The 55352-nt window shown below is 67.6% G+C and carries 55 protein-coding genes and 1 tRNA gene (2 of these 56 only partly in view); 36 read left to right on the top strand and 20 right to left on the bottom strand.

Features of this window, described 5'->3' with window-relative positions; translation table 11 throughout:
• From AB4Y72_RS05800 to AB4Y72_RS05765, 8 genes are all read left to right on the top strand, one after another.
• A protein-coding gene (locus tag AB4Y72_RS05800) for a sulfate adenylyltransferase subunit 1 (protein ID WP_441425190.1) crosses the window boundary here: on the top strand, positions 1 to 714 show its 3' portion. It extends 711 nt beyond the left edge of the window; 714 of the gene's 1425 nt are visible here — the last part of the coding sequence; its start codon lies off the left edge, out of view; its stop codon occupies positions 712 to 714.
• A gap of 280 nt (positions 715 to 994) precedes the next feature.
• Entirely contained in the window at positions 995 to 2182 is a 1188-nt protein-coding gene (locus AB4Y72_RS05795) for an ABC transporter substrate-binding protein (protein ID WP_441425189.1), read from the top strand.
• Between the two features lie 44 nt (positions 2183 to 2226).
• Positions 2227 to 2952 carry an ABC transporter ATP-binding protein gene (locus AB4Y72_RS05790; protein ID WP_441425188.1) on the top strand — a complete coding sequence of 242 codons (726 nt, stop codon included), beginning with the start codon at positions 2227 to 2229 and terminating at the stop codon, positions 2950 to 2952.
• Positions 2942 to 3880, top strand: a complete 939-nt coding sequence (locus AB4Y72_RS05785; protein ID WP_441425187.1) for an ABC transporter permease — start codon at positions 2942 to 2944, stop codon at positions 3878 to 3880. The genes AB4Y72_RS05790 and AB4Y72_RS05785 overlap by 11 nt, the downstream gene beginning before the upstream one ends.
• 157 nt (positions 3881 to 4037) lie before the next feature.
• Entirely contained in the window at positions 4038 to 4334 is a 297-nt protein-coding gene (locus AB4Y72_RS05780; RefSeq protein ID WP_441425186.1) for a putative quinol monooxygenase, read from the top strand.
• Positions 4335 to 4544: 210 nt separating this feature from the next.
• Positions 4545 to 5855, top strand: a complete 1311-nt coding sequence (cobA, locus tag AB4Y72_RS05775; protein WP_441425185.1) for a uroporphyrinogen-III C-methyltransferase — start codon at positions 4545 to 4547, stop codon at positions 5853 to 5855.
• An 82-nt stretch (positions 5856 to 5937) separates the two neighbouring features.
• Positions 5938 to 7404: an FAD-dependent oxidoreductase gene (locus AB4Y72_RS05770; protein ID WP_441425184.1), complete on the top strand. Its 1467-nt coding sequence runs from the start codon at positions 5938 to 5940 to the stop codon at positions 7402 to 7404.
• Positions 7405 to 7575: 171 nt separating this feature from the next.
• Complete coding sequence (locus AB4Y72_RS05765; RefSeq protein ID WP_441425183.1) at positions 7576 to 8565, top strand: DNA topoisomerase IB; 990 nt, start codon at positions 7576 to 7578, stop codon at positions 8563 to 8565.
• Between the two features lie 24 nt (positions 8566 to 8589).
• On the opposite strand, the gene AB4Y72_RS05760 is transcribed toward AB4Y72_RS05765, so the two are convergent.
• Positions 8590 to 9171: a hypothetical protein gene (locus AB4Y72_RS05760; protein WP_441425182.1), complete on the bottom strand. Its 582-nt coding sequence runs from the start codon at positions 9169 to 9171 to the stop codon at positions 8590 to 8592.
• Between the two features lie 114 nt (positions 9172 to 9285).
• A complete protein-coding gene (locus AB4Y72_RS05755) occupies positions 9286 to 10104 on the bottom strand; it encodes a DUF1206 domain-containing protein (RefSeq protein WP_441425181.1) in 819 nt (272 codons plus the stop codon).
• Between the two features lie 237 nt (positions 10105 to 10341).
• Between AB4Y72_RS05755 and AB4Y72_RS05750 the strand changes: the two genes are divergently transcribed.
• Positions 10342 to 10878 carry a hypothetical protein gene (locus tag AB4Y72_RS05750; protein ID WP_441425180.1) on the top strand — a complete coding sequence of 179 codons (537 nt, stop codon included), beginning with the start codon at positions 10342 to 10344 and terminating at the stop codon, positions 10876 to 10878.
• A gap of 68 nt (positions 10879 to 10946) precedes the next feature.
• Here AB4Y72_RS05750 and AB4Y72_RS05745 read toward each other — a convergent pair whose 3' ends face one another.
• The 5 genes from AB4Y72_RS05745 to AB4Y72_RS05725 form a co-directional block, all read right to left on the bottom strand.
• Positions 10947 to 13715 carry a cation-translocating P-type ATPase gene (locus tag AB4Y72_RS05745; protein ID WP_441425179.1) on the bottom strand — a complete coding sequence of 923 codons (2769 nt, stop codon included), beginning with the start codon at positions 13713 to 13715 and terminating at the stop codon, positions 10947 to 10949.
• Positions 13716 to 13743: 28 nt separating this feature from the next.
• Positions 13744 to 14571 (bottom strand): polyphosphate kinase 2, encoded by an 828-nt coding sequence (gene ppk2 / locus AB4Y72_RS05740; RefSeq protein WP_441425178.1) that lies wholly within the window; start codon positions 14569 to 14571, stop codon positions 13744 to 13746.
• Between the two features lie 419 nt (positions 14572 to 14990).
• Positions 14991 to 15671, bottom strand: coding sequence for a FadR/GntR family transcriptional regulator (locus AB4Y72_RS05735; protein ID WP_441425177.1), 681 nt, complete (start codon positions 15669 to 15671; stop codon positions 14991 to 14993).
• Entirely contained in the window at positions 15668 to 16954 is a 1287-nt protein-coding gene (locus AB4Y72_RS05730) for an MFS transporter (RefSeq protein WP_441425176.1), read from the bottom strand. The genes AB4Y72_RS05735 and AB4Y72_RS05730 overlap by 4 nt, the downstream gene beginning before the upstream one ends.
• A 150-nt stretch (positions 16955 to 17104) precedes the next feature.
• Entirely contained in the window at positions 17105 to 18547 is a 1443-nt protein-coding gene (locus AB4Y72_RS05725; RefSeq protein ID WP_441425175.1) for a PucR family transcriptional regulator, read from the bottom strand.
• Positions 18548 to 18693: 146 nt separating this feature from the next.
• On the opposite strand from AB4Y72_RS05725, the gene AB4Y72_RS05720 reads away from it, so the two are divergent.
• Positions 18694 to 20124 carry a gamma-aminobutyraldehyde dehydrogenase gene (locus tag AB4Y72_RS05720; protein WP_441425174.1) on the top strand — a complete coding sequence of 477 codons (1431 nt, stop codon included), beginning with the start codon at positions 18694 to 18696 and terminating at the stop codon, positions 20122 to 20124.
• A 101-nt stretch (positions 20125 to 20225) separates the two neighbouring features.
• Positions 20226 to 21581, top strand: a complete 1356-nt coding sequence (gabT, locus tag AB4Y72_RS05715; protein WP_441425173.1) for a 4-aminobutyrate--2-oxoglutarate transaminase — start codon at positions 20226 to 20228, stop codon at positions 21579 to 21581.
• A gap of 126 nt (positions 21582 to 21707) precedes the next feature.
• On the opposite strand, the gene AB4Y72_RS05710 is transcribed toward gabT, so the two are convergent.
• Complete coding sequence (locus tag AB4Y72_RS05710; RefSeq protein WP_441425172.1) at positions 21708 to 22499, bottom strand: AMIN-like domain-containing (lipo)protein; 792 nt, start codon at positions 22497 to 22499, stop codon at positions 21708 to 21710.
• Between the two features lie 190 nt (positions 22500 to 22689).
• Here AB4Y72_RS05710 and AB4Y72_RS05705 point away from each other — a divergent pair, with 190 nt between their 5' ends.
• On the top strand, positions 22690 to 23562 hold the full coding sequence (locus tag AB4Y72_RS05705; RefSeq protein ID WP_441425171.1) for a universal stress protein: 873 nt from the start codon (positions 22690 to 22692) through the stop codon (positions 23560 to 23562).
• A 17-nt stretch (positions 23563 to 23579) separates the two neighbouring features.
• Here AB4Y72_RS05705 and AB4Y72_RS05700 read toward each other — a convergent pair whose 3' ends face one another.
• From AB4Y72_RS05700 to rarD, 4 genes are all read right to left on the bottom strand, one after another.
• Positions 23580 to 24512, bottom strand: a complete 933-nt coding sequence (locus tag AB4Y72_RS05700) for a methyltransferase domain-containing protein (RefSeq protein WP_441425170.1) — start codon at positions 24510 to 24512, stop codon at positions 23580 to 23582.
• Positions 24509 to 26041: a putative bifunctional diguanylate cyclase/phosphodiesterase gene (locus AB4Y72_RS05695; protein WP_441425169.1), complete on the bottom strand. Its 1533-nt coding sequence runs from the start codon at positions 26039 to 26041 to the stop codon at positions 24509 to 24511. Before AB4Y72_RS05695 ends, AB4Y72_RS05700 begins: the two co-directional genes overlap by 4 nt.
• Complete coding sequence (locus tag AB4Y72_RS05690) at positions 26028 to 26426, bottom strand: DUF7793 family protein (protein ID WP_441425168.1); 399 nt, start codon at positions 26424 to 26426, stop codon at positions 26028 to 26030. Before AB4Y72_RS05690 ends, AB4Y72_RS05695 begins: the two co-directional genes overlap by 14 nt.
• Before the next feature lie 99 nt (positions 26427 to 26525).
• Entirely contained in the window at positions 26526 to 27524 is a 999-nt protein-coding gene (gene rarD / locus AB4Y72_RS05685) for an EamA family transporter RarD (protein ID WP_441425167.1), read from the bottom strand.
• A gap of 130 nt (positions 27525 to 27654) precedes the next feature.
• Here rarD and AB4Y72_RS05680 point away from each other — a divergent pair, with 130 nt between their 5' ends.
• The 8 genes from AB4Y72_RS05680 (at position 27655) to AB4Y72_RS05645 (ending at position 37252) form a co-directional block, all read left to right on the top strand.
• On the top strand, positions 27655 to 29091 hold the full coding sequence (locus tag AB4Y72_RS05680; protein WP_441425166.1) for an FAD-dependent oxidoreductase: 1437 nt from the start codon (positions 27655 to 27657) through the stop codon (positions 29089 to 29091).
• Positions 29092 to 29237: 146 nt separating this feature from the next.
• On the top strand, positions 29238 to 30692 hold the full coding sequence (locus AB4Y72_RS05675) for an amidase (RefSeq protein WP_441425165.1): 1455 nt from the start codon (positions 29238 to 29240) through the stop codon (positions 30690 to 30692).
• 76 nt (positions 30693 to 30768) lie between these two features.
• On the top strand, positions 30769 to 31056 hold the full coding sequence (locus AB4Y72_RS05670) for a hypothetical protein (protein WP_441425164.1): 288 nt from the start codon (positions 30769 to 30771) through the stop codon (positions 31054 to 31056).
• A 112-nt stretch (positions 31057 to 31168) separates the two neighbouring features.
• Positions 31169 to 32551, top strand: coding sequence for a GAF domain-containing protein (locus AB4Y72_RS05665; RefSeq protein ID WP_441425163.1), 1383 nt, complete (start codon positions 31169 to 31171; stop codon positions 32549 to 32551).
• A gap of 141 nt (positions 32552 to 32692) precedes the next feature.
• Positions 32693 to 34216, top strand: a complete 1524-nt coding sequence (gene exaC, locus AB4Y72_RS05660; protein WP_441425162.1) for an acetaldehyde dehydrogenase ExaC — start codon at positions 32693 to 32695, stop codon at positions 34214 to 34216.
• Positions 34217 to 34344: 128 nt separating this feature from the next.
• Positions 34345 to 34752, top strand: coding sequence for a DUF779 domain-containing protein (locus AB4Y72_RS05655; protein WP_441425161.1), 408 nt, complete (start codon positions 34345 to 34347; stop codon positions 34750 to 34752).
• A gap of 163 nt (positions 34753 to 34915) precedes the next feature.
• The gene (locus AB4Y72_RS05650; RefSeq protein ID WP_441425160.1) at positions 34916 to 36502 is read left to right on the top strand and encodes an amino acid permease; all 1587 of its coding nucleotides are present in this window, start codon (positions 34916 to 34918) and stop codon (positions 36500 to 36502) included.
• Between the two features lie 144 nt (positions 36503 to 36646).
• A complete protein-coding gene (locus tag AB4Y72_RS05645) occupies positions 36647 to 37252 on the top strand; it encodes a TetR/AcrR family transcriptional regulator (RefSeq protein ID WP_441425159.1) in 606 nt (201 codons plus the stop codon).
• A gap of 7 nt (positions 37253 to 37259) precedes the next feature.
• On the opposite strand, the gene AB4Y72_RS05640 is transcribed toward AB4Y72_RS05645, so the two are convergent.
• The 3 genes from AB4Y72_RS05640 to AB4Y72_RS05630 form a co-directional block, all read right to left on the bottom strand.
• Positions 37260 to 37925, bottom strand: coding sequence for a DUF2461 domain-containing protein (locus tag AB4Y72_RS05640; protein WP_441425158.1), 666 nt, complete (start codon positions 37923 to 37925; stop codon positions 37260 to 37262).
• A 172-nt stretch (positions 37926 to 38097) separates the two neighbouring features.
• The gene (locus tag AB4Y72_RS05635; protein ID WP_441425235.1) at positions 38098 to 39579 is read right to left on the bottom strand and encodes a catalase; all 1482 of its coding nucleotides are present in this window, start codon (positions 39577 to 39579) and stop codon (positions 38098 to 38100) included.
• A 41-nt stretch (positions 39580 to 39620) separates the two neighbouring features.
• Entirely contained in the window at positions 39621 to 40088 is a 468-nt protein-coding gene (locus tag AB4Y72_RS05630; RefSeq protein ID WP_441425157.1) for a Fur family transcriptional regulator, read from the bottom strand.
• Positions 40089 to 40182: 94 nt separating this feature from the next.
• Here AB4Y72_RS05630 and AB4Y72_RS05625 point away from each other — a divergent pair, with 94 nt between their 5' ends.
• Positions 40183 to 41454 (top strand): MFS transporter, encoded by a 1272-nt coding sequence (locus tag AB4Y72_RS05625; RefSeq protein WP_441425156.1) that lies wholly within the window; start codon positions 40183 to 40185, stop codon positions 41452 to 41454.
• Between the two features lie 79 nt (positions 41455 to 41533).
• Entirely contained in the window at positions 41534 to 42403 is an 870-nt protein-coding gene (gene htpX, locus AB4Y72_RS05620; RefSeq protein ID WP_441425155.1) for a zinc metalloprotease HtpX, read from the top strand.
• A gap of 107 nt (positions 42404 to 42510) precedes the next feature.
• On the opposite strand, the gene AB4Y72_RS05615 is transcribed toward htpX, so the two are convergent.
• The gene (locus tag AB4Y72_RS05615; protein ID WP_018773569.1) at positions 42511 to 43002 is read right to left on the bottom strand and encodes a YajQ family cyclic di-GMP-binding protein; all 492 of its coding nucleotides are present in this window, start codon (positions 43000 to 43002) and stop codon (positions 42511 to 42513) included.
• Positions 43003 to 43198: 196 nt separating this feature from the next.
• Here AB4Y72_RS05615 and AB4Y72_RS05610 point away from each other — a divergent pair, with 196 nt between their 5' ends.
• Positions 43199 to 43453: a hypothetical protein gene (locus tag AB4Y72_RS05610; protein WP_441425234.1), complete on the top strand. Its 255-nt coding sequence runs from the start codon at positions 43199 to 43201 to the stop codon at positions 43451 to 43453.
• A 183-nt stretch (positions 43454 to 43636) separates the two neighbouring features.
• Positions 43637 to 43718, top strand: a tRNA-Tyr gene (locus AB4Y72_RS05605).
• Positions 43719 to 43820: 102 nt separating this feature from the next.
• On the opposite strand, the gene AB4Y72_RS05600 is transcribed toward AB4Y72_RS05605, so the two are convergent.
• Positions 43821 to 44177 (bottom strand): LysM peptidoglycan-binding domain-containing protein, encoded by a 357-nt coding sequence (locus AB4Y72_RS05600; protein WP_441425154.1) that lies wholly within the window; start codon positions 44175 to 44177, stop codon positions 43821 to 43823.
• Between the two features lie 347 nt (positions 44178 to 44524).
• Here AB4Y72_RS05600 and AB4Y72_RS05595 point away from each other — a divergent pair, with 347 nt between their 5' ends.
• From AB4Y72_RS05595 to AB4Y72_RS05585, 3 genes are all read left to right on the top strand, one after another.
• Entirely contained in the window at positions 44525 to 45130 is a 606-nt protein-coding gene (locus tag AB4Y72_RS05595) for a DinB family protein (RefSeq protein WP_441425153.1), read from the top strand.
• Between the two features lie 146 nt (positions 45131 to 45276).
• A complete protein-coding gene (locus AB4Y72_RS05590) occupies positions 45277 to 45453 on the top strand; it encodes a DUF1059 domain-containing protein (RefSeq protein ID WP_441425152.1) in 177 nt (58 codons plus the stop codon).
• Positions 45450 to 46598 carry an EAL domain-containing protein gene (locus AB4Y72_RS05585; RefSeq protein WP_441425151.1) on the top strand — a complete coding sequence of 383 codons (1149 nt, stop codon included), beginning with the start codon at positions 45450 to 45452 and terminating at the stop codon, positions 46596 to 46598. Before AB4Y72_RS05590 ends, AB4Y72_RS05585 begins: the two co-directional genes overlap by 4 nt.
• Here the strand turns inward: AB4Y72_RS05585 and AB4Y72_RS05580 are convergent.
• Positions 46595 to 47056, bottom strand: a complete 462-nt coding sequence (locus tag AB4Y72_RS05580; protein WP_441425150.1) for a DUF1810 domain-containing protein — start codon at positions 47054 to 47056, stop codon at positions 46595 to 46597. The two genes, AB4Y72_RS05585 and AB4Y72_RS05580, sit on opposite strands and share 4 nt — an antisense overlap.
• A 128-nt stretch (positions 47057 to 47184) precedes the next feature.
• Here AB4Y72_RS05580 and AB4Y72_RS05575 point away from each other — a divergent pair, with 128 nt between their 5' ends.
• From AB4Y72_RS05575 to AB4Y72_RS05555, 5 genes are all read left to right on the top strand, one after another.
• Complete coding sequence (locus tag AB4Y72_RS05575; RefSeq protein WP_441425149.1) at positions 47185 to 48117, top strand: ATP-binding cassette domain-containing protein; 933 nt, start codon at positions 47185 to 47187, stop codon at positions 48115 to 48117.
• Positions 48110 to 49702, top strand: a complete 1593-nt coding sequence (locus tag AB4Y72_RS05570) for an ABC transporter permease (protein ID WP_441425148.1) — start codon at positions 48110 to 48112, stop codon at positions 49700 to 49702. Before AB4Y72_RS05575 ends, AB4Y72_RS05570 begins: the two co-directional genes overlap by 8 nt.
• Positions 49703 to 49818: 116 nt before the next feature.
• A complete protein-coding gene (locus tag AB4Y72_RS05565) occupies positions 49819 to 50550 on the top strand; it encodes an MgtC/SapB family protein (RefSeq protein WP_441425147.1) in 732 nt (243 codons plus the stop codon).
• A 68-nt stretch (positions 50551 to 50618) separates the two neighbouring features.
• Entirely contained in the window at positions 50619 to 51161 is a 543-nt protein-coding gene (locus tag AB4Y72_RS05560; RefSeq protein ID WP_441425146.1) for a GNAT family N-acetyltransferase, read from the top strand.
• Positions 51161 to 51595: a VOC family protein gene (locus AB4Y72_RS05555; RefSeq protein WP_441425145.1), complete on the top strand. Its 435-nt coding sequence runs from the start codon at positions 51161 to 51163 to the stop codon at positions 51593 to 51595. The genes AB4Y72_RS05560 and AB4Y72_RS05555 overlap by 1 nt, the downstream gene beginning before the upstream one ends.
• A gap of 28 nt (positions 51596 to 51623) precedes the next feature.
• Here the strand turns inward: AB4Y72_RS05555 and AB4Y72_RS05550 are convergent, their stop codons facing one another.
• On the bottom strand, positions 51624 to 52058 hold the full coding sequence (locus AB4Y72_RS05550) for a DUF7144 family membrane protein (protein ID WP_441425144.1): 435 nt from the start codon (positions 52056 to 52058) through the stop codon (positions 51624 to 51626).
• Positions 52059 to 52283: 225 nt separating this feature from the next.
• On the opposite strand from AB4Y72_RS05550, the gene AB4Y72_RS05545 reads away from it, so the two are divergent.
• From AB4Y72_RS05545 to trxA, 3 genes are all read left to right on the top strand, one after another.
• A complete protein-coding gene (locus AB4Y72_RS05545; protein WP_441425143.1) occupies positions 52284 to 53009 on the top strand; it encodes a Type 1 glutamine amidotransferase-like domain-containing protein in 726 nt (241 codons plus the stop codon).
• A 56-nt stretch (positions 53010 to 53065) separates the two neighbouring features.
• A complete protein-coding gene (locus AB4Y72_RS05540) occupies positions 53066 to 53611 on the top strand; it encodes an acyl-CoA thioesterase (protein ID WP_441425142.1) in 546 nt (181 codons plus the stop codon).
• Between the two features lie 78 nt (positions 53612 to 53689).
• Complete coding sequence (gene trxA, locus AB4Y72_RS05535) at positions 53690 to 54103, top strand: thioredoxin (RefSeq protein ID WP_441425141.1); 414 nt, start codon at positions 53690 to 53692, stop codon at positions 54101 to 54103.
• Positions 54104 to 54216: 113 nt separating this feature from the next.
• Here the strand turns inward: trxA and AB4Y72_RS05530 are convergent, their stop codons facing one another.
• On the bottom strand, positions 54217 to 54495 hold the full coding sequence (locus tag AB4Y72_RS05530; protein ID WP_441425140.1) for a putative quinol monooxygenase: 279 nt from the start codon (positions 54493 to 54495) through the stop codon (positions 54217 to 54219).
• Positions 54496 to 54607: 112 nt separating this feature from the next.
• On the opposite strand from AB4Y72_RS05530, the gene AB4Y72_RS05525 reads away from it, so the two are divergent.
• On the top strand, positions 54608 to 55352 hold the 5' portion of the coding sequence (locus AB4Y72_RS05525) for an AMP-binding protein (protein WP_441425139.1). The gene runs 932 nt beyond the window's last position; 745 of the gene's 1677 nt are visible here — the first part of the coding sequence; it begins with the start codon at positions 54608 to 54610; the stop codon falls past the right edge of the window.

Here is a 55352-nt window from a genome sequence, read left to right as displayed (position 1 = left end):
GCCGACGAGCTCGAAAGCCATCTGGAGAGTTTCCGGTTCCCGGTCCAGCTGGTCATCCGGCCGCAAGGTGCGCTGGCCCCCGGCGCCGTTGCCGGCGGCCTCGATCCGGAGGCTTACCGCGACTACCGCGCCTACGCCGGCCAGATCACTGAGGGCTCCGTGAGGCTGGGGGACCAGGTCAGTGTGCTCACCCCGGGGCAGGCCCCGCGCACCACCACGGTGACCGGCATCGACTTTGCCGGCCGCGAACTCGCCGAGGCGGTGGCGCCGCAGTCGGTGGCCCTGCGTCTGGCGGATGAATTCGACGTCGCCCGGGGCGACACGATCGCGGCGACCGGGGCCGCCGGTGGGAAAACACCTGAGAGCAGCGCGGACGTGTACGCGGCCCTGTGCTGGCTCTCGCCCAAGCCGCTGCGGGAAGGCGCCAAGGTGCTGGTCAAACACGGCACCAGCACGGTCCAGGCCCTGGTCCGGAACGTGACGGGCAGGCTCGACCTCGCCAGCTTTAGCCTGGAACCCACCACCACCCTGGAGCTCAACGACATCGGCCACGCGCAACTCCGGCTCGCCGCCGCGCTCCCGCTGGAGAACTACCTGCACCACCGCCGCACCGGGGCGTTCCTCGTGATCGACCCGCTCGACGGCAACACTCTGGCCGCAGGCCTGGTCAAGGACCATCCCGGCGACCACGAGGACGAGCGCTACTCGATCTAAGCCACATGTCACACGGGCGCAGCCTGTTTCCCCGCCGCCGTGTGCGGCGTTTCGGGAAACAGGCTGCCGTCGTTTGGGGCACAATGTGACGCTGCGTGAACCCGCGTGACCCCCGGTTTCCGGGCCGTTGAACCGCGATTATGACACTCCCTATGGTGAATGAATGAAGACGACGGAACGGTTCCCCGGCCTCCCGGGCAGGGACTCCCAGGGGCGATGTCGCCGGCACTGACCACCCAGCCCGGCCCCTCCGCACTCACCCCAGAACAGGACTTCACCCATGTCACGCACCCCCGAAAGCCCCGCGCCCGGCGAGCAGTCCGGCACGCAGCCCGGCACCACCCGGATCGTCGCCGGCGAGACCGGCAAGCCCAAGCGCCGGCGCACCCTTGAGATCGCCCTGGCCGCGGGGCTCGTGCTCCTGATTGGCGCCGGCGCCGCCATGGCCTCCACCTTGTCCCGCAGCCAGGAAACCGCCCCGGCGGCGGCCGCGGACAGCGGCCCGGCCGCCGAACTCAGGCTCGGCTATTTCGGCAACATCACCCACGCCCCGGCCCTGGTCGGTGTCAGCAAGGGGTTCTTCGCCAAGGACCTCGGCGCAACCAAGCTCACCACCCAGACGTTCAACGCCGGCCCGGCCGCGATTGAGGCCCTTAACGCGGGCGCCATCGACGCCACCTACATCGGCCCCAACCCGGCCATCAACTCCTACGTCAAGAGCAACGGCCAGTCCATCAGCATCATCGCCGGCGCCGCGTCGGGCGGGGCCCAACTGGTGGTCAGGCCCGGTATCAACTCCGCGGCCGACCTGAAGGGCAAAACGCTCGCGTCGCCGCAGCTCGGGGGCACCCAGGACGTGGCCCTGCGCGCATGGCTGGGCAAACAGGGGTTCAAGACCTCCACGGACGGCAGCGGCGACGTCGCAATCAACCCCACCGAGAACGCCCAGACCCTGAAGCTGTTTCAGGACGGCAAGCTCGACGGCGCGTGGCTGCCGGAACCGTGGGCCTCCCGCCTGGTCCTGCAGGCCGGCGCGAAGGTCCTCGTCGATGAGAAGGACCTGTGGGAGAAGGGCGAGTTCGTCACCACCGTCCTGATCGTCAACAAGAAGTTCGCGGCCGAGCACCCCGCCACTGTGCAGGCGCTCCTGAAGGGCCACGTTGAATCCGTCGACTGGCTCAACGCGGCGCCCGCCGCCGAGAAGGCCGCCGTCCTCAACAGCGGACTCAAGGCGGCCGCCGGCAAGGCGCTGCCGGCCGACGTGATCGACCGTTCTCTGAAGAACATCGTCTTCACCGTCGACCCGCTCGCCGGGACGTACAAGAAGCTGCTTCAGGACGGCGTCGACGCCGGCACCACCAAGCAGGCCGACATCAACGGCATCTTCGACCTCACGGCGCTCAACAGCGTCCTTGGCGAGAGTGCGGCCGGCAAGAAGATTTCCGCCGAAGGGCTTGGCAAGGACTAGCTCCTTGGCCTCCAGCCATCCGCCACAACAGTAAGGACCAGACCATGCCAGTCGTACTGGAAAACCTGGGCAAGCGTTTCGGCGCCGGCGCCCCGGTACTGGACGACGTCAACGCCACCATCGGGCAGGGCGAGTTCGTCGCCCTGCTCGGTGCGTCCGGCTGCGGCAAGTCCACCCTGCTCAACATCATGGCGGGACTGGAAGCGCCGACGTCGGGCGCCCTGGAGGTGCCCAGCGACGGCGCCGCCTTCATGTTCCAGGACGCGGCACTTTTTCCCTGGCTGACGGCGCGGGAGAACATCGAGCTGGCCCTGAAGCTGCGCGGCGTCGGGAAGGCCGACCGCCGGGTCCGGGCGGGGGAGTTGCTGGACCTGGTGCACCTGGGCGGCGCAGGGGACAAGCGGCCGCACGAACTCTCGGGCGGGATGCGCCAGCGGGTGGCCCTGGCCCGTTCCCTGGCCCAGGACCGGCAGCTGCTGCTGATGGACGAGCCGTTCGCGGCGCTGGACGCGATCACCCGCGACCTCCTCCACGACGAGCTGGAGCGGATCTGGAAGGAGACCGGCCGCACGATCGTCTTTGTCACCCACAATGTCTGCGAGGCCGTGCGGCTTGGCCAGCGTGTGCTGCTGCTCTCTTCCCGGCCGGGCCGCGTGGTGCAGGAATGGCACGTCAGCGAAGAGCACCGCACCGACGCCGCCCTGGCCGGGCAGCTCACCGGCGTCATCACCGCCCGGCTACGCGAGGAGATCCGCCGCCATGCCAAGTAACCAACTCCCCGTGGCGGAAGCCCCGCCCGAAAACCGCAAGGTCCACGCCGCACTGACCCGTTCCTCCAGCGGCACGGAAGACCTGCGCGAGCTTGAGGCGGGCCTCGATTCGCTGCAGTCCGACTCCCTCCGGAAGTCCCGCATCGACTGGAGCAGGATCCTGCTGCCGGTCGCGGCGCTCGCGGTGCTGGTCATCCTCTGGCAGTTGTACGTGTCCCTCGGCTTCAAGCGGCGCGACCTCGTGCCCGGCCCGCTGGATGTCATCGGCCAAGTCGGAACCCTCTGGGGCGAGGACAAGCTGCAGGAAGCCGTCTGGACGTCGCTGCAGCGCGGCGTCGTGGGCTTCCTGATCAGCGTGGTCGTCGCGACTCCGGTGGGGCTCCTGCTGGCGCAGGTGGCGCCGCTGCGGCGCGCGTTCGGGCCGCTCATCTCCGGGCTGCAGGTGCTGCCGTCCGTGGCCTGGGTGCCTGCGGCCATCCTCTGGTTCGGCCTCACCGACGCCACGGTGTATTTCGTGGTGTTCATGGGTGCCATCCCCTCGATCATCAACGGCCTGATCTCCGGCGTGGACCAGATTCCGCCGCAGTACCGCAGCGTCGGGAAGGTCCTGGGGGCGTCCCGGCTCCAGCTGGCCCTGCAGATCATCCTGCCGGCGGCCCTGCCGGGGTACCTCGGCGGTCTCAAGCAGGGGTGGGCGTTCTCCTGGCGCTCGCTGATGGCAGCGGAAATCATCGCCGTCGGCGGCACGATCGGCTTCGGCTTGGGCTCCATGCTGAACCAGGGCCGGGACCTGTCCGACATGACCATCGCGTTGTCCGCGATCCTGCTGATCCTGGCCGTCGGCATCCTGATCGAACTGCTCGTCTTCGCCCCGATCGAAAAGCGGCTGCTCCGCCGCCGGGGCCTGCTCGCCGGCAGCACCCGCTAAGCGCCCCGGCCCTGGCTGAACAAGAAAGCCCGACGGCGATGCCCGCCGTCGGGCTTTTTGCTGTCCGCCGGCGGACTCTTGTTCCGCCGAAACCGCGCGCCTAGACTCACGACAGGGCCGGCGTCCGGCCCATCCCGCAACTGTTCAGGAGGTAGCCGTGGCACCGAAATTTGGCTTGCTGGCACTGGTCGAGGCCAAGCCCGGGAAGGAACAGGAAGTTTGGGACTTCCTCAACGGGGGCCGCGAGATCGTGCTCTCCGAGCCCGGCACGAGGACCTGGTACGCGTTCCGGGTCAACGAGAACACCTTCGGCATTTTCGACACTTTTGACACCGAGGAGGATCGGCAGGCCCACCTCAACGGGGCCATTCCTGCCGCCCTCGGCCAGCACGGCCCGTCCCTGCTCGCCAAGGATCCGGACATCCGGCCGATTGAGCTCATCGCCGTGAAGTAGGCCGGGGCCTCTGCTCCTGCGGGCGGGGGCACATTGAAACGGACACGCCGTCATTCTGGCCCGCGATGCCTGCTCCGGCCGGCAAAGTGCCCCCGGGCCGCTGCCCGCCTGAACCATAGGCGCGCCAACTATGTGACGCGGCATGACCCTGCGTGAACTGGTGTTTCCGCACCGTTGTTCCGCCCTGTGACGCCGCCCTATCGTCGATGCATGGCAATTCAGGACATTTACCCCACGGCGCTGCGCCTCCTCGGCCGTTCCGTGCTGGTGGTTGGCGGCGGCCCAGTGGCCGCGCGGCGCGCCAAGGGACTGCTCGACGCCGGAGCCCGCGTTTCCGTCGTGGCCCCCGCCGCCTGCCCGGCGCTGACCGACCTCGCCGACGCCGGCCTCCTCACCTGGGAGCCGCGCCCGTACCGTGCATCCGACGTCGACGCCGTCTGGTTCGTCCAGACCGCCACGGGCGATGCCGCCGTCGACGCCCAGGTGGCCGCCGACGCCGAGGCGCAGCGCATCTGGTGCGTTAACGCCTCCGACCACGAATCCTCCGCCGCCTGGACGCCCGCCGTCGCCGTCGTCGAGGACGTCAAGATCGCCGTCAACGCCGGGGGAGACCCGCGCCGCGCCATGGCCCTGCGGGACGCCGTCGCCACGGCCCTGGAAACCGGCGACCTGCCGCTGCGCCGGCACCGTGCTTCGGGCGCAGGCGCAACTGCCGGCTCGGTGGCCCTCGTGGGCGGCGGACCCGGCGACGCCGGACTCATCACTGTCCGCGGCCGCCGGCTGCTGGGCCAGGCCGACGTCGTGGTGGCGGACCGCCTCGGCCCGCGCGAACTCCTGGCCGAACTGGCTCCCGACGTCCGCGTGATCGAGGTCGGCAAGACCCCCGGCCACCATCCGGTCCCGCAGTCCGAGATCAACCGGATCCTGGTGGACGAGGCCCGCCAGGGCCGCCGCGTGGTCCGGCTCAAGGGCGGTGACCCGTACGTCCTGGGCCGCGGCGGCGAGGAGGCCGAATTCTGCCGGCAGAACGGCGTCGACGTTGAAGTGGTCCCCGGCGTCACCTCCGCGATTTCCGTCCCGGCCGCGGCCGGCATTCCCGTTACCCACCGTGGGCTGGCCAAGGGCTTCAGCGTGGTCACGGGCCACGAGGAGCTCTCCGAGGTCCCGGCCCGCGCCGACCACACCGTGATCCTGCTCATGGGAGTGGGTCAGCTCCGCGAATCCGCGGCCTCCCTGGCGCACGCCGGTTTGCCAGCAGACACGCCGGTTGGCATCGTAGAGAATGGATACCTGCCGGACCAGCGGGTGACCATCGGGACGCTCGGGACCATCGCGGACCAGGCCGAGGCCGCAGGTGTTGCGAATCCGGCCGTGATCGTGATCGGCGACGTCGTCCGCGTCAGCCCGTTCGCGCCGTCGCACTTCAAGGCCGCGGACTACAGCACCACCACCCCGAACGCACCCCGTACATCCCGCACCACCGAGACCCGCGTACTGACCCCCCTAGCCCCACCCAACTAGCTCGCAGCAGGGGCCGTTTTGAGCCCTCAAAACGGCCGTAAGTGCGAGTTAGTTGGGCCGTGACAGAAAAAGGAACACAGCCGTGTCAACTAGCACCACCGTAGGAACCGCCGCCCGTCCGCTGCGCGTCGCCGTCGTCGGCTCCGGCCCCGCCGGCGTCTACGCCGCGGACATCCTGACCAAGAGCGAGGCCGTCAAGAGCGGCGAACTTACCGTCAGCATCGACCTCTTCGACCGCTACCCGGCACCCTACGGCCTGATCCGCTACGGTGTGGCGCCCGACCACCCCCGCATCAAGGGCATCGTCAACGCCCTGCACAAGGTCCTGGACCGCGGCGACATCCGTTTCTTCGGCAACGTGGACTACGGCACGGACCTGTCCATCGATGACCTCCGCACGCATTACGACGCCGTCATCTTCGCCACCGGCGCCATCAAGGACGCGGACCTGAACATCCCGGGCATCGAGCTTGAGGGCTCCTTCGGCGGGGCCGACTTTGTCTCCTGGTACGACGGCCACCCGGATGTGTCCCGCGACTGGCCGCTGGAGGCCAAGGAAATCGCCGTGATCGGCAACGGCAACGTGGCCCTGGACGTGGCCCGCATGCTCTCCAAGCACGCCGACGACCTCCTGGTCTCCGAAATCCCGGACAACGTCTACGCCGGGCTGAAGTCCTCGCCCGTCACCGACGTCCACGTGTTCGGCCGCCGCGGCCCGGCCCAGGTGAAGTTCACCCCGCTGGAGCTGCGCGAACTCTCCCACTCCAAGGACGTCGACATCATCCTCTACGCCGAGGACTTCGAGTTCGACGCCGAATCCGACCGGCAGATCCAGAGCAACAACCAGACCAAGACCATGGTGGGCACGCTCACCAACTGGATCGCCGAACAGCCCGAGGACCTCTCCGAGCTCAAGGCCTCCCGCCGGCTGCACCTGCACTTCCTGCACAGCCCGGTCGAGGTGTACGACGGCGCCGAGGCACCCGGCCGCGTCGCCGGAATCAAGTTCGAACGCACCGAACTGGACGGCACCGGCAACGCCCGCGGCACCGGCGAGTTCGTCGACTACCCGGTCCAGGCCGTGTACCGCGCCATCGGCTACTTCGGCTCCGCGCTGCCGGAGGTCGAGTTCGACCACAGCAAGGGCGTCGTGCCGAACGACGGCGGCCGTGTCCTGGACGCCGCCGGCACCCACGTTCCCGGGATCTACGCGACCGGCTGGATCAAGCGCGGGCCGGTGGGCCTGATCGGCCACACCAAGGGCGATGCCCTGGAAACCGTGACCTACCTGCTCGAGGACCGGGCAACCCTGCCCCCGGCCGCGGCACCCGCCCCGGAGGCGATCGTCGAACTCCTGGAACGCCGCGGCATCCAGTACACCAGCTGGGAAGGCTGGCTGGCACTCGACGCCCACGAACGCGGCCTCGGCGAGACCGCGACGGCGGCCGGCGGCTCGCACGGGGTGGCCGTCGCCCGTGAGCGCATCAAGGTGGTCCCGCGCGAGGAGATGGTGGAGATTTCCCGCGGCGGAGTGGCGGCGGAGGTCTAATCACCAGCCTCAGACAGCAACGCGGGGTCACCTCGCGCCCATCCCGGACAGGATTATGGGCGCGAAGTGACCCGCGTTGTTTGGTGGGGGTGGAAAACGGGCGGTAGTCAGTAGGCTTATGGTCATGGATGAGCACGTTTCGCCCTGGGCCGGGCAATACAGGGCGGCCCAATGAGGCTCCGACAAAGCAACGCGTCCGGCCGCGGATACCGCCGGGTCGCGGCCGGGACCGGCTTTAGCTACCGGGACCTGGACGGGTCCACGCTGCCGCCCGGTCCGGTGCGGGACCGGCTGGAGCACATCGGTATTCCGCCGGCCTGGACGGACGTCTGGATTGCCCCGTACGACAACGGGCACATCCAGGCGACCGGTCTGGACGCCGTCGGCCGCCGGCAGTACATCTACCACCCGGGCTGGCGCGAGAAGAAGGACCGGCTCAAGTTCGATCGTGCCCTCCAGCTCGCCGAGACACTCCCCGCCGCTCGCCGCCGCGTGACCATGGACCTGCGCTCCGAGGGGCTCACCCGGGAACGGGTGCTGGCGGCCGCGTTCCGGATGCTGGACAGCGGCTCGCTCCGGGTGGGGTCCGAGCGCTACACCAATGAGAACGGCAGCCACGGCCTGGCCACGCTGCTGTGCGCCCACGTCCGCGTGCACAAGGACGAGCTCCGGCTCAGTTTTCCCGCCAAGAGCGGCAAGGCCTGGGAATCCCGGATCGACGACGCCGATCTCGCCGCCGTCGTGCGCCAGCTCAAGCGGCGCGGCGGCAACGCCCGGCTGCTGGCCTACAAGGAAGGCAGGCGCTGGCACCCCGTGTCCAGTCCGGACATCAACGAGTACGTCAAGGAGCGCACGGGGGAGGACTTCACCGCCAAGGACTTCCGGACCCTGCGCGGAACGGTGGCGGCGGCCGTCAGCCTGGCCAAGAGCGGGCCGCAGGCAAAGGTTGCCGCCCGCAAGCGGGCGGTGAGCCGGGCTATGGTCGACGCGTCCGCGGTGCTGGGAAACACGCCGTCGATCACCCGCAAGAGCTACGTGGACCCCCGTCTGCTGGACCATTTCGCGGCCGGGGAGACCATCGACCCCAAACGGCTGGATTCCGCCGAATCCGAGCTCCGGGCCCTGCTGTACCAGGAGGGCAGCGTGGTCGAACTGCGCTGAGCGGGCACGGTCCCGGCGTCGTGGTTAGGATTCCGCGTTGATGAAGCCGATGATGATCGCCGTCCACCAGCAGGCCTGCGAGATGATCATGCACAGCACCAGGTGGGTCCGCTGCCCGGCGGTCAGGTCCTCGAAGGAGGCCTCGGATGGCAGCCGGGCCAGGCGCCGCATGAGCGGGATGAGCATGATCCCGTTCAAACTGAGCACCAGGACGGCCGCGAGCTTGACGTCTGTCATCGGGTTGGACAGGTGCGGGTTCAAGAACACACCCGTGGCCAGCATTCCGGCCAGGCCGCCCCAGATCAGGGGTGTGGCCGCCCCGTCAAGCCGGAGGATTTCGCTCAGGTCGCGTCTGCCGACGAGCCACAGGAGCCCGTGCCAGTCCACCAGGATGATGGCGCCAAAGGCCACCACCAGGAACAGCACGTGCAGCACGACGGCGAGGTTGTGGACAAGGGTGTCGGCGTGGACTGCGGCGGACAAGGTGACGGACAGCAGCCAGGCCACGGCGGCCGCGGCGGACAGGGCGACGACGAGGCGCCGGGTGGACCGTTCGGATTCACGGTGCCGTCGGATGGTGCGTCTGCTGACCGGGATATAGCTCATGGCATACCTCGTTGAGACCTGCCGCCGGTGGCCGTCCCAGCCCGGCCCGTAGGGTAGCTCCACGATAGTCCCGCCGGTGGCCGCCATCAAGGAAACCGCACCCGCGACGTCGGGCTACATCCGTCCGAAGCGGGCGCGCAGCAGGGCGAAGCCGCCATAGGCAATGAAACCCGCCCCGATCGCCAGGAGCAGGTAGGGGCCGAAGGGCTGGTCCCGGAGCGCCTTGAGGCTGCCGTCCAAGCCGGTGGAGGATTCGGGATCGTTGGTTGCCGCGGCAACCACGAACAACAATCCGGTCAGGATCAGCGCCAGCCCTTTCGCGACGTGCCCGGCGACTCCGAGCGCGCTGACCAGCCTGCCCCGGCGGGTCCCCTCGAAACGGTGCAGTTCCTCCTTGAACTTCTTCCCGAGGCCCTTGACGATGAAGTACACGCCGATCCCCATGACGGTCAGTCCGAGACCGATCAGGGCAGGCATGCCGAAAGGGCCGTGGACGACAGTGGCGCTGAAGTCCCGGGTCGACTCGCCCGAGTCGCCGGGCTGGCCGAGGGCGAAGCCGGCGAAGCTCAGCCCGACGCTGCCGTACGCAATCGCGAGGAAGCCGGAGGAAATGAGTTTTCCCGGCCGCTCACCACGCGGCAGGTGGCGGGCCCGCAGGGTGGCTTCGCTCAGTTGCCAGAGCGAGAGCCCCGCGCAGGCGATGCAGCACGCCCACATCACGGCAGTACCCCAAGGGTTGGCGTCGAGTTGCTCAATGGCACCGGAGGGTTCGGCCTGGCCGGGGGCGCCCAAGACCAGGGCGACGGCGATGGCCCCGATGACCACGTGCAACAGGGCCATAACGGCGAAGCCCGAACGTGCGACGACGTCGAGCACGGTGCTGTCCGACGCAGCCTCCGCTGCGTCCGCGGCGTCGCCTATGGCAGCTTCCATTTCGGAGTTTTCATTGATCATGACGGTGCTGCTGAACCTCATCTGCTCCGTTGAATCGGCGTCCTGCCCCGAATGCCGATTCTACCCCGGCCGACGCGGCGGCCGTGGGGACTATCAAGCTGGTGGTAAGTATGCTTACCATAGCCAGGGCAGGTCCGCGCTCGCGGACCTGGCCCACGTGGCAGCCTCGCTGCCGCCGCGATTTCGGATTCGAAGACAGACGATAGGAAGCTCACCATGGCAGGAAATCTCGTTGCCCGATCCATTCATGACCTGACGGCGGCCGCCTGGTTCGGCGGCTCGCTGATGGGTGCCATTGGGCTCAACGGTGCCGCGGCGGAAGCCAAGGACCCGGCGGAACGAACCCGGCTGTCGAGCCTGGGCTGGAAGAAGTGGGCGCCGTACCAGGCGGCGGCGTTCGGTGCGCATTTCCTTTCCGGACTCGCCATCATCAAGGAGAACCAGGGCCGGATGGCCAAGCAGGACGGCGTCACGCGCCTCAGCGTCTACAAGTCCGTCGTCACCGTCGCCGGCGCGGCCGTGACCCTCTACGCCGGCCTGCAGGGAGCCAAGGTGGAAAAGCTGGCAGCCGAGGGAGCGAAGGGCGCCACCGAGCCGAAGCCGGGCGCTTCGGAGGAGCTCCGGACTGCGCAGCAGCAGCTGAAGGCCCTGCAGTGGGCTATCCCCGTGTTTGCCGGCTGGGTGATTGTTCTCGGCGCCAAGCACGGCGAAATGCAGCGCCCCAAGAACGTCCTCAAGGGCCTCGTCCGCTAGACCGGAACCCCGAAGCAGCAGACGGCCGGGGCCGGAACATGGCGTTCCGGCCCCGGCCGCAGGCTGCCTCACGCAGGAACGGGAGCCGCCAGGGCCTTGGATCCTTCCTTCGGACGCCTGGCCCGCAGGACGAACTTGAACAGCTCGCCGAGGAGCAGCAGCAGCACGGCCGGCACCAGGCAGGCCACCCACTGGGAGCCGGTGAGCGGGACGGTTCCGAACAGGTCCTGCAGCACGCGGATCTGGGTGATCAGCATCGAGCCGACGACGGCCCAGGCGAACGCCCAGAGCAGCTTCGGGTTCGACACCGTTGAGGGCCCGAAGGCGCTCTCCTCCGGGAACCGCAGGTTGAGGGCCACGGCGATGTTCATCAGCCCCAGACCAACAATGGCCATGCTTTGGCCAATCTCGAGTGAGCCGTAGTTTGTCTTGCCGACCTGCACGAGCACCAGGGTTGCGGCGGCCATGAACAGTCCGACGACGAACAGCCGCACCATCATGGACCGGACGATGATCGGCTGGTTGAACGGCCGCGGCTTGCGGTCCATGATCCCCGGCGTCGCCAGGTCCAGGCCCATCACCGCGCCGATGGGGGCGACGATCGCCATGTGGATCCACAAAACCTGCGCCGGGCTGAGCAGCGCCGTGCCGGCGATCGCGAACGCGGACGAGCCGATGAAGGCCAGGATGAACATGAACAGGTTGGCGACCTGGATTCGGATGAACTTCTGCAGGTTGTCATAGACCAGCCTGCCCTGTTCGACGGCGGTCACGATGGTGGCGAAGTTGTCATCGGCCAGGATCATCTTGGCCGCTCCCTTGGCAACATCCGTGCCCGTAATGCCCATCGCGATCCCGATGTCTGCCGCGGCAATTGCCGGAGCGTCGTTGACGCCGTCGCCGGTCATCGCCACGACGTGGCCCTTGCGCTTGAGCACCTGGACGAGCCTGACCTTGTGCTCGGGCGCCACGCGGGCGATCACGCCGATCCCGTCCACCTGGCTGTCGGCCTCGGTGTCGGACATCGCGGCGAACTCGGCGCCGGTCACCGCACGTCCCCTGATGCCAAGTTCGTCGGCGATTGCCGCCGCGGTGACGGCGTGGTCGCCGGTGATCATCCGAACCCGGATGCCGGCGTGTTTGGCCTTGGCGATGGCGGCCACCGCCTCGGCGCGCGGCGGGTCCACCTCGCCGATCAGCGCCGAAATCTCCAGGTCCTGCATCAGCGCCATGACGTCGCCCGAGGGCTGGAACGTCGCGGGGTCGAACTCGCGCTGCGCCAGGGCGAGCACCCGCCTGCCCTGGCTGGCGATGCGGTCGTTGGCGGCCAGCACTTGGGCGCGCATTTCGTCGGTAAGGGGTTCGGCGCGGCCGCCCGGCATCCGCCCGGACGAGGACCGGTCCAGGACGACGTCGGGCGCCCCTTTCACGTAGGCCCGGATCACGGGGCGGCCATCGGCCCCCGGCATCCGGTGGAAGGTGGCCATGAACTTGTAGTCGGAGTCAAAGGGTACGGACGCCACCCGCGGGTTGTTCCTGCGGAATTCCGTGACGTCCACGCCGCCCTTTTGCGCCAGCACGTACAAGGCCGCCTCCGTGGGGTCCCCGACGACTTCGCCGTCCTGGATGTCCGAGTCGTTGCACAGCGCGCACGGGAACATCACGTAGTCGAGGTCGCGTTCGGCGTCGCCGGTAGTCCGTTGGACCTGGCCTTCGAAGCTGTACCCCTCCCCGCTCACGGTGTAGTGGTGCTGCACGGTCACGATCTCCCGCACCGTCATCTGGTTCAGGGTCAGGGTGCCGGTCTTGTCGGAGTTGATGGCCGACGTGGAGCCCAGCGTTTCAACTGCGGGCAGGACCTTCATGATGGCGTTCTTCTTGGCCATGTTGACCGAGCCGACGGACAGGATTGTGGTGACGACGGCCGGCAGCGCGTCCGGGATGGAGCCCACCGCCAGCGCCACGCCGATCCCGAAGAGCACCGCGAAGGATTCGCCCTGGGCCAGGCCCATCACCACGATCGCGATGAAGGCGAAGAGGGCCGCGATGATGATGAAGATGGTGAGCCGGTCAACCTGCTTCGTGAGGGGGGTCTTTTCCACTTTTTGTTGGGACAGCATGTTGGCGATGTGGCCCACCTCGGACCCCATGCCTGTGGTGGTAACGAGGATCTCGCCGTGCCCCCGGGTGACATTCGTGTTCATGAACGCCATGTTCACGCGGTCGCCGATGCCGACGTCGTGCCGGCTGATGGCGGCGGTGTCCTTCTCGACGGCGACGCTCTCGCCGGTCAGGGCGCCCTCCTCGATCTGGAGCGTCGCGGCCAGGATCACCCGGCCGTCGGCGGGGACACGGTCACCGGCGTCGACCACCACGATGTCCCCGGGCACGATGTCCTCTGCGGCGAGCTCGGTCATGACGCCGTCACGGCGCACCTTGGCCATCGCCTTCATCATCTGCCCCAAGGAAGCGGCGGCTTCCTCGGCCTTGCCCTCCTGGTGGTATCCCAGCCAGGCGTTAAACAGCGTCAGCACGGCAAGCCCGATCGCGGTCCCGTATTCGGCGATCAACAGGCTGACGAAGGCGGCGACCACGAGCACGATCTGCATGTAGTCCCAGTAGTGCTTGAAGAACCGTTTCCAGACCGGCTCCTGCTTAGCTGCGGCCAGGGCGTTCGGGCCGTACTCCTGCAGCCGCTGCTGCGCCTCGCCCGCGCTCAAGCCTATGGTCGGATCCACCCTCAGTTCGGCCGCCGCCTCCGCCGGGGCAAGGGCATACCACGTTGCGTCCGTGTCGGTCGCGGCCAAGCTGGCCGCTGCTACGGGATCGTCGCTCATGACTTTCTCCTCATCGACGGGGCGCTGTTTAGAACGGAGTCGGGATGTGCCGCACGGCCAGGGTCGGCTCGCGGTAGTCGCCGGCTTTCTGCCGCTTCGGCAGCTCGACGTCGAGCCCCGGGTACGGCTCGTAGGGAATCTGGCTGAGCAGATGACTGATCACATTGAGCCGGCCACGCTTCTTGACGTCGTTGTGCGCGACGTACCACGGCGCCCAGGCCGTGTCGGTCGCCTCGAACATGGCGTCCCTGGCCCGCGAGTAGTCGTACCACCGGCTGTACGATTTGAGATCCATCGGCGACAACTTCCAGGTCTTGCGGGGGTCATCCATGCGGCTCTCCAACCGCCGGGTCTGCTCGTCCGCGCTGACCTCCAGCCAGTACTTGAGCAGGATCATTCCGGAGTCGACCATCGCCTTCTCAACCATCGGTGTCATGTCGAGGAACCGCTTGGTCTGCTCCGGGGTGCAGAAGCCCATCACAGGTTCGACGCCGGCGCGGTTGTACCAGCTGCGGTCAAAAATGACCACCTCGCCGGCCGCCGGGAAATGTGCCATGTAGCGCTGGAGATACATCTGGGACTTCTCCCGCTCCGTCGGCGTGGGCAGTGCCACCACCCGGAACACCCGGGGGCTCACCCGCTCCACAATGCGCTTGATGGTGCCGCCCTTGCCGGCCGTGTCGCGGCCCTCGAACACGATGCAGATCCGGGCTCCGGTGGATTTCACCCACTCCTGCAACGCGACCAGTTCGCCTTGCAGGACTTCCATCTCCGCTTCGTAGTCCTTGCGGCGCATCTTCTTCCGTTCGTCCTGACCGTCGGCGCCCTGGTTGTTTTTCTTCTTCTTCTTCCCCACTGTCGACCTCCTCGCGGCGTACTTACTGGGGCAAATCTGCGGCACTGCAACACCAAGGAGACTGCCGTGCGATGAGGCCGGCACTCTTGTCCCGGTGACTGGGGCGGAAGTGCAGGCACCCGATCGCGGGCACCCTCCTACAGCGTCCTACCACTCTTAGTGTTGGCCGGGGCCGGAGACGGGTCTACGGCACTAAGACCCTAAATGGGTGCCCGCCGAACCACGGGCCGCCTGGCCCCGGCGCGGCTCGGGGCCAGGCACGGCCGCCCCACCAACACGAAGGCCCCGAGCAGCACGAAGGCCCCCGGGCGGAACGAAAGTTCCGCCGGGGGCCTTCGGCCGCCAGGCCCCGCTGCTGGGCGCAGGGGCGCAGGCTGAGACAGAGCATTGTCCGGACACCTTGGAAAAACCCTTGGCGGCTACTCCCGCAGCCACTCCGCGCAGGAATTCAGGTTCCGGGTGACGCTCTCGACGGCGGCCGCCTCGTCGCGGGCGGCGATCGCGTCCACGAGTTCGTCGTGGCCCTCGTGCGGCAGGCCGTTGAAACCTCCCCGCCGCTGCTGCCGGAGCAGGTCATTGTGGAAGACCACGCCGAAACTGACATACAGCTCATGCAGCAGCGGGTTGGCGGACGCCTGCGCCACCAGTACATGGAAATCCCAGTCTGCGCGGGCCCACGCGGTGTAGTCCGCGGCCAGCCAGGCGACGCGGCGTGCGGCGAGCAGTCCGCGCAGGGCGGCGACGTCGTCGGCCGTCGCGTGGCGGGCGGCCAGCCGGGCAGCCTGGGTGTCCAGCCCGACGCGGACCTCGAGGATGTGCTCCTGAGAGTGGTCCTCGTACATCCGCTGCGTGGCCCCCGCGATCTCGCTGGTGGCCCGGACATACGTGCCGTCACCGCGGCGGACCTCAAGCATTCCGCTGTGGGCCAGCGCCTTGACAGCCTCCCGCAAGGTGCCGCGGGAGACGCCGAACGCGGCCATCAGCTCCGGCTCGGCCGGGATGCGCTGCTGCAGCGGCCACTCGCCGGAGTGGATCAGCACCCGCAGCTTGGCAGTGATTTCCTCCGCCAGCGGCGGCCGGTGCGAGGCGGTGAGTGTCATGGCCGGGTTTCTTCGGGGGAGTGCGAAGCGGCGGGGCGCTGTTCTTTGGGGTGCTGTTCTTTTGCTTTAGCCGTCAGGAGATGGCCCACGGCGATCTGGCCGAGCGCCACCGCCAGCAGGAGGGACAGCGGCAGCGTCCAGGAGTTCGTGGCGCTGTGCAGCAGGCCCATGCCGAACGGCCCGAGGGTGGCCAGCAGATAGCCGACGGACTGTGCCACGGTGGACAGCGCGGTGGTCTCGGCCGTGGTGCGGCCGCTGCGGCTGATCATCACCATGACCAGCGGGAAGATCCCGAGCCCGAAGCCCAGCAGCACTGCGGTCAGCGGAGCCCAGACGGCTGGCAGGACCAGCATCGCCAGGACGCCGAGGGCCATGGCCACGGTGGCCAGGTAGAAGGCCGTCCGCAGCATCCGGGGGCGTGAGCCGATGGCGACCAGCACCATGCCGGCAGGGACGGAGACGAGCTGCATGAGCCCGAACATCAGTCCGCTTTCGGAGGCGGAGAGCCCGGTGGTGGCCAGCATGTAGGGGAACCAGCTCAGGACGGCATAGGCCAGCAGCGACTGCACCGTGAAACCCAGAGTGATCATCGCGCCGGTGCGGGTCCGCAGTAGGGGCCACGGGGAAATTCGGGCGGTCCTGCCGCCGGCCGGGTTGCGGTGGGCGTGCAACGCAATCGGGAGGAAGCCCAGGCAGGCGCACAGGGCCAGGAAGCCGATCGACCCGACGCCCGCGGAGGGCGAGCCGAGTGCTTGTGCCACGGGCACGATCAGGACGGCGGTGACGGTGGCGCCGGTGGTCATGGTCAGCGTGTAGACGGCGGTCATGAGCGACGTGCGGTTCGCGAAGTGCACCCTGATGAAGGAGGGCATTGCCACGTTGCAGATGGCCAGCCCGGACATTCCGGCCACGGTTCCTGCGAGCAGCATTCCGGTGGATGGAATGCCCCGGAGCAGGAGCCCGGCGGCCAGCATCACGAGGGAGAGCAGGATGGCTTTTTCCAGCCCCAACTGCCGCGTCAGCCAGGACGTGGCAGTTCCGGCCACCGCGAAACACAGGGTGGGAATCGAGGGGAGCAAGGCTGCGATCAGCGGGCCGTACCCCAGGACCGCCTGCAGGTCGTGGAACAGCGCCGAGGAGCCGGTGATGCCTGCGCGCAGGTTCAGGCCGATCAGCACGAGCGCCACGACGCCGGCCACGATCACCCCCCGCTGGCGTCCGTCACCGGGTGGAGCTGTCTGGGGGAGAGCGGAAACCGCCGTGCTGCTAGCCGTGCCTATCATTCTTAGAAGTTAGACGTTTGATGTTTGAGGCTTAGCCTTTAGTGGCGAAGATCTCGGCCCCAGGCGACCAAACGAAAAGCAACGCGGGGTCACTCAGCGCCCGTTGTGCGGCCCGGAATGGGCGCCAAGTGACCCCGCGTTGCTTGGGCCTCAGCGCGGGTGCCGGGCGTTGAGCCGCTGCACCGCCAGAGCGAGCCAGAGCTGCACCCGGTCCGCGGTCTGGGCGGGGTCGTAGCCGGTGAGTTCGGTGATCTGCGCCAGCCGGTAGCGGACCGTGTTGCGGTGCAGGGTGAGTTCCTCGGCGACCGCCGCCACCGAGCCGTTGTTGCTGAGGTAGCTCTCCAGTGTGGTCATGAGTTCTGCGCCGTGCGCTGCGTCAAAGGCCCGCAGGGGGTTCAGCGATTCGTTGGCCATGTCCGCGAGCGGCACGTCTTCGCTGGCCAGCAGCAGTGAGGTCAGACTCAGCCGCTCGGGTTCGTTGACGGGGAGGCCGTGGCTGGCGGCGTCGCGGGCCTCGAAGTAGCTCCACCGCAGGCCGTTCGGCTTGGTGTAGGCACCGCCAATGCCGATCGTGGCGTGGATTCCGGCCTCGGCGAGGTGGTCGCTGAGGCTGCGGGCGCGGGCGCTGGCTCCGCTGCCGTCGTCGGACATCACCACCACCAGGTCCTTCCCGACAACGGCGCTGACCGCCGCGTCGAGCGGCTGGGGCAGGGATGAACTCACGAGCTGTTTGTAGTGGGCCGCGGATTCGGCGAGCAGGACGACGTTCTTGCGAGTGCTGTTGACGCCGATGCCGGCGAGGCGCCGGGTGGCTTCGGACGTTTCCAGCGTCCCGTGGATGACGTCCTCGAGGACCTGGCCGGCCAGCGCCCGCTGGGCCTGCCGCTGCTTGACCATGTTGTTGAGTTCGACGCTGATCAGGTTCTGGGCGTAGCCCACAATCCCCGAGTCCTCGAATGGCTGCTTCACCCAGAGCGTGCAGGCATCGCGGCGCCCCGTGGGGATGGGGTAGGAGACCCAGCCCTCGGCCGTGGGTGCCGGATGGCCGGGCATGCTGTTGAACAGCTGTGCCGTGAACTGGGTCAGGACGATCTCGGTCCGCAGCATCGACCCCAGATGTTTGAGGAGTTCGGCGAGCCCGCCGCCCGTCAGCAGGGCCCGGGCCAGGATCTGGTGCCCGGCGATGAGCCGTTCGAGCTTGACCAGGTGGTCCGCGGACTGGGCGTCGGCCACGAGCTTGCCGATCGCGATGAAGGGGGTTTCGTAGGGAACCTCCACTACGGGCAGCCCCCACCGGTTGGCCTCGGCGATCAGGGCCGGCGGCACGGCGTCGTGCGTCAGGCCGACCCCGAAGCCGATCCCCACGGCACCGGCGCGCTGCACCTGCCGGACGAAGCGGCGCTGCTCCGCGGCGCTCTTGAGCCGCATGCCCGTCGTGAGGATCAATTCGCCGCCGTTGAGGAACCGCTGCGGATCCTCCTGTTCCGTGACGGCCACCCAGACAATGTCCTGGTGCCAGGTGGTTTCGGCGAGGCCGGCCTTGGTGAGACGGAGGGAGGAAACTCCCTGCAGTGCGGCGAGTGAAATGGCCATGGATTCAGGATAGCCGGGCGCTGGGCAAGCGCACTAAAGCCTTGCGGGCATGGTGTGCAGGTGCCTATTCCCTGGCTTGTCCCGCTGGCATAGGCTCGTGACCAGTCACACATCCGTCATTGGCAGTAGGAAAGAGGTTGTACACCGTGGTTCAAACCTTGCAGAACTTCATCAACGGCGAGTTCGTCACCCCCGCCGGCACAGGGTTGCTGCCCATCGTGAACCCCACCAACGGAGACGTGGTGGCGCAGGCGCCGATTTCGGTGCAGGCCGACGTCGACGCCGCCATGACGGCTGCCAAGAACGCCTTCAGGACCTGGAAGCACACCACGCCGGGACAGCGCCAGCTCATGCTTCTCAAGCTCGCCGACGCCGTCGAGGCCAACAGCGACGAGATCGTGGAGGCCCAGCACCGCAACACCGGCCAGGTCCGTTCCCTGATCGCCGCCGAGGAAGTGGCCACGGGCGCCGACCAGCTGCGCTTCTTCGCCGGTGCCGCACGCATCATGGAAGGCAAGTCCGCCGGCGAGTACTTCGAAGGCCACACCTCCTACGTCCGGCGGGAACCGATCGGCGTCGTCGCGCAGGTTGCCCCCTGGAACTACCCGTTCCTCATGGCCATCTGGAAGATCGGCCCCGCCCTGGCCGCCGGCAACACCGTGGTGCTCAAGCCCTCGGACACCACCCCCGAATCCACCCTGGTCCTGGCCCGGATTGCCGGCGAGATCTTCCCGGCGGGTGTGCTGAACGTCGTCCTGGGCACCGGCGAGACCGGCGCCATGATGGTGGAGCACAAGGTCCCCGGCCTGGTCTCCATCACCGGTTCCGTCCGCGCCGGCATCGCCGTCGCCTCGGGCGCCGCCAAGGGTCTCAAGCGCGCCCACCTGGAGCTCGGCGGCAAGGCCCCGGCCATTGTGTTCGCCGATGCCGACCTCAAGAAGAGCGCCGCGGCCATCGCCGAGTTCGCCTTCTTCAACGCCGGCCAGGACTGCACGGCGATCACCCGCGTCCTGGTCCAGGACTCGGTGCACGATGACGTCGTTGCCGCCATGGTCGAGCACACGAAGACCCTTCACACCGGTTCGCAGAACGACGAGGACAACTACTTCGGCCCGCTGAACAACGTCAACCACTTCAATGCGGTGACGTCCGCCGTCGAGCACCTGCCGGCGAACTGCAAGATCGAGACCGGCGGGCACCGGGCCGGGGACAAGGGCTTTTTCTTTGAGCCCACCATTGTCACCGGCGCCAAGCAAAGTGATGACATCGTGCAGAAGGAAACGTTCGGCCCGGTCATCACCGTGCAGAAGTTCAGCACCGAGGACGAAGCTGTGGAGCTGGCGAACGACGTCGACTACGCCCTGGCCTCCAGCGTCTGGACGACGAACCACGGCACCGCGATGCGCCTGAGCCGGGACTTGGACTTCGGCGCCGTCTGGATCAACACGCACATTCTCCTCACCGCCGAAATGCCGCACGGAGGCTTCAAGCAGTCCGGCTACGGCAAGGACCTGTCCATGTACGGCGTGGAGGACTACACCCGCATCAAGCACGTCATGAGTGCATTGGATGCATAACGCTGTCGCATAACGCAGATGCATAACGCCAAACGCAGCCGCACCACGCAACCTGACGCATAACTCGCGCGCATCAACCGCACGCTTAGGAAGGCTTTCCCATGACCACCACCGCACATGACATCACCTACCGGCTTGAGCAGAAACGCCGCGTCCAGGCCGACTTCCCGGGTCCCAAGTCCGTCGCCCTGACCGAGCGCCGCAAAGCGGTCGTCGCCGCGGGCGTTGCCTCGAGCGTTCCGGTGTTCGTCGCTGACGCCGACGGCGGCATCATCCACGACGTCGACGGCAACTCCTTCATCGACCTCGGCTCCGGCATCGCCGTGACGAGCGTCGGCGCCTCGGACCCCGCCGTCGTCGGTGCTGTGAAGGAAGCCGTGGAGCACTTCACCCACACCTGCTTCATGGTCACGCCCTACGAAGGCTATGTGGCCGTCGCCGAGCAGCTGAACCGCCTCACCCCGGGCGACCACGAGAAGCGCACCGTGCTGTTCAACTCCGGCGCCGAGGCTGTCGAAAACGCCGTCAAGGTGGCCCGGCTCGCCACCGGCCGGGACGCTGTGGTTGCCTTCGACCACGCCTACCACGGCCGCACGAACCTGACCATGGCGCTGACCGCCAAGGCCATGCCGTACAAGACCAACTTCGGCCCGTTCGCGCCCGAGGTCTACCGCATGCCGATGAGCTACCCGTTCCGCGAGGAAAACCCGGAGATCACCGGTGCCGAGGCCGCCAAGCGCGCCATCACCATGATTGAGAAGCAGATCGGCGGCGGGCAGGTTGCCGCGATCATCATCGAACCCATCCAGGGCGAGGGCGGCTTCATCGTCCCGGCCGAGGGCTTCCTCCCGGCGCTGGCCGCGTGGGCCAAGGACAACGGCGTCGTCTTCATCGCCGACGAGGTCCAGTCCGGCTTCTGCCGCACCGGCGAATGGTTCGCCGTGAACCACGAGGGTGTTGTCCCGGACATCATCACCATGGCAAAGGGCATCGCCGGCGGCATGCCGCTCTCCGCCATCACCGGCCGCGCCGATCTCCTCGACGCCGTCCACCCGGGCGGCCTCGGCGGCACCTACGGCGGCAACCCGGTGGCCTGCGCGGCGGCGCTCGCGGCCATCGGCTCGATGGAGCAGTACGGCCTCAACGCCCGTGCCAAGCACATTGAGGAGATCGCCCTCGGTAAGCTGCGCGAGCTGGCGGCTGAGCAGCCCGCGATCGGCGATGTCCGCGGCCGCGGCGCCATGCTGGCGATCGAACTCGTCCAGCCCGGCTCCAAGGAGCCGAACCCGGAGCTGACCAAGGCTGTCGCTGCAGCCTGCCTCAAGGAGGGCGTCATCATCCTCACCTGCGGCACCTACGGCAACGTCATCCGGCTGCTCCCGCCGCTGGTGATCAGCGACGAGCTGCTGCTGGACGGACTCGGCGTCCTGGCTGCGGCCATCAAGGCCAACGCCTAAGCTGCCAGCCAACGAGCTGCCGGGAAGGCGATCCCAACCCGGCGGCCCGTCCCGCCCGGACAGAGTTGCCAAAGGAAGAGCCGCGGACGCACCGTCCGCGGCTCTTCCTTTGTCCCTCACCGGCGCCTACTTCCAGTTGGTCGCGTCCAGCTGGATGGCGACCACATAGAGGTGCTGGCCCTGCTCGATCTTCTCCACCTCGTAGACCCGCACTTTCGTCTCCGGCACCGGGTTCATCGGGCGGCCGACGCCGATTCCATAAGTCAGCACGCCCTCGAAGTCCCCGGCAGGAGCGTAGCTCGTGAGCGCCTTGTACCCGATCGCCGGGGCCGGGGCGCTCGTCACGGTGCTGGCCGTGCCGTCCGCGGTGTGTGCCTGGGCGCCGCGGAACGTCACCTTGAGAATGCTTCCCGTGCCCGGCATCGGAATGGGCTGGCCGCTGGCGTCACTGATAAGTTCGGGGACCGCCGCGACGTCGTAGCTGGGGAATCCTCCGTTGAACCGGAAACTCAGCTGGTCATAGGGCGGTGTTTCGGCGGGGTGCTGGCCCGCACCGATGGCATGCAAAGTCGGCAGCGGAGCCGCCGGCGGCGGCGCGATCGGTACAGGGTTCTTGTGGTCCGTGTGCAACGAGGCTGTGGGTCCGGGCACCGTCCACTCGTGGGTGACGGTGGAGGAGATCACCTTGTCGCCGGGGTGCGGCGGTGCCGTTTCGTCAGCATCACCGGCCGTTGACGGCGACGCCGAGGCGCTCGGCATCGCGGTACTGGACGCGCTGCCGGAGGGGGACTGCGGTGCCGGCTGGCTGCTGGCGGAGGGCTGCGGGGTCGGCGGCGTGCACGCGGTCAGGACCAGCGCGAGCGTCAGGGCTCCCACCGCGGACCGCGCCCCCGTCCGATGGCTAAAGACCGCATCCATGATGGCCTCCCTTCCACCATCCCAGCGTAGGCGCCGAAGATTCTCCTGCTCAGGGCCATAAGTCACCACCGTTTCTGGCGCCGGCTGGACTAGAGTCATTCCTACCACTGCAGGAACGCAGACCGGCCGACGTCGCCCGGATCCCCGGGGGATGGCTGGCGTCTGCCACAGACCCACGAGGGGTTCATACATGCGATATGTAGTCGGCTACACACCCACCGAACGCGGCGCGGACGCCGTCGCCCTGGCCTCGGCCATGGCCCGGGCGCAGGGAGCCCATCTCGACCTTGTCTATGTGGTGGACCGGAACACGCCCTACGTGGCCACCCGTCCGGAGGGAAGCCTGGCCACCGCCGTGGAGCAGAAGATCCACGCGGCGGAACGGCAGGGGATGGAACTGGTCCCGGACGGCCTGGAAGCCCACTTTCACGTCCGGCAGGCGGACTCGCTCGCGGCCGGTCTCATCGACGCGGCCTTGGAGTACCGGGCCGGCCTGATCGTGGTGGGCGCCGCCAGCAGCGGCCTCTTCAAACGCCACACCGTGGGCAGCGTGGCCAACGCACTCCTGCACGCCGCCCCGGTTCCGGTGGCCCTGGCGCCGCTCGGCTACCGCCGGACGGAGGCGATCACGAGACTGACTCTCGCCGTGGGCCAGCGGGCGGGAGCGGAAGCGGCGATCGACGTCGCGATCGAATCCGCCGAGCGCCGCGGGGTGCCGCTCCGGCTGGTCTCCCTCGTCGAACTGGACGTCGAGGGGGACGGCGGGGAAAACGTCAATGCCGCCCACATCCACGCCAACACCATCCTCGCCGCCGCCGCGCACCGCCTGCCGGAGGGCCACCATGTCAGCGTGGAGGTCGCCCACGGGCGCACGATCGAGGAAGCCATCGATGATCTGGAATGGGACGACGGCGAGGTCATGATCGTCGGGTCCTCCCGTCTGGCAGAGAAGTACAAACTGTTCATCGGCAGCACGGCCAACAAGGTGCTGCGGGCACTGCCGGTTCCGATGGTTGTGGTCCCTCGCGATTACCAGCGGGTGGATTCCTTCCCGGAGGTCTAAGGCCTAAGTTCTTGGGCCTAGGGTTTTGGGACCAGGACCGCCCAGTAGGCCGGAATGCTGCCGGGCGGTCCGCCGGGTTGCATCGGCACGGTTTTCAGGACGGTGGGACCCTCGCCGAGGAGGGTCCACCGCGACGCGGGGAACACCCGGGCGCGTTGCGTGGCGCCGAAATGGCCCGGCTTGGGCAGCGCCGAGATGGCTTGGCGGAGCGGCCCCGGGATCCGGTCGCCCGTGGCGCCCAAACCCCGGAGATAGCTCAGCGCGCTGCCCGGGACATTGGTTTCCACCAGGTAAAGCCGCCCCCTGGTGCCGAGGAGCGCTTTGATCGAGGCTGCGAGGCGCGCCTGGCGGCGCCGGCTCAGGACGTGGAAAACGCCGCGGACAAAGACGTTGGCGTCGCCGAGTTCACGCGCCAGCCCGGACACGGCGGCGGCCTGCGTGGCATCCAGGCTCCGGAAGCTAAGATCCGGAACGTGGGCGTGGACGGCATGGGCTGCCGCCACTGCCTCCGGCGAGACGTCGACGCCCAGCACCGAGGGGAAAGTCCCGGTGAGCCGGTGGGAGATGGCCCCGTTCCCGCAGCCGAGGTCCACCACGGGAAGGCTGGTGTCCATCATGGTCGCCATGGTGTGCAGGTGTTGCCGGATCTCCTCGTTCCGGACGCCCGGCGCCGCGTCCCAGATGATCGGTTCCCTGAGCGATCCTTGCGCCACGCCGCGCCAAAAGACATCCCAGCGCCGGTCCGGTCGCCGGGGACGGTGCAAAGACAGCGCCGCGACGCGGCCTACCAGGCGGAGCGTGTCTGCCGCCCGGCGCGCCCTGCCGGCGCCGGGGCTGGCGGTGTGGTGCGTGGCGGCCTTTTGCGGGGCGGCGTCGTGCTTGGCCGCGTTGTTGGCGGCTTCTGCAAGCGTGGCTGCGTTGCTCGTGCTCTCAGGGCCGGGGCCGCTCATGCTGCGGCACCGTTGCTGTGCGCCAGCAGGGCGGTCATGTCCACAGCGGGCAATGGCCGGCTGAAGAAGTACCCCTGGCCGAATTCGCAGTTGAGCTGCTGCAGCCTTTCGGCCTGCGCGCCGTCCTCGATGCCCTCGGCGACGGCGCCCAGTCCGGCCGAATGAATCAGCTGCAAGATGGCCGCGACGAAGGTCTCCTGCTGCCGGTCCGTGGTCATTCCGTCCAGGAGGGACTTGTCGATCTTTGCCATGGCGGCCGGCAGGGTGCGCAGATAGCTGATGGACGAATAGCCCGTGCCGAAGTCATCAATCTCGATCCTGATGCCAAGGTCGTTGAGGGACTGCATGGTGGCTGCCACCTCCGGCCCGCTGCGCATGATCGCGGTTTCGGTGATCTCGATCGAGATATCGCCCGGCTCGACGCCGTGCCGGGCCAGCAGGCTTTCGACGTACGGCGCCAGATCGACGTGGTGCAGGTCCGCCGGTGAGAGGTTGATGTGGGTGCTGAAGCCGGCCGGGAGTCCGGGATCGGACTTCCAGCGACCGGTTTGCGAGATGGCCTTCCCGAGCACCCAGTGGCCGATTTCCACGGTGAGCCCGGCTTCGTCGGCGGCGTCGAGGAAGATATCGGGCGCCAGCAGACCCATCGTGGGGTGGCGCCAGCGGATCAGGGCCTCGGCGCCGGCAATCTTGCCGGTGCGCAGATTCATGATGGGCTGGTATTCCAGCTCGAGTTCGTCGGTGGCCAGCGCCGTCCGGAGCTCCGCCACCAGGTGGACCCGCTGCTTGGCGGCCTCGTGCATGGCCGCGGAAAACACCAGCAGGGTGTCCCGTCCGCGTTTCTTGGCCTCGTGCATGGCGATGTCGGCATCGCGGATGAGTTCCTCGCTGCGCAGCCCGGGTTCCCCCAGCCGGACACCGGTCCCGGCCGTGAGGGTGACCGCGACGCCCCCGGCGACGATTCTGTCCTTCAGCGATTCGCCGAGCCGGGACGCGATCTCCAGAACGGCGCCGGGCTCCTGGTCCACGACGAGCACAGCAAACTCATCGCCGCTGAGACGGGCGATCAGGTGGCCGGCCCCCGCCGCCGCGCCCAGCCGCTGGGCCGCCTCCCGCAGGACCGCGTCCCCCGCGGCATGTCCGAGGCTGTCATTGATGAGCCGGAAGGAATCGAGGTCCAGCAGGATGAGCGCCGGCTGGCGGTTCGCTCCGGCCGTGGCGACGGCTTCTGCCACTTTTTCCCGCAGCAGCGAGCGGCTGGCCAGCCCGGTCAGCTCGTCGGTGTTGATGACGCGCCGGAGTTCGGATTTGGTCGCCTCCAGAAGAGCGGTCCGCTCGGCAACCCGGACCTCGAGGTCTTCATACATGCTTTGGAGCTCTTCGGCGAGCAGGTTGATGCCGGTGGTGACGGCGTCGATGCCGTCCCGTGCCGGCGATACCTGCAAGCGGTTCGACAGATCGCCCGAGGACAATACGACGATGCCGTCTACGAGTTCCTCGAGCCGGCGGTCGTCATCATGCCCTGTCATGGCCCTGGGAGGTCAGCCAGCGGGCCGCCTCATCGCTGTTCGTGAAAAAGCGCGTCGGAACCGGTGCCGAGTTGACGCCGAGGAAGAAGTTGGCAAGGACGCGGTCCACGGCGGACGAGCCGAGGAGCGCGATTGCCGAGGCGTCGCAGCGCTTCGCGAACACGGCCCGGGCGGCCCGGCTGACCGACTCCGTGGTGGCCATGTCGATCAGGAGCGGCGTGGGCCGGCCCGCGCACATGTCATTGACCCGATCCATGGCACGTTGGGCGTTGGGGGCGTCAATCACGACGCCCCGGGCCCATTGGAGGCGCAAGATGCCGTTGCTGTCGAAGTCGAGGGACGAAATATCCCGCCCGCCCGGACTGTCAAGATCCTTTTCTGGCACCAGCAATCCTCAATTCCGCCCCACCGTGTCCGTCCATGATGACACTAACGCACGGCGCCCCTGGTGCGCAGTCGATTGGCGGACGGGCCAAGTGGGACGTTAGGCGGCGGCGCGGGCCCGCTTCCGTGTCACGGAGTTCTTCCGGGCAGCGAGGAGCATGTCCACGGTTAACACGAGCAGCGCCAGCCAGACGACCCCGAAGCCCATCCAGCGGTCCAGGGTCATCGTTTCTTTGAACACGACGAGGGCCACGATGAACTGCAGGACCGGTGCGAAGTATTGCAGCAGGCCGATCGTGGTCATCGGCAGCCGGCGGGCAGAGGCCCCGAAGAACAACAACGGCACGGCGGTAATGACGCCCGACGCCGCCAGCAGCCAGAAGTGCCCGGCACCATTCGTGGCCAGGCTCGCCGCCCCGCTGACGGCGAGGACGATCATGGTGGCCGCGGCCACCGGCGCGAGCACGATCGTTTCCACCGAGAGGCTTGTGATCGCGTCCGCCCGCGGGCCGACGCGCTTCTTGACGAAGCCGTACAGGCCAAAGCTGAACGCCAGCGTCAGCGCAATCCAGGGCAGTTTGCCGTAGGAGACAGTCAGGACCCCCACGGCGATGAAGCCGATGCCGACGGCAGCCCACTGCAGCGGCCGCAGCTTCTCCTTGAGGACAAAGACCCCCAGCAGCACGGAGACCAGCGGGTTGATGAAGTAGCCCAGCGAGGCCTCAACGGCCTGGCCGGTGGTCACCCCGTAGGTGTAAGTCAGCCAGTTCACCGCGATCAAGGCCGCGGCGATGGACAGCGGACCGATCACCGTGCGGTTCCGGAACGCGGCAGCCAGCACCCGCCAGGACCGGGTGACGGTGATGAGCAGAACGCAGAACAGGAGCGACCAGACCACCCGGTTGGCGACGATTTCGATCGCGCCAGCCGGATGTAGAACGTAGAAGTACAGGGGGAGCAGCCCCCAGAGACCGTAGGCGCCGATCCCGAACAGGATCCCCGCCGTCGTGTCCTTGTCCACTGGGGCCAAGCCCGCAGATGCCGGGGCGGGCGAAACGGTCGGCGGGGCGAGGGAGAAAGATCCGTCAGGTTTAGGCACAAAACCAATAACACCACCTTCGTGGCGCCTATTCCTACCAGCCGGACCACAGGCGGGCCGGCGACATTTAGAATAGGGGCCTGTGCGCTGTATCTACTGGCGCTGTCCCTAAGACTCAGAAGGGCTCCCGGTGTCCAACTCGGCCGAATCCACATCTACTCGTCCCCTGCGTGTCGCGATTGTCGGTGCCGGCCCGGCCGGCGTCTACGCCGCGGACATCCTGACGAAGTCCAATGAGGTCAAAGGCGGCGACGTCGAGGTCAGCATCGATCTGTTCGAGGCATACCCGGCCCCGTACGGCCTGATTCGGTACGGGGTGGCGCCCGACCATCCGCGGATCAAGGGGATCGTCAACGCGCTGCACAAGGTCCTGGACCGCGGCGACATCCGGTTCCTGGGCAATGTCACCTATGGTCGGGATCTGACGCTGCATGACTTCCGTGCCTTCTACGACGCCGTCATCTTCTCCACCGGAGCCATCAAGGACGCCGATCTGGACATTCCCGGAATCGGCCTGGAGGGCTCCTTCGGCGGGGCAGACTTCGTCTCCTGGTACGACGGCCACCCGGACGTGCCGCGGGACTGGCCGCTGGAGGCCACGGAAGTCGCTGTGATCGGCAACGGCAACGTGGCCCTCGACGTGGCCCGCATGCTGGTCAAGCACGCTGACGAACTCCTGGTCACCGAAATTCCGGACAACGTCTACCGGGCGCTGAAGGACTCTCCCGTCACCGATGTCCACGTTTTCGGCCGCCGCGGCCCGGCCCAGGTGAAGTTCACGCCGCTGGAGTTGCGCGAACTCAGCCATGCCAAGGACGTCGACATCGTCCTATATCCGGAGGACTTCGAGTTTGACGAGGCCTCGGATGAGGCCATCCGCAGCAACAACCAGATCCGGACCATGGTCAATACCCTGACGAACTGGCTCGTCGAGGAACATGCCGAGGCCGAGGAGCCGTCCTCGCGCCGCCTGCACTTGCACTTCCTGCACAGCCCCGTCGAGATCCATGACGACGCGGCCAATCCCGGCAAGGTCACCGGCATCAAGTTCGAGCGCATGCAGCTGGACGGCACCGGCAATGTCAAAGGAACCGGGGAGTTCCTCGACTACCCGGTCCAGGCCGTGTACCGGGCGATCGGCTATCACGGCTCGCCGCTGGACGAGCTGGAATACGACGCCCGCCGGGGCATTGTCCCCAACGAGGGCGGCCGGGTCCTCGACGCCGAAGGGAAGCCGGTCCCCGGCATCTACGCCACGGGATGGATCAAGCGCGGGCCCGTCGGGCTGATCGGCCACACCAAGGGCGACGCGCTGGAAACCATCGGCTGCCTGCTGGAGGACCGGCTGACCCTGCCGCCGGCGCAGAACCCGGACCCCCAGGCCATCATTGACCTGCTTCAGGAACGGGGCATCCAGTACACCACGTGGGAAGGGTGGATCAAGCTCGATGCCCACGAACTCGCCCTCGGCGCCGAATGGTCCGCGGCCGAGCCCGCCAACGGGATCGAACGCGAGCGCATCAAGGTGGTGCCGCGCGAGGACATGATCGAGATTTCCCGCGGATAGCCTGTGCCGACGGCGAAGGCATGCCCTGTCCCAAGGCGGCGTCCGGACGTAGAATTTTCACGCACAAGGACTGCCGCGGCGGACGTCCCACTGCCGTGATCGCTTTCCCGTAATCCCTGTGCCGTAATCCCCTCCGGGAGGGTGCCGTGGATGAACAACTCCGCTGGATGGATGCCACGGAGCAGGCTGATCTGGTCCGTTCCGGACAGGTCAGCGCCGCCGAACTTCTCACCGAGGCGCGGGACCGCACCAGGACACTCAACCCCGCCTTGAATGCCGTGATCGTTGAGCTGGTCAGCACCTCGGAAGCAGGCTCCGCAAGCACCGGCCCCGGGGAGGACGCCCCGCCCGGCGCACGTCCCTTTCCCGGGGTGCCGTTCCTCGTCAAGGACCTCGCGCTGGAAATCGCGGGGACACCGTTCTCCGAAGGCGCGCGCTGGCTGGCCGGGAACATCTCACGCCACGATCAAGAACTCACGCGGCGCTTCCGGCAGGCCGGGCTCGCCATCGTCGGCAAGACCAACACGTGTGAATTCGGGCTGAGCCCGCACTGCGAACCGCTGCTACACGGGCCAACGCGCAACCCCTGGGACCTGTCGCGCTCCACGAGCGGATCGAGCGGCGGGTCGGCGGCCGCTGTGGCAGCCGGGATCGTCCCGATGGCCCACGGCAACGACCTCGGCGGGTCGCTGCGCTACCCTGCGGCTTGGTGCGGATTGTTCGGCCTTAAACCGACGCGGGGCCGGGTGCCGCTGGGCCCGGAATACGGCGACGTCGTCGGCGGCCTCGCCGCCGAATTCGCGCTGACCCGTACGGTCAGGGACGCCGCGGCGCTCCTGGACGCCGTGGCCGGTCCGGCACCCGGGGACCCCTACTGGGCCCCGCCGCGGCTTCGCCCCTACGTGGCCGAAACCGCGACGCCGCCTGGACGGCTCAGGATCGCCGCCACAGCCGCCCCCAACAGCGGTCAGCAGGTCCATCCTGACTACCTGCGGACCTTTCGCGCCACCGTGGACTTGTTGAGCAATCTGGGCCACGACGTCGAAGAGGCCCGCCCGGACTCCCTGGGCCGGGCAGGGCACCGGGCCATCCGGGCCGTCTACGCCGCCGCAGCCGCCTGGATTGAGGGCTACTGGACGCGCCGGCTGGGCCGGGGACCGGAACCGGGAGAGCTGGAGCCGTATACCGAGGTCCTGTTCGGGCGCGGCAGGAAGATCGGCGCCGGAGACTACCTGCAGGGCGTCGAGGAGCTGCAGCGCTTCAGCCGCCAGGTTGCGGCCTTCTTCCAGAGGTACGATCTCTGGCTGACGCCCACGGTCGGCTGGCCGCCGTTGCCGCTGGACACGCTGACCGCGACGCCGGAGGACCCCGTCCGCGGGGAACGGGAGGCGGGGCGTTTCCTGATGTTTGACGGCGAGTACGCGAACATCACAGGCAACCCGGCCATGTCCGTTCCCCTGGGGACCGATTCTGCCGGGCTTCCCGTGGGGATGTCTTTCCTCGCCGGATTCGGCGCCGAAGGGACGCTCTTCCGGCTGGCGGCCCAGCTGGAACAGGCCAGGCCCTGGGCCGGTCGGCGGCCTGCGACCGCCGTGCCGTGAGATAGCCCCGTGCCGGTTGGCCGTCAGCCGGCTCGAGAGCCGTCAAACACCGCAAACCATGTGAAGGAGACAGGCGATGTATCTGGGAATGTACACCTTTCGGGGTGACCCGGCAGAGCTTCTCGCCGGCCACGACCGCATGCTGGCCCTCTTGCCCGCGGGCCAGCTGGAACTGCATCTGTGCGTGCAGACCGAGGACGGCATCACCGTCCTGGACACCTGCCCGAACCGGGAGGTCTTTGACCGGTTCAGCACCGGACGGGACTTCCAAGAACTGGTGGCGGCCGCCGGGCTGCCCCGCCCCGAGATCGGGCACCTGGGCGAGATCAAGAGCTACGTCCTGCCACCGGGAGTCACCGCCTGAGTCCGCCCGGGGCCGCGCGGGCCGATGCATTTCCAAAGTCCCCGGACGGAACTAGACTGGGCCGGACGAGGCGGCCTACGGCGCGCCGTCGAGCCCGTCCGCTGGGAGTTCAATGAGGAATCCGGTTCATCCGGCAGCACTGGTACCGCCGGCAGGCGGGGTCACCGCAGCGCTGCGCCAGAAGCATGCCAGCGCCGGGCATGAGGAACTGGATTCGCGCGGACTGGTCTTTCCCGAAAACTTGCAATTGCCCGGACTCAGCAGCCTGATCCAGGAGTCGTGGCGGCGGTCCGCGGAACTGCACGCCAACCCCGATAATCCCGAGGCGCCGCTTGCCATGGATCGGGACGAACTCGAAGAATACCGCCGCCGGCATCCCCTGGCCGCCATCATGCCCGTGATCCACAAGCTCCTGGTCCTGCCGAGCCATGACAGCGGAATGCTGGTGGCGGTGGGGGACGAGGTCGGCAGGCTGCTCTGGGTCGAAGGCGACGCCGCCCTGCAGCGCCGGGCCGAAGGCATGATGTTCGTCCCGGGCGCCGACTGGTCCGAGGCGACAGTGGGCACCAGCGCCCCGGGCACCGCGCTGGCCCTCGGCCGGGGCATCCAGATCTCCGGGGCCGAACACTACAAGCGCTCGGTCCACCCGTGGAGCTGCACGGCAGTGCCATTCCACGATCCGGATACCGGCGCATTGTTGGGGGTCGTGGACATCACCGGCACGGAGTCGGCCGTGGCCCCGCACACACTGTCCCTCGTTGAGGCGACGGTCGCCGCGGCCCAGGCCCATCTGCGGGTGGAACGGCTGCAGCTCGCCGCCGCACGCCAGTCCCCGCCGTCCCGGCGGCGGAGTCCGGCCGCCCCGGGAACGGCCGGGATGCCGGCCGCCAACAGCCTGTACCGCAACAGCCTCCAGCTCCTCGGCCGCGATCAGGCCCTGCTCAGCATCGACGGCCGCACCGTGGCCCTGTCCGCCCGGCATAGTGAAATCCTGGCGCTGCTCAGCACCCACCCGGAAGGGCTGAATGCCGAGGAGCTCTGCACACTCCTGTACCCCGGGGAGGCATCCACCATGACGCTGCGCGCGGAGATGGTCCGCCTGCGCAAGGTCCTGCAGCAGCTCAATCCCGGCGCGGTCCCGGAGTCGCGCCCGTACCGGCTGCCGCTGGACGTGGTTCCGGATGCCGGACAGGTACTGAACTGTCTGCAGCGCGGCGCACACCGGATAGCGCTGGAAATCTACCGGGGCGCCGTCCTGCCCCGCTCCGAGGCGCCCGGCATCGCGGCGCTGCGGGCCAGGGTCTCCGCGCTGATGCGCGAGGCCCTCTTGACGGACGGCAGCGCGGAATCGCTACTGAAGTACGCCGAACTGCCCGAGGCAAAGGACGACGTCGAGGTCCGGGCCGCGGCCCTGAAGCTGCTGCCGCCGCGCTCGCCCAAGCGCGCCGCCGTCGTCGCCGATCTGGAACGGCTGGACCGGGAACTGAGCGCCTGAGCCGCGAACCGGCCGGAAATCCCTCCGGTGACCGGGCTCACACCGGCGCAACCTCACTGCAACCTTTGCGCCCCTAGGCTGGGGGCAACCGGGGCCGGGAACGCCTTGCCGCCCCCATCTTGCACAGCAAAGGAGCTAGCAATGACTGTTTACGCCCAGCCCGGAACCGAGGGCTCGAAGGTCACCTTCAAAGACCGCTACGAAAACTGGATCGGCGGCGAGTGGGTCGCCCCGGTCAAGGGCCAGTACTTCGAGAACATCACCCCGGTCACCGGCAAGGCCTTCTGCGAGGTCGCCCGCGGCACCGCCGAGGACATTGAGCTGGCGCTGGACGCCGCCCACAAGGTTGCACCCTCCTGGGGCAAGACGTCCGTGGCCGAGCGCGCCGCGATCCTGAACAAGATTGCCGACCGGATCGACGCGAACACCGAGATGCTCGCCGTCGCCGAATCCTGGGACAACGGCAAGCCGATCCGCGAAACCCTCAACGCCGACATTCCGCTCGCCGCGGACCACTTCCGCTACTTTGCCTCCGCCGTCCGCGCCCAGGAAGGCCGGCTGTCCCAGCTCGACGACGACACCACGGCATACCACTACCACGAGCCCCTCGGCGTCGTCGGCCAGATCATTCCCTGGAACTTCCCGATCCTCATGGCGGTCTGGAAGCTCGCCCCGGCTCTCGCCGCCGGCAACGCCGTCGTGCTCAAGCCTGCCGAGCAGACGCCGTCCTCGATCCTGGTCCTGATGGAACTGATCAGCGACCTTCTGCCGGCCGGCGTCATCAATGTGGTCAACGGCTTCGGTGTGGAGGCAGGCAAGCCGCTGGCCTCCAGCCCGCGGATCCGCAAGATCGCCTTCACCGGCGAAACAACTACCGGCCGGCTGATCAGCCAGTACGCTTCCCAGAACCTGATTCCGGTCACCCTGGAGCTTGGCGGCAAGAGCCCCAACATCTTCTTCAATGACGTGGCCGACACCAATGATGCCTTCTACGACAAGGCACTGGAAGGCTTCACCCTCTTCGCATTCAACCAGGGCGAAGTCTGCACCTGTCCTTCCCGCGCCCTGGTCCAGGAAGGTATCTACGATTCCTTCATGGCCGATGCGCTGGCCCGCACGCAGAAGATCATCCAGGGCAACCCGCTGGATACCGAGACGCAGCTGGGCGCCCAGGCCTCGAACGACCAGCTGGAAAAAATCCTGTCCTACATCGACATCGGAAAGCAGGAAGGCGCCAAGGCCCTCACCGGCGGCGCCCGGGCCGAAATGTCCGGCGACCTGGCCGGCGGCTACTACGTGCAGCCCACCATTTTCGAGGGCCACAATAAGATGCGGATCTTCCAGGAGGAGATCTTCGGCCCCGTCGTGTCCGTGACGCGCTTCAGCGACTACAACGACGCCATGGGGATCGCCAACGACACCCTCTACGGCCTCGGCGCAGGCGTCTGGTCCCGCAACGGCAACGTCGCCTACCGTGCCGGCCGCGAGATCCAGGCCGGCCGCGTGTGGGTGAACAACTACCATGCCTACCCGGCCGGTGCCGCGTTCGGCGGGTACAAGTCCTCCGGCATCGGACGTGAGAACCACTCGATGATGCTGGACCACTACCAGCAGACCAAGAACCTGCTGGTCAGCTACAACGAAAACAAGCTCGGCTTCTTCTAAGCCGCATTGACCCGGGCGGGGCGGATCGGACGTGATCCGCCCCGCCCGCACCATTTCCAGCACCTGCGGGGAAACACGCCAGGATCGACGGCGTGTTCTGCTGAAGTTCTGCTGAAGGAAGGACGCTGATGCCGGAGACGAAGCTCGACGCCGCCGTCACCCGCCCCGGGGAGGACTTCTCCCGCGTGGCGCTCACTCCCGAGGCCGTGGAATTGCTGCGCAAGCTGTGGGTGCAGCACGGTCCGCTGATGTTCCATCAGTCCGGCGGCTGCTGCGACGGGTCCTCGCCGATGTGCTACCCGGCCGGGGAGTTCCTCACGGGGGACTCGGACGTGTTGCTCGGCCTGTTCGACATCTCGGACGGTATCCAGCCCCAGCCGCTGGAATTCTGGATGTCGCGGGAGCAGTTCAACTACTGGAGCCACACCCACCTGACCGTCGACGTCGTCCCCGGCCGGGGGAGCGGATTCTCGGTGGAGGCACCGGAAGGCAAGCGGTTCCTGATCCGCTCGACGCTCATGGACTGGCCCGTCTAGGCGGTCTGCGGCGGTGCCAGGGGCGCAAGCGGGCCGGGCAGGATGATCCTGCCCGGCCCGCTCTTTCGTCTCACTATGTGAGATTAAAATGGCCGCCCAGTGGATGGACATTACACTAGATAGGTCTGTTTCCAAACCAGTTATCGAGATTGCGGACTTTCCTATGAACCTTTTCCGGACCAAATCCATCGAGCAGTCCATGTCCGACGCCGATGAACCCGGACGCAAGTTGAAGCGCTCGCTCAGCACGTGGGACCTCATGATCATGGGGGTCGCGGTTGCCGTGGGCGCCGGGATCTTCTCGGTCGGCGCGAAGGCCGCCGCGAACTTCGCCGGCCCCGCCGTGACCGTCTCCTTTGCGATCGCAGCCGTCACGTGCGCGCTCGCCATCATGTGCTACGCCGAGTTTGCCACGGCCATCCCGGTGGCAGGCTCGGCCTACGTCTTCACGTACGCGACCATGGGGGAGGTCCTCGCATGGATTATTGGCTGGAACCTGATCCTCGAACTCTTCACAGCCGGCGCCGTGATCGCCAAGTACTGGGGCATCTACCTCAGCAAGGTCTTCGCGCTCATGGGCCTGGACGTTCCGCCATCGATCTCGCTCGGCGGCATCGACCTCTACTGGGGCGCCTTCCTGATTGTCGCCATCTTCACCGTGCTGCTGGTCCTCGGGACAAAGCTCTCCGCCCGCGTCGGCAACATCTTCACGCTCATTAAGATTGCCGTGGTCCTCTTCGTGATCGTGGTCGGCTTCAGCTACGTGAAGTTCGAGAACTACGCCCCGTTCGTCCCGACCTCCCAGCCCACCGGCGGCGCCGGAACCGCGGACGTGCTCAAGCAGTCGTTCTTCGGCTTCCTGACCGGCGCAGCCCCGGCCCAGTACGGAACCCTCGGGATCTTCGCCGGCGCAGCCCTGGTCTTCTTCGCCTTCATCGGCTTCGACGTCGTCGCCACCTCGGCCGAAGAGGTCAAGAACCCGCAGAAGACGCTGCCCCGCGGCATCTTCGGTGGCCTAGCGATTGTCACGGTGCTGTACATCCTGGTGTCCCTGGCGCTGACGGGCATGGTGTCCTACACAAAGCTGGCCGAGGCCAAGAACCCCACGCTCACCACGGCCTTCGAGGCCGTCGGCAACACCGACGCCGCCAAGGTCATCGCCTTCGGCTCCCTCGTCGGCCTCACGACGGTCATCATGGTGCTCCTCATGGGCCTGTCGCGCGTGGTCCTGGCCATGAGCCGCGACGGCCTGTTGCCGCGCTCCCTGTCCAAGACCAGCACTATCCGTGCGACGCCGGCCCGTCTCCAGATCATTTGCGGCGCCGCAGTCGCCGTTGTCGCCGGGTTGACCAACGTGGACCTGCTGGAGGAAATGATCAACATCGGGACGCTGTCCGCCTTCGTGATGGTGAGCCTTGGCATCCTGGTCCTGCGCAAGAAGCGTCCGGACCTGAAGCCGAGCTTCCGCGTCCCGTTCGGCAAGGTCCTCCCGATCGTCTCGGCCGTGCTGTGCCTGTACCTCATGACCAACCTCGCCGTGGAAACGTGGATCTTCTTCGCCATCTGGCTTGTGATCGGCATCGCGATCTACTTCGCCTACGGCCAGCGCCACTCGCGGCTGAACGAAAAGTTCGCGGCGGCCCGCGCCTCGGTGAACGGCCCCGGCACGGAAGGCCCTGGCAGGGACGATACAGTCGACGCGGCCGGACCGGCTGCGGCGGAGGACGAGGACGCACTCACCCGCTCCTGACCGGAGACCGACCGGCCCGGACACCTCGGAGTCGCCGGAGCCGTGCGAATGCGCTGGAAACTTCCGGCGTCAGCGCACGGCTCCGGCGACTCCGGCGTTTGGACGGCCTTCGGCGGTTCGGTCGCCCCTCCCTAAGATGGAGGCATGGCCCGCCAAGCACGACCGGAACGCAAAACAGAGTTGTTGTCGGCGATTCTCGACTACCTCATGGACAAGACGCTGGCAGAGCTGACGTTTCGGAGCCTCGCCGACGGTCTGGGCGTCAGCAGTTACGTGCTGGTGTACCACTTCGGCAACCGGGAACAGCTGATCAACGAGATCACCCGCGGCATCGAGTCACGGCTGGACAGCATCCGCGCCACCGACGTCCGGGACATCGACCGGGACGCGTGGGGTGCGTTCCTCCTCGAGTCCTGGCAGTGGACCATGGCGCAGCGCAACAGGCACCTGGCCCGGCTCGAATTCGAGGCGACAGCCCAGGACGTTGTGGCGGCGGTACCGCGCGGCACCGCCCAGGAGCATTTCCGGTTGCTGCACGAGAAGTCCCGGGACTGGCTCATCATTCAGGGCGTCAAGCCGGAGTTCGCGGACACCGACGCCCGCCTCTTCACCGCAGCCTTCTACGGGCTCCAGTTCGACTTCGTGGTCAACAACCAGCCCGAGGAAGCCAGCAAGGCCTTTGAGCTGATGATGCTGGTCTTCTTCAACAACCTCGACAGGCGTCTCGCCACCGATGGTCAGCACATCTGAGCTGCCCTCAGGGAGCGGCGTAGCGGCCCTCCCACTCCACGAGGGGACGCAGATGTTCCCAGCGCTGTGCGACTTCCTCAACCGCCCCGGGTCCGGCAAGCCAGCCGGGCTGGCCCACGTTGACCCCGGCTGTGAGGGATTTGTGCCTGAGCAGCTCCGCCCGCGGATGGTCTTTCTCGAAGCCCCGCGGCACGGTCTTTAGGCGTTCGCCTTCCACCGCGAACCCCGCGGCCTCGACCTTCTGCACGATCTCTTTCAGGGCCTCGCCGCTGGCGGGGTCGTCCACGGCACCGCGGAAGCGTGCCAGTTGGGCCGGGGTGTGCGTGTGGCAGCCTCCGCCGATGAGGAGACCGTCGGCACTGAGCTGGATATAGAAGCCCACGCCCTCGTCCACTGCCGCGAAGGCTCCCTGCGCGGTCTTGTAGGGCGACTTGTCCGGCGAGAACCGGACATCCCTGTTCGGGCGAAAGAGCTTGGCCGGGCCGAAGCGTGGCTCCAGCTCGGCCAGCAACTGGGTGAGCGGCCCTTTCACCGCGGCGTCGTAGACAGGCTTGTGCTCCAGCCACCAGTCCCTGTTGTTGTTCTGTTCAAGATCGGCGTAGAACCGGAAGGCGTCACTTGGAATGCCTGTGAATGGAAGGCCTGTGAATGGAATGCCTGCGAATGCGGTCATGCCCAAATCCTACGGAGCCGCAGGGCGCGGTGGCGAGCGGCAGGCACCCCCATGTGGATAACGGCAGAACGCCCCGCCGCGCAGGTGCGTGGCGGGGCGTTCCGTTGGTGCAGGCTGCCATCAGCCCGGCCTCTACAGCAGCCGGCCCTTCAGGCAACGTTCAATGCAGCTATCAGACCTTGTTGGCGGCCTCGGCGTCGGACTCGACCTGGCCGGCACCGAGGTTGGCGCGCAGCTTGGCGCCGAATTCGGCGTCGACGTTGGTCCAGTACGCGATGGCGCGTTCCTTGATGTCGGCGTTCTTGACGCCGCTGACGGCCCCGGTGACGGTCTCCAGCAGGCGGCCCTTCTCGCCGTCGTTGTACACCTCGCGGTACAGCGTGCCGGCCTGGCCGAAGTCGCTGTCCTCGGCGTGCAGAGTGTGCGCGGAGAGGGTCAGCTCGCCGTCGTTCTCCCAGCCGCCGCCTGCAACGGCGGGCTCCACGGCAGCGGGACCGCCGACGGAGTTCGGTGCGTAGACCGGAACGGACGGAGCGTTGAAGTGGTAACGTCCGGCGCCGTCCTGGCTGTAGTTGTTGACCTGGTTCTTGGGCGCGTTCACCGGGATCTGGGCGTGGTTGGTGCCGACGCGGTAGCGGTGGGCATCCGCGTAGGAGAAGATGCGGGCCTGCAGCATCTTGTCCGGGGATGCGGCGATGCCCGGCACGAAGTTCGACGGCGCGAAGGTGGCCTGCTCGATCTGCGCGAAGTAGTTCTCCGGGTTCTTGTTCAGCTCCATGGTGCCGACCTTGATCAGCGGGTAGTCCGCGTGCGGCCAGACCTTCGTGAGGTCGAACGGGTTGAACCGGTAGCTCTTGGCGTCCTCGTAGGGCATGACCTGGACGTGCAGGTCCCAGGAGGGGAAGTTGCCGGCGGCAATGTTTTCCTGCAGGTCCCGGAGGTAGAAGTCCGCGTCGGCACCGGCCAGGGCCTCGGCCTCATCGCCGGTCATGGACTTGACGCCCTGGTTGGACTTGAAGTGGTACTTGACCCAGAAGCGCTCGCCCTCGGCGTTGATCCACTGGTACGTGTGCGAGCCGTAGCCCTGCATCTCACGCCAGGAGGCCGGGAGGCCGCGGTCGCCCATGAGCCAGGTGACCTGGTGGGCGGATTCGGGGGAGAGGGTCCAGAAATCCCACTGCATGTCCGCGTCGCGCAGGTGGGTGCCCGGGAGGCGCTTCTGCGAGTGGATGAAGTCCGGGAACTTGATGCCGTCGCGGATGAAGAACACCGGGGTGTTATTGCCGACGAGGTCGTAGTTTCCCTCGGTGGTGTAGAACTTCACTGCGAAGCCGCGGGGGTCGCGCAATGTATCGGAGGACCCTGCCTCGCCGGCGACGGAGGAGAAGCGGATGAGCATGTCCGTCTCGGTGCCGGGCTGGAACAGTGCCGCCTTGGTGTACTTCGAGACGTCCTCGGAGGTCTTGAAGGTACCGAAAGCGCCGCCGCCCTTGGCGTGGACGACGCGCTCCGGGACACGCTCGCGGTTGAACTGCGCGAGCTTCTCGATCAGGTAGTGATCGGTGAGGATGATCGCGCCGTCGGCACCGACGGACTGGGAGTGGGCATCGGACGTGACGGGAGCGCCGGACTGTGTCGTGGACACGGCGGGCACAGAGATGTTCTCAGTCATCGTTCTCCTTTGGTTGGGGTTTCTTAGCTTCGTTCGGAAGGAAGTTGTTGGGTGCGCTGGCAGTCCTGGCAGATGCCCTGGTACAGCACGTCCGCGATCTGGATGGTCATCGGCTTGGCGTTCGCGTCCCAGTGCGGGGTCAGGCAGGGTGCATGGCCGACGGCGCATTCGACGTCCTCCACCCGGCCGCAGCTGATGCAGACGGCATGGTGGTGATTGTCGCCCACCCGGGTCTCGTACAGGGCAGGGGAGTGCGGGGGTTCGAAGCGGCGCAGCATGTGCAGGTCGGTGAGGTCGCCCAGGACCACATAGACCGACTGGGCGGTCAGGTCCGGCAGTTCCCGGCGGGCGGCGGCGAGGATCGCCTCGGCCGGCGAATGCGGGTGACGTTCGACGGCGCCCAGCACGGCCAGGCGCTGTTTGGTCACCCGGCGGCCGTGGGCGCGCAGGGCGGCTGCCCATGCGTCGTGGGTACCCGCGGAATCCGTCATGGTCTCATTCAAGCACTTATTATGACTGCCTCACAATAAGTCGACGCTAACTGCGTGTCACGAGGCACCCCCGGCGCGCCGCTAGAGTTGCCCGGTGGGGAAATATCTGGCGGACATCACGCCGTTGCGCGAGAGTCCGGCCTTCCGCCGTCTGTGGCTGGGGTCCGCCGTCTCCGCGCTGGGCAGCCAGTTGACCGTGGTCGCCGTCAGCCTGCAGATATACCGCCTCACCCAGGACAGCCTCTACGTGGGACTGCTGAGCATCTTCGCCCTGGTGCCGCTGGTGTTCGGCGGCCTCCTGGGCGGCTCGATCGCCGACGCCCACGACCGCCGCACGGTAGCCCTCCTCGCCTCATCGGTCCTCTGGCTGACCACCGCCGCCCTGGCGCTCCAGGCGTGGCTGGAGCTGGGGGACGTGTGGCTGTTGTACGCGCTTGTTGCGGTGCAGAGCGGAGCCCAGGCCATCAACCAGTCGGCCCGCAGCGCAATCATCCCCGTCCTGGTGCGCCAGGAGCTGCTGCCGGCCGCGAACGCCCTAAGCATGATGATTTTCGGCCTGACCATGACCGCCGGCCCGCTGCTGGCCGGCGTGCTCGTGGCGTGGATCGGGTTCGGCTGGACCTACACGATCGACGTCGTCAGCTTTGCGTTTGCGTTCTGGGCGCTCCTGAAGCTGCCGGCCATGCCACCCGGGCAGCACGCGGGACCGGCCGGGCTGCGGTCCGTCGTGGAGGGATTCCGCTTCCTTGGCACCCGGCCCAATCTCCGCATGACGTTCGTGATCGACCTCGTGGCCATGATCTTTGCCCAGCCCCGGGCGCTGCTGCCCGCCATCGGCGCGCTGATGATTGGCGGCGGCGAGGCCACGGTGGGCGTCCTGCTGGCCTCGATGGCCGTGGGGGCGTTCCTGGCCGGCCTGTTCTCGGGGCCGCTCGGCGGTGTTCGCCGGCAGGGCACCGCCGTCGTGTGGTCCGTGATGGGCTGGGGCGCCTCGGTGGGGGCCTTCGGCCTGGTGGTCGTCCTGGCGGGCCATACCGGAGACGGTGACGTGACCGCGTGGCTGCTGCCCGCCGCCCTGTGTTGCGCCCTGGCCGGCATCGCCGATTCCGTCAGCGCCGTCTTCCGGACCACCGTGCTGCAGGCCTCCACCCCGGACCACCTGCGCGGCCGGCTGCAGGGAGTCTTCGTGGTGGTGGTGGCCGGGGGACCCCGGATCGGGGACATGCTGGCGGGCGGCGCGACTAAACTTGTCAACGAGGGGTGGGTTCTGCTGCTTGGCGGCGTGCTGTGCATCGGTGTGGCGTGGACGGTCGCCCGCCTGCAGTCGGGCTTCCTCCGGTACGACGCGTGGAACCCGGTACCGTAGCCGTTCGTTTTTCTTGGTAGGGCGTTGACCAACAGGGTTGAACAACAGATCAGGGCAATACGGGTCATCAGGAGGACCAGTGCATCAGCATCACAACGGACTGAAGACCGCGGCACTTTTCGGAGTCCTGTGGGCGGTGCTGTTGGGTCTGGGGGCGTTCATCGCCGCCGGGACGCGAAGTGCCGCGCCGATCTGGATCATGGCCCTGGTCGGCATCGGCACCACTGCGTACGGATACTGGAACAGCGACAAACTGGCCATCCGTGCCATGCAGGCCTACCCGGTCACGGAGGCCGAGGCGCCCCAGCTCTACCAGATCGTCCGGGAGCTGTCCGGCCGGGCCAACCAGCCAATGCCGCGCATCTACGTCTCGCCCACCATGGCGCCCAACGCCTTCGCCACCGGCCGGAACCCGCAGAACGCCGCCGTCTGCTGCACCGAGGGCATCATGCAGCTGCTGGACGCCCGCGAGCTGCGCGGCGTCCTGGGCCATGAACTGATGCATGTCTACAACCGGGACATCCTGACGGCGTCGGTGGCCGCCGCCGTCGCCGGCGTCATCACCTCGGTGGCGCAGATGATGCTGCTGTTCGGCGGCGGGGACCGCCGCAACGCGAACCCGTTTGCCGCGATCGCCATGGCCCTGCTGGCCCCGTTCGCCGCCTCCCTGATCCAGATGGCCATCTCCCGCACGCGTGAGTACGACGCCGACGAGGACGGATCGTCGCTGACGGGCGATCCGCTGGCGCTCGCCTCCGCCCTGCGCAAGATCGAACAGGGCGTGCAACTGGCGCCTTTGCCGCAGGACCAGAAGCTGGTCAATGCCTCGCACATGATGATCGCCAACCCGTTCCGGGGCGCCGGCGTGGCCAAGATGTTCTCCACCCACCCGCCGATGGCCGAACGGATTGGCCGACTCGAACGGATGGCCCGCCGGCCGCTCGGCTAGTCCGCCGGCTGCGGGTCTGGCGACGCGCAAAAAGGCCCTCGACACCGGAATACCGATGTCGAGGGCCTTTTTGCGCGTCGCGAGGAAACTTGCGCCGCGGACGGCCGCTAGCTGCGGAAGTTCACAAACTGCAGGTCGGCCTCGTCGAAGCCCTTCAGCAGGTTCATGGTCTCCTGGAGATCGTCGCGGGACTTGGACGTCACTCGGAGCTCGTCGCCCTGGATCTGGGACTTGACCGACTTGGGCGCCTCGTCCCGGATCAGCTTGTTGATCTTCTTGGCCAGGTCCTGGGCGATGCCCTCCTTGATGGAGGCCTCGAGCCGGAATTCCTTGCCGGAGGCGTAGGGCTCGCCCGTATCGAGGGACTTCAGCGAGATGCCGCGGCGGATGAGCTTCGACTGCAGCACGTCGAGCACTGCCAGCACCCGCTCCTCGGAATTGGCCTTCATGAGGATCTTCTCGCCGCTGAAGTCAACCTCGGCGCCGACGCCCTTGAAGTCGTAGCGCTGGGCAATTTCCTTCTGGGCCTGGTTCAGCGCGTTGGCGACTTCCTGCTTGTCTACCTTGCTGACGACGTCGAACGTGGATTCGCCTGCCATGACTGTCCTCCTGATGGTTGCCGGGTGCCTGATGCCAGGCCGGGATATCTGCATTCCAGCCTAGCGGATGCCCCGAATCTGGAGCCCGCCCGCGTGGGGTGACATTTCACAGTCCGCTCATAGCTCAATCACGGCGGGAACGAAGCTGGTCTCGGCAGAGTTGCAACGGTTGGAACCGCTGCTGAAAGGCAAGAACATGCACCATGAGGCCGTCCGCTACGTCACCCGCACCACCGCCGCCGCCGCCAGCACCCTGGCGACGACGGCTACCTCTGTTGCCGCCGCCGCGCTGGCGGCCTCGATCATTCTTAGTCCCGCCGCCGATGCGTCGGCCCGCATGGATGGGGTCCACTCGGATCTGGCCCGTGCCGTGCAGCTGAACCAGGTCACACCGGAACAGGCGGCACGGTTCGAGGCCCGGCTGGCCGGGCGCATTCTCGGAGAGGCCTGATTTCCTGCAGAAGTTCCGCGGATTTCGGCCCTTTTTGACCCTGCCTGTGAACCGCTAGAGCGCCGATTCGATTCTTCGGCGGAAGTTCTGTAAAGTTGTCTTGCCCGCGGGTGCTGGAAGCGGAACGGACTGGAAACAGGCGTTCAGGGACTGGAAACCGCGAGTGATCTTCTTTTGAAGTTCGGCAGATTACCCGAGCGGCCAAAGGGGGCTGACTGTAAATCAGCTGGCAACGCCTACGGGGGTTCGAATCCCTCATCTGCCACCCTTGGAAAGGCCTCCGGAACCACATGGTTCCGGAGGCTTTTTCTTTGCCCGAACTCCGCGCCAGCCACTGACCGCGGGGGTGGGGGTTAGCGGCCGCGGCTCAGTCCTTCGGCGGACTCGGGATGGTCACCATGGTGCCAGCGGGCGGAATCCATTCGCCCCCGGTCAGCAGGTTCAGGTTGGCGATTCGCAGCGCATGCAGCGGAACGCCGTAGCGGCTCGCGATGCCCGCGGGGGTGTCGCCGGGGCCGGTCCTGTAGAGGAGGCGTCCCTGCTCGTCGTGCCCGGTCACGCTGCCGCCAGCCCCGAGCTGCGGCACGGCCACCCCTCTGAGGTCGATGACCTGCCCCGCGGAGATAACCACCGATTCGTTGAAGTTCTTCAGGATCTCGGGCGTCATCCGGAAGTGGGAGGCGATGCCCTCCCAGGTGTCGCCGTCGGCAGCGGTGTAGCGCATCGGAAGGAAGTATCCGTTCATTTCCGTTGTGCCCCGCAATCCCGCAGGTTCCGGGGAGGGCGCGGGCGCCGCGGCTTCCGGTCGCCCGGCCGGTGTTCTGCCGGTGGTGTCCGTTCCGGAATCGCACGCCGCTGTCATAGCCAGAACTGGGGCCAGAACTAAGGCCGAGACCGCGGCTGGAACGGCGATGGCGGGCACGAGGCGCCTTGCGCCGGAACCATGGCTCATGTCGGAAGTCCTATCGCGCGGGGCCTCCCCCCGAGGCCCGTCGGGGCAATTATTCCATACGTTTGAATAAAGCGGTCCTGCAGAGTGGCGCGCTCCACGGGTTCGGTATAGTGCCGGTCATGGACGACAAAGCGATCTTGCACCAGTACCTCCGGACCCGGCGGGACAGCCTCCTGGCGAAGCTCGAAGGCCTCAGTGAGTACGACGTCCGCCGCCCCCTCACCCCGACCGGAACAAACCTGCTGGGCCTGGTCAAGCATGTGGCGAGCGTCGAATTCGGCTACTTTGGCGAGGTTTTTGGCCGGCCCAGGGAGTTCGCGCTGCCGTGGTTCGCCGACGATGCGGAGCCGGACGCTGACATGTGGGCCGCCCCCGGCGAGACGCGGGAGCAGATCATGGAGCTGCACCGGCTCTCGGCCGCGCACAGCGACGCCACGATCGATGAGCTCAGCCTCGATGCGCCCGGCGTCGTGCCCTGGTGGCCGGAGGAGCGCAGGCGCGTGACCCTGCACCAGATCCTCGTGCACATGTGCGTGGAAACGGCCCATCACCTGGGCCACGCGGACATCCTGCGCGAGCTGCTCGACGGCAGGGCCGGCCAGGGCTCGGGCGATCCGAATCTCTCGCAGCGCACCCCCGAGGGCTGGGCCGTCCACCGGGCCCGCATCGAAGCGGCCGCCGTCGAGGCCGAGGCTGCGGCATCAGCCGCCGACACCGGCAGCTAGCCCTGGCGGCGGGCAGCCTGCACCGGCCGGCACGGCGGGCAAATGCCCGCCGGCAACACTCCGCTATTCTGCGAGCAAAATCTCAGTTTTCGGTGTGGGGCCGTCGTAGGGTTGTCGGGTTCGCTGTTGAAGAAGAAGGAGCCTTCGTGAAGTCGTTTGCCTGTGGAGATGTGGTTCCCGGTTGTGAAGCCCGCTGGGTGTGCAGCACGGAAGATGAAATTTTGGTTAATGTGGCCGCCCACGCCGCGTCCGCACACGGGCTGGAGGCACTGCCGGCCGATGTCGTGCAGGCCGTCCACAAAGCCATCGTTCCCGTTAGTTGATTGACGGGGCAGACGGCCTCCCGTCCGGCGCCGGGGCCGCTCCGGGCCCGGGGTGGAACGAGCATCTGGAGGCCGCCTGCCGCGGCGAAGGCCTGTCCGCGTTCTACCAGCCCATCGTTGATACTGCCCGGGGTACGGTGGTGGGCTACGAAGCCCTGGCGCGGTTTCCGGGCTTCGAGGAAAAGAACCCTGAGGTGTGGTTTGCCGCCGCGCGCACGCATGGCAAGGCTGCCGAGCTTGAGGCGGCAGCCTTGCGGGCCGCACTCACGGCGCGCCCCACGCTGCCTCCGAACTGCTTCCTGACCCTCAATGTCTCACCGGAACTGCTGCTGACGGAGAGCATCCGTGACATCTGGCGCGGTCAGGGAAACCTTGGCGGACTGGTGGTCGAGCTGACGGAGCAAACCCCCATCGACTCTTATCTGGAGCTGGAGCCTGACCTCAACCAGCTCCGCGCGGCCGGCGCGCTGATCGCCGTCGACGACGCCGGGGCCGGCTACGCGGGACTCCGCCACCTCCTTGCCCTGCGGCCCTCGCTGATCAAGATCGACCGGGAACTGATCCAGGATGTCGACCGCGACGAAGCCAAGCGCGCACTGATTTCCATGCTCGGAACCTTTGCCAGCCGAGTCGACGCCTGGATCCTGGCCGAGGGCGTGGAACGGGTGGAGGAACTGGACGCCCTCGTGGCCCTCGGCGTTCCGCTGGTCCAGGGGTATTGCCTGGCCCGGCCGGGGCCGGCCTGGGAGCCGATCGGTCTTGACGTCGCTCACCGCCTGGCGTCGAAACCGCCCGTGACGCTCCAAGGCATTATTCGCGACATTGTGGAACCCGCGACGACGGCCGCCACGACGGCGACGGCGGCCGCCGCGTTTGATGACAACCCCGCGCTGCAGTCGGTGGTGTTGGTGGGGGAACACCTGCGCCCCGTGGCGGTGCTGGACCCCAGCGCAGCGGCGCTGGGCGTGGTGAGCCCGGGAATGCGGGTCAACCTGGATACACCGATCAGCGAGGCGCTGGCACGGTCCATGACGCGGGTTCAGGCCAGCCGGTTTGACCCCCTGCTGGTCACGGACAACGCCGGCCGCTTTGCCGGCGTCGCCCGGATGGAACGGATGATCACGGCGCTGGCGGCGGACAACTAAACCTGGTCCGCGTCCGGACCGCCTGGCTCTCCCGCCAGCAACTGGCCGGTGGCCGGATCCGGCGCGCCGTCGAAGTAGCGGTCCAGGACGTCGTTGAACACGGGCTCGCCGGGGGCCGCCCGATGGAACAGCGTCATGGACGAGTGCAGCTTCCGAGCGTCAATGTCGCCAAAGATCTGCACCGCGCTCCGGCCCCGGAGGGCCGCCACCGCGGCAGCGGCCGCCACCAGCCGGGGACCAAGGACTCCGTGCCGACAGTAGGCACGGGCCTCTTCCAGCGAGGTGATGGCGTACCTGCGGGCGGTCTCGCTGCGGCCCAGGCCCGCGAGCTGGGGAAACACGAACCACATCCAGTGACTTCGCTTCATCCCCGAGCCCAACTCGGCCAGCGCGTGCCCGTAGGTGCCGCCGGCGTTTTGGGCTGTCACGAACCGCTCAAGATCGTAAGGGTCTTCCATTCTGGCTAGGCTACGTCGCCGGGTCCCGTTAGGCCACATCGGCGGGGCACACTGCGACAGGGCGCCAGCAGGCGAAGGGGTCATTCGGCCGGGGCTATATTGTCGGTCCCGGGCGTATCGTGTGCCACATGGCGAATGTCTTGGAGATGGTCGGCGTTGTAAAGCGGTTCGGGCCCGTGATTGCCCTGAACGGGTTGGATTTTTCCGTCGAAACGGGCGAGGTCCACGGCTTCCTGGGACCGAACGGCTCCGGGAAATCGACAACAATCCGCCTGCTGCTGGGCATGCTTCGTGCCAATGCGGGTTCCGTCCGGGTGCTGGGCCTTGACCCGTGGCGCGACGTCGCGAGCCTCCACCGGCGCCTGGCCTACGTCCCCGGAGACGTGGCGTTGTGGCCCAACCTGACCGGCGGTGAGGTGATCGACCTCCTCGGCCGGCTCCAGGGCGGCCAGAACGTAGCCCGCCGGGACCAGCTGCTGGAGCTCTTCGACCTCGACCCGACCAAGAAGTCCCGGGCCTACTCCAAAGGCAACCGGCAGAAGGTGGCCCTGGTCGCCGCGCTGGCCACCGATGCTGAGCTGTTCCTGCTGGACGAGCCCACCAGCGGACTGGACCCGCTGATGGAGGAGGCCTTCCGCGGCTGTGTCCGGGAACTGCGGAACCAGGGCCGCACGGTACTGCTCAGCAGCCATATCCTCAGCGAGGCCGAGGCGCTGTCGGACCGCGTGAGCATCATCCGTGAGGGCCGGGTGGTGGAGACCGGGCGGCTTGATGAACTGCGGCATCTGACCCGTACCTCCGTCACCGCCGATGTCGCGGTAGTGCCGGCGGGCTTGGATGCCCTGCCGGGCGTCCACGACGTCGTGGTCACGAACCACCGCGTCAGCGCCCAAGTGGAACCGTCCGGTCTGGCCCCGTTCATGCGGGCGCTGACCGACGCGGGACTCGTCGCGCTGACCAGCCAGCCGCCCACACTGGAGGACCTCTTCCTGCGCCACTACGGCGCGGCGGTGCCCGCGGCCGCGGCCGGGTCTAGCAGCGGGCGCACCGCTGATGCGTGAAACGTTGGCGGGGACCGGAGTCCTGATCAGGCTCGGGCTCCGGCGTGACCGATGGCTGTTGCCGGCGTGGATCGCCGGATTCGCCGCGACAACGTATTCAACAGCGGTGGCTGGCGCCGAGCTCTACCCCGATGTCGCGGGCCGGGTCGAGGCCGCGACGGCCCTGAATGCCACTGCCTCGCTCGTGGCCCTCTTCGGCAGGGTCTATGACCCCACGTCCCTCGGTGCCCTGTCCCTCATCAAATACACAGCGTTCATGGCTGCCATCCTGGCCGTCCTCATGGTGTTCATCACCGTCCGCCATACCCGTAGCGACGAAGAGTCGGGGCGGCTCGAGCTCCTGGGCGGGGGCCGGATGGGCCGCGACGCACCGCTCGCGGCCGCCCTCGCCATCAGCTTCGGAGCGAGCATTGTCCTGGGGCTCGTCACGGCGACATCTTTGGCCGCCGGCGGGCTGCCTGCCGAAGGCTCGCTCGCGTTCGGACTCGGCTGGGCCGCCACCGGCATGGCTTTCAGCGCCGTGGCCGGGGTAACCGCCCAGCTGACGGCCAGCGCGCGGGCGGCCACGGGGATGAGCGTCGGCATCGTAGCCGTGACCTACGCGCTCCGGGCGGTGGGGGACCTGGCCGAACCGGGGCCGTCCGCCCTGTCCTGGCTCTCGCCGATCGGCTGGAACCAGCAGATCCGGGCCTTTGCCGGGGACCAGTGGTGGGTGCTCGCCCTGCCCCTCGCGCTCTGCGCCGCACTCGTCCCCGTGGCGCTGGCCCTCCGCGCCCGCCGGGACCTCGGTTCCGGCCTGCGGGAGGAGCGCCCCGGGCCGGCCCGCGGCTCGCTCCGCGGGGTCTGGGACCTCGCCGTGCGGCTCCAGTTCCGGCTGCTCGCGGCCTGGGCGGTCGCCTTCGTAGTGTTCGGTGTCGTGATCGGTTCCCTCGTCGGCAATGTCACTGATCTGTTGAGTTCGCCCAACGCGCAGGACCTGATCAGGACGCTGGGCGGAACCCAGGCCATGACGGACGCTTTCATTGCCGCCGAGATCAGCATCATGGGACTGCTGGCCGCCGCCTACGGACTCTCTGCCGTCAGCCGGCTCCGTGACGAGGAGACGGACGGTCACGTCGAGGCACTGCTGGGCACCGCCACCACCCGGCCGCGGTGGGCGACCAGCCATTTCGCCCTGGCGCTGGCCGGCGTCACGGTGCTCATGCTGTTGGCCGGATTGTCCGTCGGAGCCGGCGCAGCCACCGTCCTGGCCGATGCGAACCAACTCGGCCGCGTCACCCTGGCCGCTGCCGCCCAGATCCCCGCGGCCTGGGTCATGACCGCAGCGGTGCTGGCCGTCTTCGGCTGGGCGCCCCGGCTGACGGGGACGGTCTGGGCGCTGCTGTTGCTCTTTGTCGCGCTGGGTGAGTTCGGCGTGCTGTGGAACGCCCCGGAGTGGCTGATGGATCTCTCCCCGTTCCGGCACTCGCCGCTGCTTCCGTTCGACGCCGAGGCCGTCGGGCCGTTGCTGGGACTCACCGTGACGGCCGCTGCGCTCGCTGCCCTGGGCTACGCCGGCTGGCGCCGCCGGGATCTGGCCCCGTGAGCGGAACAGACCCGCCACTACTCGCCAATTGGGGGCAGCGGTAATATCAGATTCGAGAGTTCTGGGCGCATCCCGGCAATGACGGGGCGCCGCTCTCGGGCCGAGTCGGAGGGCGGATGGGCGACGCATACGGGCTGTTCACCAGGACGACGCTGGTGGAAATCTGGCTCCTGCTGGCGACATTTGTCCTCTGCTCCCTGATAGGTGCCGAGCGCCAGGTGCGGCAGAAGGTGGCGGGGTACCGCACCCACGTCCTGGTCGGACTCGGATCGTGCACCTTCACGCTGATCTCCGCCTACGGCTTCTCCGCCGCACTGCCGCCCGGGGGCACCATGGACCCGTCCCGCATCGCAGCACAAATTGTCAGCGGCATCGGCTTCCTCGGTGCCGGCGTGATTTTCAAGGGGCGGAACGTAGTCCGGGGCCTCACCACGGCCGCGAGCATCTGGGTGGCGGCCGCCGTCGGTATGGCATGCGGGGCCGGGATGCTTTCCCTGGCCCTCTCGCTGACCGCCTTCCACCTCATCACCTTGTACGTGGTCTCGCCCGCGGTCCGCAGGATCCCGACCAAGGACGCCAACAAGATCCTGCACCTGGGCTACGCCGACAACCAGGGCGTGCTCAGGGAGGTTTTGGCGATCGCCACCAACATGGGCTTCAGCTCCTCGATCCTGAACACCAACAAAGCGGGAACCGAACAAAAACCGATTGTCCTCATGGACATCCGCTTCCACGGGCACCTCCCGCTGCGCGAGCTCGTCCCCTACCTCCTGGACGTGCCCGGCGTGAAGAGCGTCACCGTGCACGGCGCCGACGCGAACGAGGACGACGACGACGCCGGCCCCTGACGGTCTGAGGGTCCGATTCCGAACGCCGTGCAATTGAAGCCGGCCGGAATCACCGTTAGAGTCTCCGGATGACCGGGAACAGCACCGCTTTGACGGGGACAGTGCGCGTGCGGGTGCTGCACAGGTCCGACGCCGCCGGCCTGGCCGATGCCTATCAGAGGAACCGCGAGCACCTCGCGCCCTGGGAACCTGCGCGGGCCGAGGAATTCTTCACGGCCGACGGGCAGGCCGCCAGCATCGAGTCCAAGCTCGGACTGTTCATCGCGGGATCGGACGTGCCGTGGGTCCTCGTGGACGGGTCCCGCGTGGTCGGCGTGATGAACCTCAGCGGGATTGTCCGCGGCCCGTTCCTCAGCGCCCACCTCGGGTATTGGGTGGACAAGGAAATGACCGGGCAGGGGGTTGGCTCGGCCGCGGTAGGGTTCGCCGTCGAGGCCGCCGGGTCGGACCTGGGCCTGCACCGGCTCCAGGCCGCTACGCTCCCGCATAACGCCGCGTCACAGCGGATTCTTCAGCGGGCCGGCTTCGAGCAGATCGGCTTGGCCCCTCGGTACCTTCGAATTGCCGGTTCGTGGCAGGACCACGTTCTGTTCCAGCGGATCCTGTTCTGATGGCAGCCGCACCCATGGCGCCCGTTCCGAAAGCACCGGCGTCCCTCGGCTCCCTGCACCATGTTGAACTCTGGGTGCCGGACCTGCCCCGGGCCAAAGCCCAGTGGGGCTGGCTCCTGGGCCGGCTGGGCTACGAGTCCTACCAAGACTGGGATCACGGGTGCAGTTGGCGCCAGGGGCCCACGTACATCGTCGTCGAACAGTCCCCGGCCTTGAGCGGAGCCGTGCACGAACGCACGGTGCCGGGGCTGAACCATCTCGCCTTCAACGCGGGGACCCGGGAACAGTTGGACACCCTGGCAGGGGACGCCCCGCACCACGGCTGGACCGAATTGTTCCCGGAGACATACCCGCACGCGGGCGGTCCCGGCCATTTCGCCGCCTACCTCGTGAACTCTGACGGCTACGAAGTGGAGCTGATCGCGGCGGACTGACCGCGTCGGACTGATTCGCGTCGGTGCCCTACGGGGCGGTTGTCGGAGGTGACTGTTCGGCCTTGAGTTCCTCGCCGTGGGCGATGATCGCGTAGATGATCAGCACGTCCATGGCGATGACGATAACGGACCACCACGGCTGCGCCGGGATGAGCATCAGTTGAACGACCGCGCTGACGCCTGCAATGACAACACCCACGACTCGGGCCCACATTGCACCGGAGAAGAGCGCGACGGCGGTGAGGATCAAGAGCACCCCGAGTGCCAGATTCCACCAGCCCCACCCCTTCGCGTCGAAGATGAAGAGCGAGCCCGGGGTCGCCAGGTAGTAGGTGTCTGGCCCGGTGATCGCGACGAGGCCTTGCAGGCCGCTGAAGACGCCATTGATGATCAAAATGACTCCGGCGAAACGGACCCAACCGGTCCAGCCAGTCGAAGCGACAGGATGATGGGCAGTACTCATAATGTCGACCGCTTTCCATTGAATGCTCTGTCGTCGGCCTCATGGTCGGCGCAGTCGTGTCGTGAAGCTAGTGCCGATTCCGATTATGTTCCTCACCGTCAGGGCCGGTCAATCGCTACAGGTATTTTCGAGTCGCGGCGGTCGGCTCGGTTCTGTCCACGCCCGACGGGCACCGGCGAGCCGCTTGGCCCGTTGCGGTTGCTCCGGATCCGGGTACGTTGAACCATGACCATTTTGCTTGTCGGCGGCGGCCCGGACACGGTGACCTCTCCCGCCGTCTTCGACCGGTTCGTCGAGGAACTCCGGCACCGGGCCCCTGGCAGGGTGCCCCGCGTCGTCGTCGTGCTCTTTGACCACGAGGGCAGCTCGGAATACTTCCTGCCTGCCTATCTGCAGCCTCTGGAATCCCGCATAGGCTGCGAGGCACTCCCGGTCCTGCTGCGCGTCAACCAGGCCGCGGATCCTGCCGCGTTCGACGACGTCGACGGAATCGTCGTCGGCGGCGGCCCGACGCCGGGCTACCTGGCTGGCTTGCTGCCATCCGCGGAAGTCATCCGCCGCGCCGTCTCCGGGGGCGTGGCCTACATGGGGTTCTCGGCCGGCGCGATGGTTGCGCCGGAACGGGCGATCGTGGGTGGCTATCGCATCGGGGGCACCGAGGTGTGCTCTGAAGAGTGTTCGGAGGGCCTTGAGGAGCTGGAGATCCGCGACGGGCTGGGTCTGGTGCCCTTCGCCGTCGACGTGCACGCTGCGCAGGCCGGTACGCTCAGCCGGGCCGTTGGCGCGGTCGCGGCAGGTCTCGTGGGCCGCGCAGTCGCAGTCGACGAGAACACCGCACTGGTCCTGCACCATGCGGACCTGCAGAACGTGGAAGTGATCGGCACAGGGAACTGCTGGACGATTCGCGGCGCCGGCCCCAAGGCCACCGTCTCCGTCCTGCCCGGGCGCTGACAGCCGGAGGCGCCGCGCCCCTTGGCACTGTTATTACTGGCGGGTAACATTGCCTCATGCACCTCCTGCTCCGCACCCTCCTGCTGCTGTTCACGTCCTCGCGCCGCCCGCCCCTGAGCATTTGGGACAGCTCGTCGCTGCCGCTTCGGGTCCTGCCCACGGACATCGACATCGCCCTGCACGTCAACAACGGCATGTATTTCTCGCTCATGGACCTCGGCCGCTTCGACCTCATGGCCCGCAGCGGAACCTGGCAGAAGATGCGCCGCCGGGGCTGGACCCCGGTGGCGGCGGGGGAAACCATCGCCTTCCGCCGTTCGCTGCAGCTCTGGCAGCGGTACACCATCGAATCCAAGATCATCGGGCTCGACTCCAAGGCCATCTACTTCGAGCAGCGGATGGTGGTGGACGGCGAGGTCTTCGCACGCGCCCACATCGCCACCCGGCTGGTCAGCAAGGGCAAACCCGTCAGCCAGGAGGAAATCATCCGCGAATTCGGGGCTCCGCCGGCGGATCTGGAACTCCCTGACTGGATCCACGAATGGCGCGAATCCAACGCCCTCCCCGGCGCCCGCCGCCCGGCCCCGCACGCCTGGAGCTGACCGGCGCCCCCGTCAGCCTGGATGTGCCAACAGCGAAATGCCGGGGACAATCCCCGCCCGCTCCCGTACCGTTGACTCATGGCTACCGTAGACATCACAGGTGAACAGTTCGCATCGACCGTCGAAGACAACGACATTGTTCTTGTCGATTTCTGGGCCGAATGGTGCGGGCCGTGCAAGCAGTTTGGCCCCACGTATTCGGCAATCTCTGAGAAGCACCCGGACGTTGTCTTTTCCAAGGTGGACACCGAGGCCGAGCAGCAGCTCGCTGCCGAGGCAGGCATCACCTCGATCCCCACGCTGATGGCCTTCCGCGAGAAGGTCCTGGTGTTCTCGCAGCCCGGCGCGCTGAACGCCCAGCAGCTTGAGCAGGTGGTCGACGCCGTCAAGGCCCTGGACATGGAAGAGGTCCACGCCCACGTCGCCCGGTCCCAGGCCGAGGCTGCCGCCGCGGCGCCCCAGCAGGACGGCACCCAGATCCCGGACGCCTGAGCAACCGCAGACCTAAACCACAACGCGGGGTCACTCCGCGCCCATAAATCCCTCAGGGACGGGCGCGGAGTGACCCCGCGTTGTTGTTGGACCGGGTTGCGGTTGGAAGGTGCTTAGAGCTTTTCGAGTTTGACCGGCTCGGCCAGCAGCGCGCTGAGGGACTCGTTCAGGTCCTGGACCGCCGTGCCCTTGGAGTGCAGGTCCAGGTCAGCCTGGCTGGCCCACCGTTCGGTCAGCACGAGCTTGTCCTCGCTGGCCTCGGTGAGCTCGTAGCGGATGCAGCCGGGCTCGTTGACCACCTCGTCAATCGCGATGTCCAGGGCGAGCTTCACGCGGAAGAACTCGCCGTCGTTGGGGATGAAGGTGGCCAGGAGGTCAATAGGTGCACTCATGGCACTTACCCTACCGGGCGGCCGCGCCGGCGTCGGAAGATGACCGGAAGATTTCATAGGACTTCCAAGCTTTGCTCTTCTTTTGCCTCGGCTCAGTTGGTAGCGTCACACCATGCTTGCTTACACAGGCGGGGACACTGACGTCCCGCTGCTCGAGGAAACCATTGGCGCGAACTTCGAACGGATCGCGGCGCGGTTCCCGTATCACGATGCTTTGATCGAGGCGTCCGCGGTGCCCGGCGAAGAGGCCCGGCGGTGGAGCTATACCAAGTTGAACGACGACGTCGACCGGCTGGCGCGTGCGCTCCTCGCCCTGGGCGTCGCGCAGGGCGACCGGATCGGGATCTGGAGCCCCAACTGCGCCGAGTGGACCATCCTGCAGTACGCCACTGCGAAGGCCGGGGCGATCCTGGTCAACGTCAACCCCGCTTACCGCAGCCACGAGCTCGAGTTCGTGGTCCGGCAGAACGGCATGCGCATGCTGGTCACCGCGCCGTCGGACAAGAACAGCGACTACACCGGGATGGCACGGCAGGCGTTGGCGGCGTGCCCGGAGCTGCGCGAACTGGTCTTCCTTCCGGCTGGCGGCGCGGACGGTCTGGTTGCCGGCGAACCCGTTGGTGAGGCGGAGCGCACGTACGCGGAGCTGCTCGGGCGGGCTGACGACGTCGGGCACGCCGCGTTGCAGTCGCGCATGGCGGCGCTGGATCCGCACGATCCCATCAACCTGCAGTACACCTCGGGCACCACGGGGTTCCCGAAGGGCGCCACGCTGACGCACCACAACATCCTCAACAACGGGTTTTCGATCGGCGAGCAGCTGGGCTACACGGAACACGACCGGGTGGTGATTCCGG

Origin of the sequence: Arthrobacter sp. YAF34 (assembly GCF_052113245.1) — a bacterium.
In the GTDB taxonomy this organism is placed as follows: Bacteria; Actinomycetota; Actinomycetes; order Actinomycetales; family Micrococcaceae; genus Arthrobacter.
Note: the sequence above shows the minus strand (reverse complement) of the source record. Positions and strands in the feature narration are given on the sequence as shown.

Excerpts from the sequence above, each read along its gene's own strand:
- AB4Y72_RS05795 (WP_441425189.1), top strand. The coding sequence starts at position 995 with ATGTCACGCACCCCCGAAAGCCCCGCGCCCGGCGAGCAGTCCGGCACG.
- AB4Y72_RS05790 (WP_441425188.1), top strand. The coding sequence starts at position 2,227 with ATGCCAGTCGTACTGGAAAACCTGGGCAAGCGTTTCGGCGCCGGCGCC.
- AB4Y72_RS05785 (WP_441425187.1), top strand. The coding sequence starts at position 2,942 with ATGCCAAGTAACCAACTCCCCGTGGCGGAAGCCCCGCCCGAAAACCGC.
- cobA (WP_441425185.1), top strand. The coding sequence starts at position 4,545 with ATGGCAATTCAGGACATTTACCCCACGGCGCTGCGCCTCCTCGGCCGT.
- AB4Y72_RS05765 (WP_441425183.1), top strand. The coding sequence starts at position 7,576 with ATGAGGCTCCGACAAAGCAACGCGTCCGGCCGCGGATACCGCCGGGTC.
- AB4Y72_RS05760 (WP_441425182.1), bottom strand. The coding sequence starts at position 9,171 with ATGAGCTATATCCCGGTCAGCAGACGCACCATCCGACGGCACCGTGAA.
- AB4Y72_RS05755 (WP_441425181.1), bottom strand. The coding sequence starts at position 10,104 with ATGGAAGCTGCCATAGGCGACGCCGCGGACGCAGCGGAGGCTGCGTCG.
- AB4Y72_RS05750 (WP_441425180.1), top strand. The coding sequence starts at position 10,342 with ATGGCAGGAAATCTCGTTGCCCGATCCATTCATGACCTGACGGCGGCC.
- AB4Y72_RS05745 (WP_441425179.1), bottom strand. The coding sequence starts at position 13,715 with ATGAGCGACGATCCCGTAGCAGCGGCCAGCTTGGCCGCGACCGACACG.
- AB4Y72_RS05735 (WP_441425177.1), bottom strand. The coding sequence starts at position 15,671 with ATGACACTCACCGCCTCGCACCGGCCGCCGCTGGCGGAGGAAATCACT.
- AB4Y72_RS05730 (WP_441425176.1), bottom strand. The coding sequence starts at position 16,954 with ATGATAGGCACGGCTAGCAGCACGGCGGTTTCCGCTCTCCCCCAGACA.
- AB4Y72_RS05725 (WP_441425175.1), bottom strand. The coding sequence starts at position 18,547 with ATGGCCATTTCACTCGCCGCACTGCAGGGAGTTTCCTCCCTCCGTCTC.
- gabT (WP_441425173.1), top strand. The coding sequence starts at position 20,226 with ATGACCACCACCGCACATGACATCACCTACCGGCTTGAGCAGAAACGC.
- AB4Y72_RS05710 (WP_441425172.1), bottom strand. The coding sequence starts at position 22,499 with ATGGATGCGGTCTTTAGCCATCGGACGGGGGCGCGGTCCGCGGTGGGA.
- AB4Y72_RS05705 (WP_441425171.1), top strand. The coding sequence starts at position 22,690 with ATGCGATATGTAGTCGGCTACACACCCACCGAACGCGGCGCGGACGCC.
- AB4Y72_RS05700 (WP_441425170.1), bottom strand. The coding sequence starts at position 24,512 with ATGAGCGGCCCCGGCCCTGAGAGCACGAGCAACGCAGCCACGCTTGCA.
- AB4Y72_RS05695 (WP_441425169.1), bottom strand. The coding sequence starts at position 26,041 with ATGACAGGGCATGATGACGACCGCCGGCTCGAGGAACTCGTAGACGGC.
- AB4Y72_RS05670 (WP_441425164.1), top strand. The coding sequence starts at position 30,769 with ATGTATCTGGGAATGTACACCTTTCGGGGTGACCCGGCAGAGCTTCTC.
- AB4Y72_RS05665 (WP_441425163.1), top strand. The coding sequence starts at position 31,169 with ATGAGGAATCCGGTTCATCCGGCAGCACTGGTACCGCCGGCAGGCGGG.
- exaC (WP_441425162.1), top strand. The coding sequence starts at position 32,693 with ATGACTGTTTACGCCCAGCCCGGAACCGAGGGCTCGAAGGTCACCTTC.
- AB4Y72_RS05655 (WP_441425161.1), top strand. The coding sequence starts at position 34,345 with ATGCCGGAGACGAAGCTCGACGCCGCCGTCACCCGCCCCGGGGAGGAC.
- AB4Y72_RS05650 (WP_441425160.1), top strand. The coding sequence starts at position 34,916 with ATGAACCTTTTCCGGACCAAATCCATCGAGCAGTCCATGTCCGACGCC.
- AB4Y72_RS05645 (WP_441425159.1), top strand. The coding sequence starts at position 36,647 with ATGGCCCGCCAAGCACGACCGGAACGCAAAACAGAGTTGTTGTCGGCG.
- AB4Y72_RS05640 (WP_441425158.1), bottom strand. The coding sequence starts at position 37,925 with ATGACCGCATTCGCAGGCATTCCATTCACAGGCCTTCCATTCACAGGC.
- AB4Y72_RS05630 (WP_441425157.1), bottom strand. The coding sequence starts at position 40,088 with ATGACGGATTCCGCGGGTACCCACGACGCATGGGCAGCCGCCCTGCGC.
- AB4Y72_RS05615 (WP_018773569.1), bottom strand. The coding sequence starts at position 43,002 with ATGGCAGGCGAATCCACGTTCGACGTCGTCAGCAAGGTAGACAAGCAG.
- AB4Y72_RS05610 (WP_441425234.1), top strand. The coding sequence starts at position 43,199 with ATGCACCATGAGGCCGTCCGCTACGTCACCCGCACCACCGCCGCCGCC.
- AB4Y72_RS05600 (WP_441425154.1), bottom strand. The coding sequence starts at position 44,177 with ATGCGCTACACCGCTGCCGACGGCGACACCTGGGAGGGCATCGCCTCC.
- AB4Y72_RS05595 (WP_441425153.1), top strand. The coding sequence starts at position 44,525 with ATGGACGACAAAGCGATCTTGCACCAGTACCTCCGGACCCGGCGGGAC.
- AB4Y72_RS05580 (WP_441425150.1), bottom strand. The coding sequence starts at position 47,056 with ATGGAAGACCCTTACGATCTTGAGCGGTTCGTGACAGCCCAAAACGCC.
- AB4Y72_RS05575 (WP_441425149.1), top strand. The coding sequence starts at position 47,185 with ATGGCGAATGTCTTGGAGATGGTCGGCGTTGTAAAGCGGTTCGGGCCC.
- AB4Y72_RS05570 (WP_441425148.1), top strand. The coding sequence starts at position 48,110 with ATGCGTGAAACGTTGGCGGGGACCGGAGTCCTGATCAGGCTCGGGCTC.
- AB4Y72_RS05565 (WP_441425147.1), top strand. The coding sequence starts at position 49,819 with ATGGGCGACGCATACGGGCTGTTCACCAGGACGACGCTGGTGGAAATC.
- AB4Y72_RS05560 (WP_441425146.1), top strand. The coding sequence starts at position 50,619 with ATGACCGGGAACAGCACCGCTTTGACGGGGACAGTGCGCGTGCGGGTG.
- AB4Y72_RS05555 (WP_441425145.1), top strand. The coding sequence starts at position 51,161 with ATGGCAGCCGCACCCATGGCGCCCGTTCCGAAAGCACCGGCGTCCCTC.
- AB4Y72_RS05550 (WP_441425144.1), bottom strand. The coding sequence starts at position 52,058 with ATGAGTACTGCCCATCATCCTGTCGCTTCGACTGGCTGGACCGGTTGG.
- AB4Y72_RS05545 (WP_441425143.1), top strand. The coding sequence starts at position 52,284 with ATGACCATTTTGCTTGTCGGCGGCGGCCCGGACACGGTGACCTCTCCC.
- AB4Y72_RS05540 (WP_441425142.1), top strand. The coding sequence starts at position 53,066 with ATGCACCTCCTGCTCCGCACCCTCCTGCTGCTGTTCACGTCCTCGCGC.
- trxA (WP_441425141.1), top strand. The coding sequence starts at position 53,690 with ATGGCTACCGTAGACATCACAGGTGAACAGTTCGCATCGACCGTCGAA.
- AB4Y72_RS05530 (WP_441425140.1), bottom strand. The coding sequence starts at position 54,495 with ATGAGTGCACCTATTGACCTCCTGGCCACCTTCATCCCCAACGACGGC.